Annotated in this window: 51 protein-coding genes and 1 tRNA gene; 18 read left to right on the top strand and 34 right to left on the bottom strand. The window is 62.6% G+C overall.

The features are described 5' to 3' along the window. Positions 1 to 161 precede the first annotated feature (161 nt). From V2I08_RS14230 to V2I08_RS14210, 5 genes are all read right to left on the bottom strand, one after another. Positions 162 to 1,211 (bottom strand): hypothetical protein, encoded by a 1,050-nt coding sequence (locus V2I08_RS14230; RefSeq protein WP_349635710.1) that lies wholly within the window; start codon positions 1,209 to 1,211, stop codon positions 162 to 164. Between the two features lie 123 nt (positions 1,212 to 1,334). Next, positions 1,335 to 1,538, bottom strand: coding sequence for a hypothetical protein (locus V2I08_RS14225; RefSeq protein WP_349635709.1), 204 nt, complete (start codon positions 1,536 to 1,538; stop codon positions 1,335 to 1,337). A 630-nt stretch (positions 1,539 to 2,168) separates the two neighbouring features. Further along, positions 2,169 to 2,936, bottom strand: a complete 768-nt coding sequence (locus V2I08_RS14220; RefSeq protein WP_349635708.1) for a hypothetical protein — start codon at positions 2,934 to 2,936, stop codon at positions 2,169 to 2,171. A gap of 346 nt (positions 2,937 to 3,282) precedes the next feature. After that, positions 3,283 to 3,367: transfer RNA gene (locus V2I08_RS14215), tRNA-Leu, on the bottom strand. 77 nt (positions 3,368 to 3,444) lie between these two features. Next, positions 3,445 to 4,719 carry a site-specific integrase gene (locus tag V2I08_RS14210; protein WP_349635707.1) on the bottom strand — a complete coding sequence of 425 codons (1,275 nt, stop codon included), beginning with the start codon at positions 4,717 to 4,719 and terminating at the stop codon, positions 3,445 to 3,447. A gap of 359 nt (positions 4,720 to 5,078) precedes the next feature. Between V2I08_RS14210 and zwf the strand changes: the two genes are divergently transcribed. The 5 genes from zwf (at position 5,079) to V2I08_RS14185 (ending at position 10,640) form a co-directional block, all read left to right on the top strand. Next, positions 5,079 to 6,542: a glucose-6-phosphate dehydrogenase gene (gene zwf / locus V2I08_RS14205; RefSeq protein WP_349635706.1), complete on the top strand. Its 1,464-nt coding sequence runs from the start codon at positions 5,079 to 5,081 to the stop codon at positions 6,540 to 6,542. Beyond that, complete coding sequence (gene edd / locus V2I08_RS14200) at positions 6,535 to 8,361, top strand: phosphogluconate dehydratase (protein WP_349635705.1); 1,827 nt, start codon at positions 6,535 to 6,537, stop codon at positions 8,359 to 8,361. The genes zwf and edd overlap by 8 nt, the downstream gene beginning before the upstream one ends. A 128-nt stretch (positions 8,362 to 8,489) precedes the next feature. Next, positions 8,490 to 9,470: a glucokinase gene (gene glk, locus V2I08_RS14195; RefSeq protein ID WP_349635704.1), complete on the top strand. Its 981-nt coding sequence runs from the start codon at positions 8,490 to 8,492 to the stop codon at positions 9,468 to 9,470. Beyond that, positions 9,467 to 10,087, top strand: coding sequence for a bifunctional 4-hydroxy-2-oxoglutarate aldolase/2-dehydro-3-deoxy-phosphogluconate aldolase (eda, locus tag V2I08_RS14190; RefSeq protein ID WP_349635703.1), 621 nt, complete (start codon positions 9,467 to 9,469; stop codon positions 10,085 to 10,087). The genes glk and eda overlap by 4 nt, the downstream gene beginning before the upstream one ends. Positions 10,088 to 10,127: 40 nt before the next feature. After that, positions 10,128 to 10,640, top strand: coding sequence for a hypothetical protein (locus tag V2I08_RS14185; protein ID WP_349635702.1), 513 nt, complete (start codon positions 10,128 to 10,130; stop codon positions 10,638 to 10,640). A gap of 7 nt (positions 10,641 to 10,647) precedes the next feature. On the opposite strand, the gene V2I08_RS14180 is transcribed toward V2I08_RS14185, so the two are convergent. Genes V2I08_RS14180 through V2I08_RS14170 form a run of 3 tightly spaced genes read right to left on the bottom strand, consistent with a single transcriptional unit; the run spans position 10,648 to position 13,074 of the window. Then, positions 10,648 to 11,223, bottom strand: coding sequence for a gamma carbonic anhydrase family protein (locus tag V2I08_RS14180; RefSeq protein WP_349635701.1), 576 nt, complete (start codon positions 11,221 to 11,223; stop codon positions 10,648 to 10,650). 1 nt (position 11,224) lies between these two features. Then, positions 11,225 to 12,220, bottom strand: a complete 996-nt coding sequence (gene hemB / locus V2I08_RS14175) for a porphobilinogen synthase (RefSeq protein WP_349635700.1) — start codon at positions 12,218 to 12,220, stop codon at positions 11,225 to 11,227. A 47-nt stretch (positions 12,221 to 12,267) separates the two neighbouring features. Further along, the gene (locus tag V2I08_RS14170; RefSeq protein WP_349635699.1) at positions 12,268 to 13,074 is read right to left on the bottom strand and encodes a methyltransferase domain-containing protein; all 807 of its coding nucleotides are present in this window, start codon (positions 13,072 to 13,074) and stop codon (positions 12,268 to 12,270) included. Positions 13,075 to 13,136: 62 nt separating this feature from the next. Here V2I08_RS14170 and V2I08_RS14165 point away from each other — a divergent pair, with 62 nt between their 5' ends. The 3 genes from V2I08_RS14165 (at position 13,137) to bfr (ending at position 15,258) form a co-directional block, all read left to right on the top strand. Further along, complete coding sequence (locus tag V2I08_RS14165) at positions 13,137 to 14,360, top strand: DUF418 domain-containing protein (RefSeq protein WP_349635698.1); 1,224 nt, start codon at positions 13,137 to 13,139, stop codon at positions 14,358 to 14,360. Between the two features lie 100 nt (positions 14,361 to 14,460). Beyond that, positions 14,461 to 14,631, top strand: a complete 171-nt coding sequence (locus tag V2I08_RS14160; protein WP_310221528.1) for a (2Fe-2S)-binding protein — start codon at positions 14,461 to 14,463, stop codon at positions 14,629 to 14,631. 147 nt (positions 14,632 to 14,778) lie between these two features. After that, positions 14,779 to 15,258, top strand: coding sequence for a bacterioferritin (gene bfr / locus V2I08_RS14155; RefSeq protein WP_349635697.1), 480 nt, complete (start codon positions 14,779 to 14,781; stop codon positions 15,256 to 15,258). A gap of 35 nt (positions 15,259 to 15,293) precedes the next feature. On the opposite strand, the gene V2I08_RS14150 is transcribed toward bfr, so the two are convergent. Then, entirely contained in the window at positions 15,294 to 15,695 is a 402-nt protein-coding gene (locus tag V2I08_RS14150; protein WP_349635696.1) for a (deoxy)nucleoside triphosphate pyrophosphohydrolase, read from the bottom strand. An 87-nt stretch (positions 15,696 to 15,782) separates the two neighbouring features. Between V2I08_RS14150 and V2I08_RS14145 the strand changes: the two genes are divergently transcribed. Beyond that, positions 15,783 to 15,968, top strand: a complete 186-nt coding sequence (locus V2I08_RS14145; RefSeq protein WP_349635695.1) for a Flp family type IVb pilin — start codon at positions 15,783 to 15,785, stop codon at positions 15,966 to 15,968. Positions 15,969 to 16,104: 136 nt separating this feature from the next. Continuing rightward, complete coding sequence (locus tag V2I08_RS14140) at positions 16,105 to 16,263, top strand: Flp family type IVb pilin (RefSeq protein ID WP_349635694.1); 159 nt, start codon at positions 16,105 to 16,107, stop codon at positions 16,261 to 16,263. Between the two features lie 70 nt (positions 16,264 to 16,333). Here V2I08_RS14140 and V2I08_RS14135 read toward each other — a convergent pair whose 3' ends face one another. From V2I08_RS14135 to V2I08_RS14115, 5 genes are all read right to left on the bottom strand, one after another. Then, complete coding sequence (locus V2I08_RS14135; protein WP_310221538.1) at positions 16,334 to 17,809, bottom strand: M48 family metalloprotease; 1,476 nt, start codon at positions 17,807 to 17,809, stop codon at positions 16,334 to 16,336. Positions 17,810 to 17,885: 76 nt separating this feature from the next. Beyond that, positions 17,886 to 18,830 (bottom strand): acetyl-CoA carboxylase carboxyltransferase subunit alpha, encoded by a 945-nt coding sequence (locus V2I08_RS14130; protein WP_349635693.1) that lies wholly within the window; start codon positions 18,828 to 18,830, stop codon positions 17,886 to 17,888. A gap of 10 nt (positions 18,831 to 18,840) precedes the next feature. Then, the gene (locus V2I08_RS14125; RefSeq protein ID WP_349635692.1) at positions 18,841 to 19,758 is read right to left on the bottom strand and encodes a tyrosine-type recombinase/integrase; all 918 of its coding nucleotides are present in this window, start codon (positions 19,756 to 19,758) and stop codon (positions 18,841 to 18,843) included. A 2-nt stretch (positions 19,759 to 19,760) separates the two neighbouring features. Continuing rightward, positions 19,761 to 21,590, bottom strand: coding sequence for a hypothetical protein (locus V2I08_RS14120; RefSeq protein WP_349635691.1), 1,830 nt, complete (start codon positions 21,588 to 21,590; stop codon positions 19,761 to 19,763). A 5-nt stretch (positions 21,591 to 21,595) separates the two neighbouring features. Next, positions 21,596 to 21,784: a hypothetical protein gene (locus tag V2I08_RS14115; RefSeq protein WP_349635690.1), complete on the bottom strand. Its 189-nt coding sequence runs from the start codon at positions 21,782 to 21,784 to the stop codon at positions 21,596 to 21,598. A gap of 82 nt (positions 21,785 to 21,866) precedes the next feature. On the opposite strand from V2I08_RS14115, the gene V2I08_RS14110 reads away from it, so the two are divergent. Next, positions 21,867 to 22,415, top strand: a complete 549-nt coding sequence (locus V2I08_RS14110) for a shikimate kinase (RefSeq protein WP_069066298.1) — start codon at positions 21,867 to 21,869, stop codon at positions 22,413 to 22,415. Continuing rightward, the gene (gene aroB / locus V2I08_RS14105) at positions 22,406 to 23,512 is read left to right on the top strand and encodes a 3-dehydroquinate synthase (RefSeq protein WP_349635689.1); all 1,107 of its coding nucleotides are present in this window, start codon (positions 22,406 to 22,408) and stop codon (positions 23,510 to 23,512) included. Before V2I08_RS14110 ends, aroB begins: the two co-directional genes overlap by 10 nt. A 169-nt stretch (positions 23,513 to 23,681) precedes the next feature. Here the strand turns inward: aroB and rpmE are convergent, their stop codons facing one another. The 13 genes from rpmE to rpsB form a co-directional block, all read right to left on the bottom strand. Continuing rightward, complete coding sequence (gene rpmE, locus V2I08_RS14100; RefSeq protein WP_037476683.1) at positions 23,682 to 23,906, bottom strand: 50S ribosomal protein L31; 225 nt, start codon at positions 23,904 to 23,906, stop codon at positions 23,682 to 23,684. A 136-nt stretch (positions 23,907 to 24,042) separates the two neighbouring features. Then, a complete protein-coding gene (gene fabZ / locus V2I08_RS14095; RefSeq protein WP_037476682.1) occupies positions 24,043 to 24,519 on the bottom strand; it encodes a 3-hydroxyacyl-ACP dehydratase FabZ in 477 nt (158 codons plus the stop codon). Between the two features lie 5 nt (positions 24,520 to 24,524). Next, entirely contained in the window at positions 24,525 to 25,166 is a 642-nt protein-coding gene (locus tag V2I08_RS14090) for an OmpH family outer membrane protein (RefSeq protein WP_349635688.1), read from the bottom strand. Beyond that, the gene (gene bamA, locus V2I08_RS14085; protein ID WP_349635687.1) at positions 25,166 to 27,829 is read right to left on the bottom strand and encodes an outer membrane protein assembly factor BamA; all 2,664 of its coding nucleotides are present in this window, start codon (positions 27,827 to 27,829) and stop codon (positions 25,166 to 25,168) included. Before bamA ends, V2I08_RS14090 begins: the two co-directional genes overlap by 1 nt. 90 nt (positions 27,830 to 27,919) lie before the next feature. Next, entirely contained in the window at positions 27,920 to 29,053 is a 1,134-nt protein-coding gene (gene rseP, locus V2I08_RS14080) for an RIP metalloprotease RseP (RefSeq protein ID WP_349635686.1), read from the bottom strand. Then, on the bottom strand, positions 29,047 to 30,207 hold the full coding sequence (locus V2I08_RS14075; protein WP_349635685.1) for a 1-deoxy-D-xylulose-5-phosphate reductoisomerase: 1,161 nt from the start codon (positions 30,205 to 30,207) through the stop codon (positions 29,047 to 29,049). Before V2I08_RS14075 ends, rseP begins: the two co-directional genes overlap by 7 nt. After that, positions 30,207 to 30,983 (bottom strand): phosphatidate cytidylyltransferase, encoded by a 777-nt coding sequence (locus tag V2I08_RS14070; RefSeq protein ID WP_349635684.1) that lies wholly within the window; start codon positions 30,981 to 30,983, stop codon positions 30,207 to 30,209. The genes V2I08_RS14075 and V2I08_RS14070 overlap by 1 nt, the downstream gene beginning before the upstream one ends. Positions 30,984 to 30,985: 2 nt before the next feature. Continuing rightward, positions 30,986 to 31,726: an isoprenyl transferase gene (locus V2I08_RS14065; protein ID WP_349635683.1), complete on the bottom strand. Its 741-nt coding sequence runs from the start codon at positions 31,724 to 31,726 to the stop codon at positions 30,986 to 30,988. A 43-nt stretch (positions 31,727 to 31,769) separates the two neighbouring features. Continuing rightward, positions 31,770 to 32,327: a ribosome recycling factor gene (frr, locus tag V2I08_RS14060; RefSeq protein ID WP_349635682.1), complete on the bottom strand. Its 558-nt coding sequence runs from the start codon at positions 32,325 to 32,327 to the stop codon at positions 31,770 to 31,772. A gap of 4 nt (positions 32,328 to 32,331) precedes the next feature. Beyond that, positions 32,332 to 33,057, bottom strand: a complete 726-nt coding sequence (gene pyrH, locus V2I08_RS14055; RefSeq protein ID WP_037472051.1) for a UMP kinase — start codon at positions 33,055 to 33,057, stop codon at positions 32,332 to 32,334. 184 nt (positions 33,058 to 33,241) lie between these two features. Then, complete coding sequence (locus tag V2I08_RS14050) at positions 33,242 to 33,946, bottom strand: EF-hand domain-containing protein (protein ID WP_349635712.1); 705 nt, start codon at positions 33,944 to 33,946, stop codon at positions 33,242 to 33,244. 220 nt (positions 33,947 to 34,166) lie between these two features. Further along, positions 34,167 to 35,093, bottom strand: coding sequence for a translation elongation factor Ts (tsf, locus tag V2I08_RS14045; protein WP_349635681.1), 927 nt, complete (start codon positions 35,091 to 35,093; stop codon positions 34,167 to 34,169). A gap of 97 nt (positions 35,094 to 35,190) precedes the next feature. After that, a complete protein-coding gene (rpsB, locus tag V2I08_RS14040) occupies positions 35,191 to 35,949 on the bottom strand; it encodes a 30S ribosomal protein S2 (protein ID WP_043152929.1) in 759 nt (252 codons plus the stop codon). Positions 35,950 to 36,206: 257 nt separating this feature from the next. Between rpsB and V2I08_RS14035 the strand changes: the two genes are divergently transcribed. Then, positions 36,207 to 36,431, top strand: a complete 225-nt coding sequence (locus V2I08_RS14035) for a hypothetical protein (protein WP_349635711.1) — start codon at positions 36,207 to 36,209, stop codon at positions 36,429 to 36,431. A gap of 8 nt (positions 36,432 to 36,439) precedes the next feature. Here the strand turns inward: V2I08_RS14035 and V2I08_RS14030 are convergent, their stop codons facing one another. Together V2I08_RS14030 and V2I08_RS14025 are read right to left on the bottom strand one after the other, a co-directional pair. Then, positions 36,440 to 37,225 carry a phosphatidylcholine/phosphatidylserine synthase gene (locus V2I08_RS14030; protein WP_349635680.1) on the bottom strand — a complete coding sequence of 262 codons (786 nt, stop codon included), beginning with the start codon at positions 37,223 to 37,225 and terminating at the stop codon, positions 36,440 to 36,442. Then, positions 37,222 to 37,956: a phosphatidylserine decarboxylase gene (locus V2I08_RS14025; protein WP_349635679.1), complete on the bottom strand. Its 735-nt coding sequence runs from the start codon at positions 37,954 to 37,956 to the stop codon at positions 37,222 to 37,224. Before V2I08_RS14025 ends, V2I08_RS14030 begins: the two co-directional genes overlap by 4 nt. A gap of 159 nt (positions 37,957 to 38,115) precedes the next feature. Between V2I08_RS14025 and V2I08_RS14020 the strand changes: the two genes are divergently transcribed. Beyond that, entirely contained in the window at positions 38,116 to 39,336 is a 1,221-nt protein-coding gene (locus V2I08_RS14020) for an NADP-dependent isocitrate dehydrogenase (protein ID WP_349635678.1), read from the top strand. A gap of 95 nt (positions 39,337 to 39,431) precedes the next feature. Continuing rightward, positions 39,432 to 41,045, top strand: a complete 1,614-nt coding sequence (locus V2I08_RS14015; protein ID WP_349635677.1) for a carbon-nitrogen hydrolase family protein — start codon at positions 39,432 to 39,434, stop codon at positions 41,043 to 41,045. Positions 41,046 to 41,050: 5 nt separating this feature from the next. On the opposite strand, the gene nagZ is transcribed toward V2I08_RS14015, so the two are convergent. From nagZ to V2I08_RS13995, 4 genes are all read right to left on the bottom strand, one after another. Beyond that, a complete protein-coding gene (gene nagZ / locus V2I08_RS14010) occupies positions 41,051 to 42,064 on the bottom strand; it encodes a beta-N-acetylhexosaminidase (RefSeq protein ID WP_349635676.1) in 1,014 nt (337 codons plus the stop codon). Positions 42,065 to 42,116: 52 nt separating this feature from the next. Next, the gene (locus V2I08_RS14005) at positions 42,117 to 42,839 is read right to left on the bottom strand and encodes an SPOR domain-containing protein (protein WP_349635675.1); all 723 of its coding nucleotides are present in this window, start codon (positions 42,837 to 42,839) and stop codon (positions 42,117 to 42,119) included. Between the two features lie 22 nt (positions 42,840 to 42,861). Then, positions 42,862 to 44,586 carry an arginine--tRNA ligase gene (argS, locus tag V2I08_RS14000; protein ID WP_349635674.1) on the bottom strand — a complete coding sequence of 575 codons (1,725 nt, stop codon included), beginning with the start codon at positions 44,584 to 44,586 and terminating at the stop codon, positions 42,862 to 42,864. 117 nt (positions 44,587 to 44,703) lie between these two features. Continuing rightward, positions 44,704 to 45,411 carry a hypothetical protein gene (locus V2I08_RS13995; RefSeq protein WP_349635673.1) on the bottom strand — a complete coding sequence of 236 codons (708 nt, stop codon included), beginning with the start codon at positions 45,409 to 45,411 and terminating at the stop codon, positions 44,704 to 44,706. A 69-nt stretch (positions 45,412 to 45,480) separates the two neighbouring features. On the opposite strand from V2I08_RS13995, the gene ispH reads away from it, so the two are divergent. From ispH to rnhA, 3 genes are read left to right on the top strand one after another with little or no spacing between them, the layout of a single operon-like run. Then, a complete protein-coding gene (ispH, locus tag V2I08_RS13990; RefSeq protein WP_349635672.1) occupies positions 45,481 to 46,440 on the top strand; it encodes a 4-hydroxy-3-methylbut-2-enyl diphosphate reductase in 960 nt (319 codons plus the stop codon). A gap of 3 nt (positions 46,441 to 46,443) precedes the next feature. After that, the gene (gene thrB / locus V2I08_RS13985; RefSeq protein ID WP_349635671.1) at positions 46,444 to 47,421 is read left to right on the top strand and encodes a homoserine kinase; all 978 of its coding nucleotides are present in this window, start codon (positions 46,444 to 46,446) and stop codon (positions 47,419 to 47,421) included. Between the two features lie 44 nt (positions 47,422 to 47,465). Continuing rightward, positions 47,466 to 47,912 (top strand): ribonuclease HI, encoded by a 447-nt coding sequence (gene rnhA / locus V2I08_RS13980; RefSeq protein ID WP_349635670.1) that lies wholly within the window; start codon positions 47,466 to 47,468, stop codon positions 47,910 to 47,912. 13 nt (positions 47,913 to 47,925) lie between these two features. Here the strand turns inward: rnhA and aguB are convergent, their stop codons facing one another. Continuing rightward, positions 47,926 to 48,774 (bottom strand): N-carbamoylputrescine amidase, encoded by an 849-nt coding sequence (gene aguB, locus V2I08_RS13975; protein ID WP_349635669.1) that lies wholly within the window; start codon positions 48,772 to 48,774, stop codon positions 47,926 to 47,928. Positions 48,775 to 48,882 lie beyond the last annotated feature (108 nt).

Raw genomic sequence — 48,882 nt, 5'->3', positions numbered from 1 at the left:
ATAAAGCGCGAGGCGTTGCCAGCCGATGCGCCTGCCATGATGACATTGCTGCCGATCGCCGACCGGTGCCTGGATCAAAAAGAAGCCGACAAGGATTTATGCGGGGCGGTTGGGCATATGTTAGGTGCCCGTGCGGCTAGCGGAGAACTGATCCCCATAGGTTAGTGGTGCGCTACTCCAGGGACAGGGGCAGATGCGTTTTGCAATGTCACCCCATGGGCGGGAGCGGCGTCGGCGACCTTGGCCGCATCCGTGACGCCAGAAGCGCGTAGTTTCGCGACCACATCGGCGATAGCATTCGATGTTGCAGGCGATGCTAACCGGCTCTCGACAACATGCTCCGTAGATGCCGTTGCGGTATCAACGCCTCGTTCCACCTTCGCCTTTATGGAATCCAATTCCCTGTCAGTGAAGGATGCACGATCCTGCTGCACAAACGCCTTCATGGCATCCATCGGGTTATCGGGATGCGCGGCCAGCAGGGCGTCGATTTCGGCGTCTGATTTGCCCTTGGAGCGCATGATGGCGCGAAGGTCGTCGCGCATATTCTCATCGAACTTCGACACGTCCTTGCCGTCGCGGATCATCCCGGCGCGCAGGGCGGCGGTGCTGGCGGCGAGTTCGTCCACGCGGCGCATCAATGCGGGATCGCCGCTGCCGCCATGGACGGCCAGGTCCACGGCCTGCCCATAAGCCGCGCCGCTGGCTTTGAGCGCGCCTTCCGGCCCGCCCTCGGCGATTCCGGCGTCATGCTGCCTGCGCCGTTCTTCCGCGCGCTGGCGGTAGGCGTCGCGCTCGGCGTCGTTCTCGAATTGCAGCAGGCCATCATACTGGTGCAGGTCGCGCATGAAAGCGGTCGCCTGCGATTGCGCCCGGCTGGCGAGGCTGGCCAGTGCCGCGCCTTCGCCGTCCGTGCCGTGGGCGGCGGTGCGGGCTTCCTGCACGGCACTATGGCTTTGCGCGACAGCGGCGACAATCTCGCTGCGAAGGGTGGCAAGCGCGGTCGGGCTGGCGGTGCCGATCTGCTGGCGCAGTTGGGTAATGTTTTGGAGCTGGGTCTGCGCGGTGACGGCATCGCCGCCGCTGCGCGTCAACGCGGCAATGGCCGTTTCCAGATCGAATTGCGCGACCACCAACTGCCCGACCATGGCAAGGCGCTCGCTAGCGAGCGGGTCATCCGAAGCCGGATGCCCCGGCCCTGAAACTGTCATATCGCCGTCTATAGTTCGCCTCTGCGCGTGCGTGAAACTCCCCCATCATACCCCGCAAACCGCTAAAAATTGGTTAATATATCCCTAACGGCCCAAGGCGAATGCCCTGGGCCGCTATCGCCGCTATTCGGCGCTGGCGCGCTCGGTGATCGCGCGCATGATGATGCGGCCCGTGAGCGGCAGCGCGTCGTACTGGAGCGAAAAGCCCTCGCCGTCGCGGTTGGGCCATGCGGCCCCGATGGGCGTCCAATTGGCGGTCTTGCCTTTGCCGGTGACGAGGAAAAGGCGGTGGGTCGGTTTGGCTGGGGTGGTGGATTGGTTGGTCATGGCTGGCTCCTTGGTTGTGCCCCCGGCCTATCCGGTGGCTTCGTAGGAGTCGTTCGCGGCAGGCCATCGAGCCGTCCGGTCAAGGTCGCGCCAGCGCCCGACAGGGGCGAACCTGCACAAGCGCAGCGCGGAAGGGAGCGCCTTGACCGGCGGCGGGACTGCCGCATCGCTCCTCCACAAGAAGCCCTCCGATAGGTTGGTGGCGCGGCCATGGCGCATGTGGCCAGAAAAGCCGTCACCTTCGCCAATCCGCATGGCGTGCCGTGGTTCAGTAAAGGCGGGGTAGGATCGTCATGGTGGCCTCCGGCCATACCCCTTCGGGAAAGGCGTGGGATGCGGGCGGTATCGCCGACCGCGCACCCCGGAAAAGGCTCCTCGATTCCTTCGTGAAGCTGCGGCCCGCTGGCGCGGCTGGCAGCCTGTGTCCGTGGCGCTGGCCCGGTCGGCGGTTCGGCCCCCGTCCACGCGCAATCCCGCGCAGGGCGCAACCGGGGAGGAACCCATGACTACCACGATCATCCTGCTTACCATCAACAGCATCGCCCAACTGATAGCGGCATTGGCGCAATTGGTGACGGCGCTACGCCAGAGGCGGTGAGGCCCCGGCGTAGCTATAGCAGGATTGCTTCGTCAGGAATCCGCGTAGGCAAGCGGTGATGCGGCCAGCTCTGCCGCCATCTGAAGCATATTGACCGACGATCCGGCTTTGCAGGTCAGATAGAGTTCTGTCCCGTGGCCGTACATGCTGGGACTGTCGATCTGCACATATTCAAACTCATGCTTGGCGCACCATTCCGCCATCTCGCTTTTCCGGCGATCTGCACGTCCCGGATATGGCTCCGTGGAAAGCACAAATTGCTTGGTGGCAGGGTGATACCAGCGTTGATCGTGATCGGCGACGGGTGGCCTGTTGTCATAATCGCTTCGCGGATAGCACCGATTCGAGCGTGACGGGCGTAGTCCGGTGATTTCCATAAATTGCAGGGCGCGTGCCGCTTTACGCAGGCGGCGCTGGGCATATTCCAAATTATCTTCCAGATAGCCGCCAATATGAAGATTGATCGTTCCTTCGTCGGCTACGTGGCAGCCGCCGAAATAGCCACGCAGGTAATGCGGCTTGAGCAACTGCGTTGCTGGCTGAGCAAGTGAAACGACCAGCACCTCCGTGCCGCATTCGCGTGTTTTAGAGTTCCGCCACCATTGTCGCAACAGAACGGAACATGAAGGGGCGACGGGGTCGGACTGATTTGCAGCCTTGTGGACTGCGTCCTTGAAGTTGGCGAAGCCTCTTTTGGCGGCGACTAGGTCAAGAGCGATGTGCAACTTGCACCCTTGCTCACGGGCGACCTGTTTTGCCCGACGCTTCATATTGTCGAATGAAAGGTTCTGCGATGCCATTTCCGTGCTCCTACGGCATCGGGATAACGTCGCCTGCTACCGTTGGCCCATGCCGTCAAAGTACGGGATGGTCGATCAACATAACGGTGTCGGTGACGACTTTGCTACAGCAGGCGGAAGGCCACCGTCTTTGGCCTTCGACGTATATGCCATGATCTGAATCTATCGGCAAGAGAGTGAACGTTATCTGGCGATGGCCGCGTCCCGTTCGGGTCGCTTATGGCCACCATGCCTGCGGTATCTTCGGCATTTCGCGCAGCGGAAAGGCAAGCCGTATGGTTGCCAATTTTCCGCCTGATGCACGACCTCGCCCCTGTGCAGGTATGACGATCATGCAAGAATTGGATGGTGCGGGCGGTCGGAATCGAACCGACACTCCTTGCGGAACTGGATTTTGAATCCAGCGCGTCTACCAGTTTCACCACGCCCGCGACGGAGGAAGCCTATAGCGGTTGCTTCGCAAGGTGCAACAAGAATGACACCGAAAATCCATGAAAATGGGGAGCAATCACTTCGCTTTACGACGCCCGGTTTGCTTGGGCTTTGGTCGCCGGACGTTGATGGCTGCGGCGTCGATGTTGTTTTTCAGGTGCCGTCCGTAGAACTTTTCGATCATCTCAACGCTGGTGCGGCAGTTTTTTGCGACCTGATAAATGTCGGCGTTTTCCAATAGGCGAAGGCAGATATAGGTGTGGCGCAGGCTGTAGCAGGTGCGGATATGGCCATCCCGGTCGAACTTGAGGTTCAACTCGTCCAGTACCGTGTTCATCAATTCGCGGGGAGTCTTCCCGAAAATCCGTTCGGTCGGCTTCAACTGCTTGCGCTTGCGTACCCGCTCGAACGGCAAAACGGCACCCGGCATGGATTTGCAATAGCCCACCCCGCGTTTGCCGCGCACCTCTATCTCAAGAATGCGCTCACCGGTGGATTCGTCTTTCACAACTGTCACGTCCCGCAGTTCCAGCCGGGCAGACTCATCGGGACGGAGGCCGGTATTGCCCATAAAAAGCACGTAGTCGTGGAATGTCTCGCAGACTTCGCGCCAACGCTCCTTGGGCGGATTCTTCGCCCGCTCCCGCGTTGCCTCATAAAGCATCTTATACTCGTCCGGCGAAAACCACGCGCGATGCTCGACCTTACCCGAACTTTTATAGGGGGCAGACATATCCGGCAACGCGGTGATCCATCCCTTGCGATTCGCCGTCTTTAGCACCTGCCGCAGCGTGACGATCTCGCCATGAAGCGTGGCGCGCGCGGGCCGCTTGGGCTTCCCTGTTTTTGGATCAAGGCGAGAGGTCTGCCGATGGACCCGGTATTCCTGCACCAGCCCCGCCGTGATTTCGGATACCGGACGGTCGGCAAAGAATGGCAGAAGATGTACCCGGATATGATCCGACTTCTGCGCGACGTAATCGACGTTGCGTTCACCCTGCGTGATGATTTCATATTCAGCAAGGAACGCCTCGGTCGCCTGACGGAATGTCGGCGTAGATGGCGTTCGCGTTCGCCGCCTTACAGGCGGCGCGTCGGTGCCGACGACAGGTTGCTGGACAGGCCTGTCCAGCAATAGCGATTCTCCGCCGCGCCTGCGGCGTCGTTCTTCGACATAGCGTTCCAGATACCAGTCATGGGCAAACTGCTTGGCCAGTACCAAGCTTTCTTCCTTGGTCGTCTGTCGATGATTGCGGCTGCCCATATAGGTGGAGCATTGCCAAAAGCGGCTGCCTTCACGTCGATAAACGTGAAGCTTGCCATCCATCAAACTGTGCGTTTCCACGGGCATGTCCCACCTCCGAAGTGTGTAAGACATGTGTAAGGATAACTGGCGCGGCTGACTTTGTCAAAGTCATTGAATTAATTGCTATTTTTGCTTTGTTTTTCAGCACTAACCCGATTTTGAGTCCGGCGCGTCTACCAGTTTCACCACGCCCGCACGGCTGGGAGAGGCCAAATGGCAAAATCCGACGCGGGCGTCCAGCCGAAAATGGCTTTATCCATCGCCAACATCAATTGGCGACGGTTTTCGGCATCTGTTGCGATGCGGGCAAAGGGGCGATAGCCTGACTTGCGCTATGATCCGCCCGCGTTATAAGACCAGCTTCGTGCAGACATAGATAATTTCAACGGAGAAGGGACCATCCTTTGACCGAATCGTCTGCCACGTTCCTGTTATTTGGCGCCACCGGCGATCTGGCGCGCCGCATGATCTTCCCCTCGCTTTACAATCTGTTGGCGGATGGCCTGCTGCCCGACGATTTTCTGATCGTCGCGTCGGCACGCTCACCGATAAGCGACGAGGATTTTCGGGGCGATGTCGATGCCGCATTGCGCCAGTTCCTGGCGGCTGATCGCTATGACGCCGATACCGCGGCGACATTCGGCCGGATGATCGTCTATCAGCCTGTCGAGGCCGGAAAGGCGGAACAGTTCACCGCGCTGGCCGAGCGGATCGACGGGCGGTTGGAGCGCGGCCTGTCGGTCTATCTTTCCACCCCCCCGTCCCTGTTCGCGCCCACCGCGCAAGGGCTGGCCGAAGCGGGCCTCATCACGCCGCTGACGCGGATCGCGATGGAAAAGCCGATCGGCAAGGATCTGGCCTCCTCCAAAGAGGTCAATGACGGCATCGGCGCGATGTTCGCGGAAGAGCAGATTTTCCGCGTCGACCATTATCTGGGCAAGGAAACGGTGCAGAATTTACTGGCGCTGCGTTTCGGCAATGTCATGTTCGAGCCGCTGTGGAACGCCACCGCGATCGACCATGTCCAGATCACCGTGGGCGAAACCGTGGGGCTGGAAGGCCGCGTATCCTATTATGACGGGGTCGGCGCGCTGCGCGACATGGTGCAGAATCACATGCTGCAAATCCTGTCTATCATCGCGATGGAGCCGCCCGCCCGCATGGACCCGACTGCCGTGCGCGACGAGAAGGTGAAGGCGCTGCGGTCGTTGCGGCCGATGACGGCGGAGACGGTCAAGACGCACAGCGTGCGCGGTCAATATACGCCGGGCGCAGTCGGCGGCCAGATCGTGACCGGCTATGCCGACGAACTGGGAAAGCCTTCGGATACCGAAACTTTCGTGGCATTGAAGGCGCATATCGACAATTGGCGCTGGCAGGGCGTGCCCTTCTACCTGCGCACGGGCAAGCGAATGCCAGCGCGCCAGTCGGAGATCATGATCCAGTTCAAGCCGGTGCGCCATTCCATCTTCGGGCGGGATGGCCATGGTTCCGGGCTGGAGCCCAATACGTTGGTCATCCGTTTGCAGCCGGAGGAATATATCCGCCTGCTCATCATGTCGAAACGGCCGGGGCTGGAGCGGCAGGTGTTGCTGGACGAAGTGACGCTGGATGTATCGCTGACCGCCGCCTTTGCCGGGCAACGTCGCCGGATCGCCTATGAACGGCTGATCCTGGACCTGCTGGCGGGGGACCAGACGCTGTTCGTGCGCCGCGACGAGGTGGAAGCGCAATGGACCTGGATCGATTCGATCATCGACGGGTGGAAGGACGCCAATATGAAGCCCGCCGCCTATTCATCGGGGAACTGGGGGCCGTCATCGGCCATTGCCCTTATCGAACGTGACGGAGCAAGCTGGCATGAGTGAACTGCACCCCGTAATCGCCAAGGTGACCGATCGTATCGTCGCGCGCAGTGCCAAGCGTCGCCGCGCCTATCTCGACCTGATCGAGCGCGGCCGCGAAGCGGGCACCAATCGCGATCAACTGTCCTGCGGCAATCTGGCGCATGGCTTTGCCGCCAGCGGTGAGGACAAGCCGGCGATCCGCACCGGCCAGGCGATGAATATCGGCATCGTCACTGCCTATAACGACATGCTGTCGGCGCATCAGCCCTATGGCCGCTACCCCGAACAGATCAAGATCGCCGCGCGCGAAGTGGGCGCCACGGCGCAGGTCGCAGGCGGCGTGCCCGCCATGTGCGACGGCGTGACGCAGGGCCAGTCGGGCATGGAATTGTCGCTGTTCAGCCGCGACACCATCGCGCTATCGACTGCCGTAGCGCTTAGCCATGCGATGTTCGAGGGCGTCGCGCTGCTCGGCATTTGCGACAAGATCGTGCCGGGCCTGTTGATGGGCGCGCTGCGCTTTGGCCATCTGCCGACCATCCTCATCCCGGCCGGGCCGATGCCGTCTGGCCTCGCCAACAAGGAAAAGGTCCGCATCCGGCAGTTGTATGCCGAAGGGAAAGTCGGCCGCGACGAATTACTGGAATCGGAAAGTGCCAGCTATCATGGCGCGGGCACCTGCACTTTCTACGGCACGGCCAATAGCAACCAGATGATGATGGAAGTGATGGGCCTGCACATGCCCTGCGCCTCCTTCGTCAATCCAGGCACCAAGCTGCGGAGCGAACTGACCCGCGCGGCGACGCATCGGCTGACGTCGATTGGCTGGGACGGCGACGATTATCGCCCGCTCGGCCATTGCGTCGATGAAAAGGCGATCGTCAATGCCATCATCGGACTGATGGCGACGGGTGGCTCGACCAATCATGCGATCCATTTGCCCGCGATCGCGCGGGCCGCGGGCATCAGTATCGACTGGACCGATTTTGCGGAAATATCCGACGTCGTGCCGCTGCTGGCGCGGGTTTATCCCAATGGATCGGGCGATGTGAACCATTTTCATGCGGCAGGCGGCATGAGCTTCATCATCCGCGAACTGCTCGACAATGGGCTGCTCCACCGCGATATCCTGACGGTCGCGCGTGGCGACCTGACCGATTATGGCAAGGAGCCTGTGCTGGAAGACGAAGCGCTGCAATGGCGCGACGTGCCCGTATCGCGCGACGAGAATATGCTGCGGCCCGTGTCCAATCCGTTCAGCGCGGATGGCGGCATGCGCCTGCTGGCGGGCAATCTTGGCCGCTGCATCATGAAGGTCAGCGCGGTCGATCCGGTGCTATGGACGATCGAGGCCCCGGCCGCCGTTTTCCATACACAGGATGACGTGCTGCGCGCGTTCAAGGCGGGCGAGCTGGAGCGGGATGTCGTCGTCGTCGTCCGCTTCCAGGGGCCAAAGGCGAACGGCATGCCTGAGTTGCACAAACTGACTCCGGCGCTGGGCGTTTTGCAGGATCGCGGGTTCAAGGTTGCGCTGGTGACCGATGGGCGCATGTCCGGCGCGTCCGGCAAGGTGCCCGCTGCCATCCATCTGTCGCCCGAAGCCCTGGGCGGCGGTGCCATCGCCAAGCTGCGCGATGGCGACTTGGTGCGGGTCTGTGCCGCCCGCGGCCTGATCGAGGCGCTGGTCGATCCGGCGGAATGGGAGGCGCGGGACACCCCGCCTGCCCCGCCTGCCCCCTATGATACGGGCCGGGAGCTGTTCGCCCTGTTCCGTCATCATAGCGATCTGGCCGAAGCGGGCGCTTCGCCGCTGCTGGCAGCGATGGAAGCCGAGCTTTGACCCACTAACCGCCGTCATTCCCGCGACGGCGGGAACCCATCTCCCAGCGTTGCCGCCAAGGCCATAGCCGGAGATGGAACCCCGCCGTCGCGGGAATGACGGCCAAAATATGTTTGAGGGGCCTGACCATGACCGACATCATCGCCGCCGACATTGGCGGCACCAATGCGCGCTTTGCCCGCGCATCGCTGGACGAGCGCGGCGTGCCGACGCTGGGCACCGTGCGCAAATATAAGGTGGCCGACTATCCCAGCCTGCAATCCTGCTGGCAGGCTTTTGTCGATGACGAGACGGCGGCCGACCCCACGCCGCTGCCCGATGCCGCCGCCATCGCCTTTGCCACCGCGATCGGGCGTGATGTGATCAAACTCACCAACAGCAATTGGGTGATCCGCGCCGACACGCTGGCCGAAGATCTGGGCGTAAGCCATGTGCGGCTGGTCAATGATTTCGAGGCGGTGGCCCATGCCGTGTCCCGTCTGCCCGACGAAAATCTGCCGCTGCTGTTCGGCGAGGACCGGCCCTTTCCGCGCGATGGCGGGGTGACGATCCTTGGCCCCGGCACGGGCCTTGGCGTCGCGATGATCGCCTATGATGAGGGGCATCCCCATGTCATCGCGACTGAAGGCGGGCATCTCGACTTCGCGCCGCTCGATCATATGGAGGAGAAAATCCTCTCCTATCTGCGCGACAAATTCCTGCGCGTCTCGACCGAACGGATCGTGTCGGGGCCGGGCCTCAATTATATCTACAAGGCGATGGCGACGATCGGCCATGATCGCGTCATGCTGATGGAAGACCCCGAATTGTGGCAGAGTGCGCTCGATGGAACCGACCCTTTCGCCCGCGCCGCGCTTGAACGCTTTTGCCTCTGCTATGGGTCGGTCGCCGGCGATCTGGCGCTGGCGCACGGACCCCATGCCGTCGTGCTGGCGGGCGGGCTGACGCAGCGGATGCGCGACTTCCTGCCGCACAGTGGTTTCCATACCCGTTTCAAGGCCAAGGGCCGGTTCGAAAGCCTGATGGCGAGCGTGCCGATCCGCCTGGCCGTCCATGATGAAATCGGCCTGTTCGGGGCCGCCGCCGCCTTTAGGGAGATGAAGAAATGAGCAAGCTGACCGTCGAACAGGTGATGGAACTCGCCCCGGTCATTCCGGTGCTGGTGGTCGATCGGGTGGAAGATGCGCTCACGATTGCGCGTGCGCTGGTCGCGGGCGGTCTGCCCGCGCTGGAAGTGACGCTGCGCACCCCCGCCGCGCTGGATGTCATTCGGGAAATGAGCAAGGTCGAGGGTGCGATCGTCGGCGCTGGTACGGTGCTGAACCCCGCCGATCTCGATGCCGCGATGGAAGCGGGCGCGCGCTTCATCGTCAGCCCCGGCCTCACCAAGCCCTTGGGCAAGGCAGCGATCGCGGCGAAGATTCCCTTCCTGCCCGGCACGGCAACGGCGGGCGACATCATGCGGGGGCTGGACATGGGGCTGACCCATTTCAAATTCTTCCCCGCCGAAACCTCCGGTGGCCTGCCCGCGCTCAAGGCCTTGGCCGCGCCGTTGCACATGGCGCGTTTCTGCCCGACCGGCGGCATCACCGCCAAATCCGCGCCCGAATGGCTCGCCCAACCCTTCGTCAAATGCGTCGGCGGGAGCTGGGTCGTGCCGAAGGGGCCGGTCGATGGCGCGAAGATCGAAGCCTTGGCGCAGGAAGCCGCTGCGCTTCCCCGCTGACGCCATTGCGCCTGCCCGCCCGCCTGCCTAGATGGATGCCATGAACCCGCGCCGCCTTCTTGCCACGCTTGCCCTGTTGCTGTCCGGCTGTGCCGGATCGCAGCAGACCTATCCCTCGCTTGCCAAACGGGCGGTGGAGGGCGCGCCGATGGCGGAGATCGCGCCGTCCCCTGCCCCGATCGCGGCCGATGCACCGCTGACGGCGGAAATCGCCCGCTATGTGGCGCAGGCGGACAAGGGACGCAGCGCATTTAACGACGCCTTTGTCCGGGCCGATCGGGCGGCAAAAACGGCATCGGGTGCGGCCGTATCGAGCGACGCATGGGTCGCAGCGCAAGTCGCGATCAGCGCGCTTGAAGCGGCGCGGAATGACAGCGTGTCAGCGCTCGCAAGCCTCGACACCCTCTACGTCCAGCGCAGCAACGCTATTGCCGATGGCCGGGAACGGGGTGGCCTGGCGGAAATCGACACCGCCCGCGCCGCGACGCTGGCGATGGTCGACAGCCAGAATGATCGGATCGACGCGATGAAGGGTCGCCTCGCGCAACCATAAGCGGCGTTCAGCTTAGCGCGTCCTTCACCGCGCCCTTATGCGCCTTGGCATAATGAACATAGCGGTCCGCCCCGCTGCGTAACTGGACCAGCGCATCGTCCGACAGGTCGCGCATATATTTGGCCGGACGCCCGGCCCATAGCTGGCGATGGGGCAGCGTCTTACCCGGCGACAGCAACGCACCCGCCGCCAGCATCCCGTCGCTTTCGACCACACAACCATCCATGACGATCGCGCCCAGCCCGACGAAGGAGCGATCCTGCAAGGTGCAGCCGTGCACCATCGCCATATGGCCGATCAGCACGTCTTGGCCGATGATCGTCGGCCAGCCTTCGGTCGGGCGGCTGATGCCGTCGCCGGGGCTGTCGCAATGGATCACCGTGCCGTCCTGCACATTGCTGCGCGCGCCGATGCGTATCCGGTTCACGTCGGCGCGGACGACGCAATTATACCAGATGCTGGCGTCCTCGCCGATCTCGACATCGCCGATGATGCGGCATCCCGGCGCGATGAAGGCGCTGGGGTGGATCAGCGGTGCCTTACCGTTGAACGGAATGATCGTGACATCGGGATAGTGGCTCATCTTATGCTCCCAGCAGCCGCGCGGCGTGCAGCGCATGATAGGTCAGCACGCCCGAACAGCCTGCTCGCTTGAACGCCAGCAACGTTTCGAGGATCAGTGCGTCGCGGTCTCCCGCGCCCGCAGCCGCGGCATGTTCGATCATCGCATATTCGCCCGACACCTGATAGGCGAACACTGGCACTTCGAAGCGCTCTTTGACCCGCCGAACGATATCGAGATAGGGTAGGCCGGGCTTGACCATCACACTGTCCGCGCCTTCGGCGAGGTCGAGCGCGACTTCGCGCAAGGCTTCCTCGCTGTTGGCCGGGTCCATCTGGTAATTTTTCTTGTCGCCCTTGAGCAGCCCCCGCGACCCCACCGCGTCGCGGAAAGGGCCATAAAAAGCGCTCGCATATTTGGCGGCATAGGCCATGATCTGGACATTGGCGTGGCCGCTTTCTTCCAGCGCCGCGCGGATCGCGCCGACCCGGCCGTCCATCATGTCGCTCGGCGCGATGATGTCCGCGCCCGCCGCCGCCTGGTTGAGCGACTGGCCGATCAGCACATCGACAGTGGCGTCGTTGACGACATAGCCGGTGCCGTCGAGCAGCCCGTCCTGGCCATGGGCGGTATAGGGATCGAGCGCCACGTCGGTCAGGATGCCGATGTCGGGCACCGCATCCTTGATCGCACGGATGGCGCGACACATCAGATTGTCGGGATTGAGCGCTTCGGCCCCGTCATCGCTGCGCCGGTCGGGCTGGGTGTTGGGGAACAGCGCAAGGCAGGGAATGCCCGCGTCGCGCGCGTTGCGGGCGCGATCGACGATGCCGTCCACTGACCAGCGCGACACGCCGGGCAGTGCGGCGATCGGTTCTTCGACCTGCTGCCCCTCCGTCACGAACAGCGGCCAGATGAAATCGCTGGGCGACAGGCGGTTTTCGGCGAACATCGCCCGGCTCCAGGCCGAAGCACGGGTGCGGCGCAGGCGCAGCGCCGGATAAGGGGCATGGGTCATAAGCCGGGTCTAGGCGCGCGGCGACAGCGGATCAAGGGATGCAAACTTCAACCGAGTGATAGGTAAAATCCGTCGGTCCGCGGTCCGACTCTGGAGCGCGTCACCCGGCCTAGCAATAATTCATAGCTGTCGCGCCCTCCGCGTGCATCATAGGCGGACATCACGCGCCGCAACATACCTGCATCCAACGGTGTTCGATTCTCGGCAGGTACGACAGCGCCAATGCCCCTGAGATGCGCCAGCAAAGCCCTTGCCCCGACACCGTCGAGTTCCACCATTTCATCAAAAGCGAAGGCATCGTCAAACCCGGCCAGCATGGCCCGCAGGTCCGCCAAGGAGGGATAATGCGGCACACCGCTCTCCACCGCGCAATGGGCATGCGCTGCCCGCCACTGGGCAAAACTGCCTCGCCCCATGGTCGAGAAGATCAGGCTACCCCCTGGCCGAAGTATGTCCACCAGACGTGCGATGGCGCGTGGCAGATCGTCGAACCATTGGAAGGCCAGGCTGGACAGGATAAGGTCGAACCATGGCCCGTCGAAGATCGGCGCTTCGCCGTCCATCGTCAGGAACCGGCCCGCCACCAGTCCGCCCGACGCCGCCTTGGCCAGCATGGCGGGCGATAGGTCGGTGACCACCATTTCCGCACCCGGCCAGCGCGCCTGCACGTCGCGGGTCAGCAGGCCCGTGCCACAGCCAATCTCCAAAATGCGCTCCACGCCATGCGGTGCTTGCCGCTGCGCCAGGTCAGCGACCAGCCTGGCCGCCAACCGTTGCGGTCCGGCATGATCCTCATAACAGGCCGCGGCTGCGCCGAATGCGTCGCTTATCCGTTGCTTGCGGGCATCAATCATGGCTAGGCGAATGGCAGAGCCTGCCCCGCTTGACCAGTCACCCCAAGAGGAAATCGCCGCCCATGACCGCCGCTCCCCGCATCCCTGCCCTGGACGTGCTGCGCGGTTGCGCGGTGATGGGCATTTTGTGGATGAACATCACGGCCTTCGCCCTCCCCCAGACCGCCTATTTCAATCCGGCGGCAGCCGGCCCGCTCTCCGCAGGCGATATCGGCTTTTGGGCCGTCAGCCTGATCCTGGTCGACGGCAAAATGCGCGGCCTTTTTGCCCTGCTGTTCGGCGCGTCCATGCTCCTGCTGATCGAGCGCGAGGAGATGGCAGGACGCGACGGCAAGCGGGCGCAGATGCGGCGGGCCGGCTGGCTGTTCATCATCGGAACCGCGCATTTCCTGCTGCTGTGGTGGGGCGATATCCTGCGTGTCTATGCACTCGTCAGCCTCTTCGCGCTGTTGTTCGTCCGGCTCGACCCGCCCAGCCTCGTCAAGCGCGCCTTCCTGTGCTTCCTGCTTCAATTTCTGTTGGTAGGCGCCTTCATCGCGGCGCTTTATTTCTGGGGCCATGCTGCTGCCTCGCCCGATGCCAGCGTCGCTACCCGCACCGATTATGCCCGTTTCATAGCCGCCCTGTCAGACCCGGCCAGTCCAGCCATCCAGAATGAAATCGCTACCTATCGCAGCAGCTATGGTGCCATCTTCCACCATAAAATTGCCGCCATCCCCGTTGACTGGCTCTGGGGCTTCCTGTTCACAGGCTTTGAGACGCTGGGCTTCATGCTGCTGGGCATGGCGATGCTCAAGGGCGGTTTCCTCACAGGACAGTGGGACATGGCGCAATATCGCAGCACCGCACGCCATTGTTTCTTGATCGGATTGCCCCCCATGGCTGGTCTGGCATTCTGGGTCTGGTGGAGTGGGTTTGCGGCTCTTCCCACCTATGGCACCGCGCTGGCCTGGTCCCTGCCTTTCCGCATTCCGTTGACGGTCGGTTGGGCTGCGCTGATTTTATGGCTGCTTGCCCGCCATCGCAATAATCGCCTCATTACCCGAATCGCCGCCGTCGGCCGCCTGACACTCAGCAATTATCTCGCCACCAGCGTGATAATGACCGCCATTTTCTACGGCTGGGGCCTGGGCCTGTTTGCGCATATGGCGCCGCTGATGCTGCTGCCCTTTGTGCTGGCGGGTTGGTTTGTCATGCTTGTGTGGTCGCCCTGGTGGGCGGCGCATTTTGGCCAAGGACCGCTCGAACGGCTTTGGCGCACCCTGGCACGGATCGGTCAAACCTAGCGATATCGCCAGATATGCGATCGCGTCGCAAAAGCTGCCGCTTTACTATTGCGACCTATTATCATCTACGCTATCATCGGGGCATCAGGAGAGTGCTTCGATGGTCGTCTGCATTTGTAATGCCATTCGTGAGAAAGATTTGAAGGAAGCCGTGCGGGAAGGCGCGGATACGCCGTGCAGTGCCTATGCGCGCTTTGGCCGTCGGCCCAAATGCGGTCAGTGCGTCCCATTCGCCCGTACCATCATTGCGGCAGAGCGGGCTTCGGCCTGATAGCATTGCAAATCATCCGCACGAAACAATCGCGACCTTGACGCAATAGCGTCCCAAAAAACCTTGATTTTATTGGGTTTTAAGGCTTAACAGCGGCCTGCTCAAAGCCTATAGCTCTGGCATTCCCCAACAGCCGGAGTAAACGCCATGAAAGGCGACCCGAAAGTCATTGATTATCTGAACGAGGTGCTCAAGAACGAGCTGACCGCGATCAACCAATATTTCCTCCATTATCGGATGCTCAACCATTGGGGCATCGATAAGCTCGCCAAATTCGAATATGCCGAATCGATCGACGAGATGAAGCATGCCGACAAGGTGGCAGAGCGCATCCTCTTCCTTGATGGCTTACCCAATTTCCAATTGCTGGGCCGCCTGAAGATCGGCGAAACGGTCGAAGAGATACTCAAGTCGGATCTTGAGCTGGAATATGAAGCATTGCCGGTTCTGCGCGATGCCATTGCCTATTGCGAGACGATTCGTGACTATGTCAGCCGCGACCTGTTCCAATATATCCTCGAAAGCGAGGAAGAGCATGTCGATACGCTGGAAACCCAGTTCGAAATGATCGAACGCATGGGCATCCAGAATTACATCCAGCTTCAGAGCAAAGCCAAGGAAGACTGATCGTGGCGGGCATCGAATAATCGGTGCCCATCGCTTTACAGCAAGGCTTCCAATATTCCGATGAGTGGCAGGTCCGCTGGCGGCATGGGAAGCGCATACATTTGCGCAGGCCGCACCCATTTGAGCGCCGTGGCGTGGTTGGGGTGCGGCACCCCCTCCCATTTACGACAGACATAGAGCAGCAGCAGCAAATGCCGGTCGCCCAGCGGTTCGCTGGCGAATGTCGCAGGCGCCAGGCAACTGGCATGGGTGTGGATACCCAGTTCCTCTTCCAATTCGCGGACTAATGCGGCTTCAGGCGTTTCGCCCGCCTCGACCTTCCCGCCCGGAAATTCCCACAGATCCGCCATCGCCTTCCCCGGCGGCCGTTGTTGCAGCAACACGCGGCCGTCTGCGTCGATCAGGGCAACCGCGACAACGAACAGAGGGGAAATCATAGTCAGATCGGTCCAGCAAAAGGGCTTTGTTAACTACGCATGCTTTACATGGCTGTACCGGACTGTCTGTAGCGAAGTGGGGGCCATATGCGCGGGCTGAGTAAAATGATCAAACGCCTGAGCGTGCTGCACTGCGAGCGCGGGGCCACGGCAGTCGAATATGGGCTCATTATTGCGCTCATCGTTCTTGCCATGATTACGGCTCTTACCAATGTTGCCAACAAGACGACCAATATGTGGAACAATGTATCCACTGAAGTAACGTCGATTTAACCATCTCCCTTTGACAGTTTTTTGCCGCATTAAACATTCATCAACCCATCTTCTCTAGAGAAAATCTTGCTGACCACGAACTTCCAAGGCGGGGCGGCCGGGTAGTTAGAGATAGTTTCAAACCAGGAGACCTAAAATGCAGTTCATCCGTAAGATGTTGAAGAACGAAAAGGGTGCCACCGCGATCGAGTATGGCCTGATCGCCGCTCTCATCGCCGTCGCTGCGATCACTGCCATGACCACGCTTGGCAGCAATCTGACCAACACCTTCAACAACGTTTCCAACAAGCTCTAATAGCTTGAAACGTTGAAAAATGGGGCGGCGGGCGAAAGTCCGCCGCCCCATTTCTTTGCCTTGCCCGCGATCAAATTACGATCTTTACCTTCTGCCCGGCGCGCAACGAAGCATTTGCCGTCAGCGCATTGATCGTCAGAAACCGTTCCAGCTTATAGTCGGGATAGGCCATCCGCTGGCTCAGCGACTGGACGGTGTCGCCCGATTTTACAGTCACGATATCGACCCGACGCGGCTTGATTGCGGCCGATTCCTGCGCGGACAGCCGTTGCATGGACTGGACCATCGCATTGAACGGCCCCACCCCTTGGCCGGCAGGCGTCAGCAACAGGAAATGATAGGCTTTGCCGTCCCCAAAATCATAGGCAAAGACGGTGGCATCTACCTGTGTCGACTGGCTGGTGGCCCGCACGGTGCGCCATGCGGCGGGAAGGCCATTGACGGTCGTGCGGCTGACGGTTCCTGCCGGGACGCCACCCTGCCCACCGCCCAACTGCGCAAAAACGCTGTCAACATAGCGTGCCAGATCGCCGGAATAGGGCGCAGCACCAAATTGGGCCTGTCCACCCGACCCCGTGATCGACACCGCATCCGTGCCATTCTCCATCCCGAATCCATTGGGTGCGGTGAAACTCAAGCGCAGATCGGGATGGCGGAAGCGGGCACCTTCGATCACGCCTTGCTTGGGATCATCCCCGTACAGAACACCGTCAAGCGCACTGAGAAAGGCATCGCGGTTGCGCACGGTAGCGGATGATCCGCTTCCTGCTGCCCCACGTGCCGCGCGATTGACGCGCGAGGCGGGATCGGGATGGGTGCTGGCCCATTCGGGCATTGACCGGGCGCTGCCTGCCAGCCGTGCGTCGAGACTGCTCTGTGCAGCAAGGGAGGCCAGCATATCGGACAGGGCGCGGGGATCATAGCCGCCCGATGCAAGATAGCGGATGCCCAGATCATCCGCCTCATATTCCTGGCTGCGCGAGAATTTGAGCGTCAGCAACTGACTGCCGGTGCCGATGCCCTTCTGGATCAGACTGCCGACACCCGAATCACCCAGAAATGCGCCCGCCAAGGCCCCCAACAGGGCACCGCCGATTGCATTGCGCTGCGCCGTCTTCTGCCGCCGCTGGCCATGCTGGGCGGCGACATGGCCGACTTCATGTCCCAGCACACCCGCCAGTTCCGCCTCGTCATTCATCAGCGCCATCAACTGGCGGGTCACGTAGACATAGCCCCCCGGAATCGCGAAGGCATTATTGACCGGCGAATTCAACAAGGTGACGGTGAAATCGCTCTGCGCATTGGACAGCCCAGATTGCACCGCGATCCGCCGTCCGACACTCTCCACATATTTGGCCTGCGGGCCGCTATAAGTGCCGCCAAATTCCTTGAGCAGTTCCGGATGCTGCTTCGCGCCGGTTGCCTTATCCTGCGCACTGATCGAGCTGACAGTGCGGATCGCCCGCTGCTGTCCGATCACGGCAGGGGCACTTGCGGCCACGACCAAGGCCGTTGCCGAGCAGGCCAACATCATCTTCCGGTTCATCACTTTATCCCATCCCATTCCCATTACTGACACGTAACGAGAAAGAGGGGTGCGCTGTTCCAAAAAAGACGTGGGTTCAAGCGCCTATAGCAAGAAATTTATCAGCCCGGTCGGTGCGCAGCGCGTCGGCATCCATGGTCGATAACGAATCCAGTTCCGCCTCGATCGCCGTTCCCAGATTGGCGATGGCCTGCACCGGGTCGCGATGCGCGCCGCCCATCGGTTCCGGCACGATCCGGTCAATAACGCCCAGCGCCTTGAGATGCTGGGCCGTGACCTGCATCGCCGTCGCCGCTTCGCTGGCCTTGGCCGCCGTGCGCCACAGGATCGAGGCGCAGCCTTCGGGCGAAATCACCGAATAGACCGCATGTTCGAACATCAGCACCCGATTCGCGGCTGCCAGCGCGATCGCGCCACCCGATCCGCCTTCACCGACCACGGCCGCGACCATCGGCACGCCCAATTTGAGGCAGGCTTCGGTCGAGCGTGCGATCGCCTCGGCCTGACCACGCTCTTCAGCCTGCACGCCCGGAAAGGCACCCGACGTATCGACCAGCGTGACGACGGGCAGGCCAAAGCGATCGGCCAGTTCCATCAGGCGGATCGCCTTGCGATAGCCTTCGGGCTTGGCCATGCCGAAATTATGCCGCACGCGGCTGGCGGTATCATCGCCCTTTTCATGGCCGATGACCATCAGTCGCCGATCGCCCAATGTAGCGAACCCGCCGACGATCGCCTGATCGTCAGAGAAGGCGCGGTCGCCCGCCAGCGGCATGAAATTGTCGAACAGCCCGGCGACATAATCCTTGAAATGCGGCCGTTCGGCATGGCGCGCGACCTGCGTCTTCTGCCATGGCGTCAGCCGGGCGTAGGTATCGCCCAGCATCCTCGCCGCGCGCTGCTCCAGCGTCGCGATTTCGCCGCCAATGTCGATGTCGCCCGCGCTCGCCGTGGCGCGCAATTCGACAATGCGCGCCTCCAGCTCGGCGATCGGCTTTTCAAATTCCAGAAAGCTAACCATGGCGCAGGCGTTAGGGCGGCGGCGCGTCCTCGTCAACGCAGCGTTGCGCCATCGTCGCCAGCGGATGGCGGCTGTTGACCAATTCGATCAGGCGACGGCTGTCGACATGGGTGTAGATTTGCGTGGTGCCGATGTCGGCATGGCCCAGCATCGATTGCAATGCGCGCAGATCCGCCCCGCCCTCCAGCAAATGGGTGGCGAAGGCATGGCGCAGCACATGGGGGCTGACCCGTTCGGGCGCGATGCCCGCAGCGGCGGCCAACGCCTTGACCAGTTGATAGAGGCGGATTCGGCTGAGATAGGATTTGCCGGAGGGAAAGAGCCAGGGACTGTCGAGCGGTACATGGGTCAGCCAAGTCGCAACGGCAGCACGGGCGCGATCGGAAATGGGCACCAGCCGCTCCCGCCCGCCCTTGCCCTTGAGGATCAGGAAGGGCCGATCTGACGCCAGCGCGCGGCGCGGCAGCGACACCAGTTCGGTCGCGCGGAGGCCCGACCCATAGAGCAGTTCGATCAGCGCGGACAACCGCCGATCGTGCGGCGCAGGATGAGGGACCGCTAACCGCTCGTCGATCAGCGCGAAAAGCGAATCGACCTCGGCGGTCGACAATATCTTGGGCAGGGATCGGCGTGTCACCGGACGGGGAAGCGCTGAGGCGGGGTTATCGAAGCGCAGCCCTTCCTCTTCGAGAAAGGCGTAGAAGGCGCGCAGGGCCGAGGATTTGCGCGCAACCGACGAGGCGGCGAGTGCTGCCCACGCCCCGGCGAGGTCGCCCAGTCGCTCCTTGCTCGCCGCCACCAGACCGCCGACGATGGCAGCCGCACCGTTCAGGTCGGCGCGATAGGCCAGCAGCGTGTTGCGCGACGCACCACGTTCCGCCGCCATCATTTCCAGAAAGCGGTCGATCAGGGCGTCATCCTCCGCCATCGTCAGGTCCGGCTGATCGCCTCCGCCGCGATCATCCGCGCTTCGGGGTCCAGCCCGACACGATGAAGCGCGGCGACGACATGATAGAGATGGGCCGGTGGCAGGCGGCGCCAGTCGCGCCCCTGCATACCGACAGCCGCGAGCAAGGCGACGGTCGCCTTCTCGCCACGCTGCGCCGCTGCGCCGATCGCGCGCGCCCAGCGGCTGTTGGCGGCGAGCGTCACCCCATTATCCTGCGCCAACGATGCGGCATCGTCGGCCGATAGTCGCGCAAGGCCTGCCAGCGCCGCGATCAGCATCCGGCCTTTTTCTTGTCCCGCCTCGCCAATATAGGTCGATATGCGGCCGTTGTTTATATCCACCACGGGGCTAGGCGCACCAACTGCGAGCAGTCCCCAGAATTGGGCCGCACCGTCGCCGTTCATTTGGCCCAGCGCCCGCGCCCATCGCGCGGCATTACGATCATAGCCTGCCGTCAGCATCGACGCGACCAGATTGGCGGCATCGCGCGCATCGGCCTGTGCGACCGGCAGCGCGGCGGCCGCCCGTGCTGTCGTGATCAGGCCGACATAGTCGGGCGCATCATTGTCACGCCACAGCCGCTGCATGGCACCAATGCGATTGCCCACAGTCGCGCCGGCATGAGCGGACCGTAATGCTTCAATCCGATCAGCCATATCGGCAGGCACGTCACCATCGGTCGCCATCTGGCCATAAAAGCCGACGAGTGCTTCGCTGGACAATACGCCGAGGCGTGACGCGATTTCGACGCCGGGTCGCCGCCGCACCGCGCTCAGGGCTGGCGCGCGCGCTTCCCAGGCGCGGACGTGCGGCCCGACGGTGCCATAAAGCGCATCGGGGATTTCGACGTTGAGCGCCGTTGCCAGGCCAAAGCGCCAGGCGGTCAATTGACTGACCGTGTCCCATTCGATCTTCACCGACCGGCGCGCATTAAAGCCCGTTCCGACAACTTTTTCCGCCAGTCGGTAATCAATCCCCCGCACCGTGCCGCGGCGCTGCGCCTGATTGAGCGCGCCACTTGCCGTTCCCTGGTCCCCGGACAGGGCAGCACATATGGCTCGCGTCATGTCCCAACCGGGTTCCTTGCTGACCCGCAGCGCGCCTTCCGACAAAGGGCAAAGCCCGGCCGGATCGGCGCTGCCAAGATAGGCCTGCATGGCAACGGCGTAGAGGCGCGGGGTGTAGCGATCGGGATCGACGCTTTGCACCATGGTCCGGGCGCTGTCCGCCTCCCCCATGCGCAACAGCAGCCAGGCACGCTCGGCCACCCAGTCGGCTCCGTCGATATCGCCTGGCGTATCCGTCGCCGACAACAGCGTTCGCCGCAGCAGGATCGACGCCCAGCGCGATATGATCGGCGCGTGCGTCTCTTTCATCAGTGCAGTGAGGAATTTGCCCGATTGATTGCCGAACGCATCCGGCTCCAGCCCGCGCGTCTGCGGCGTCAACGGGCCGATACGGGCAAGAGAGCGGCGAGCGGTGTCGGGCAGGTCATATTTGGCCTTCTCCGCCGCCAGTTCTTCGGGCGTCATCTCTTCTTCGGCCGCGACGTTGGCCGCTTCGGGCAGTAGCGACGGGTCCGGGGGTATGACCGGGATAAAGCTTGGCAGCGATGGTGCGGCGGGCGTTCCAGGTGCGGGGCGCACCGGGGGCGGCGCAGGCGGGGGCGCTTCAGGCGCGTCGCCAAAGCCTGGCGGCAAAAGCGATTCGGGTGCCTGTTGCGCCACCACCGGCAAAGCCAGCGCCAGAGCGAAACTGCCCAGCGCCCATTTCGCTCTGCTCCTTTTAGACGTGCCCCCCTTGACCGGCATATGCCTTACTGGCCCAGCTTCTCGGCGGGGATGGCCTTTTCAACCTGCGCCTGCGGCTGTTCGCCCCCGCGCGACCAGAAGAAGGCGAGCAGAAGGACCAAGAGCAGGACGATGGCGATGGGCAGGATTGGCAAGTTGGTGCCACGGCGGCGGCTGCTGCCTTCAAAACTGCTGAAATTGCGATTTTTCTTCATGTGTCCTTCTGCGGCTGAGCCGGGCGACGAGCAAAAGATGCGATTTGCCTCTGTGACGGGGGGCTGTATAGCCCCGCTCGGCATGCAGCGAAACAGCAAATTCCCCCCATCCGTCGACCGGCGCGGTCCCATCGTCCTGGTGGGGATGATGGGCGTGGGCAAATCGACGGTCGGGCGGCGGCTCGCGGCGCGGCTGGGGCTGGCGTTCGTCGATGCCGACGAGGAAATCGAAAAGGCGGCGGGCATGAGCGTGAGCGAGATATTCGCCCGCTATGACGAAGCCTATTTTCGCGATGGCGAGCGGCGGGTGATCGCAAGGCTGATGGATGGCGCGCCCAAGGTGATCGCGACCGGCGGGGGTGCTTTCATGCAGGAGGACACCCGCGCATTGATCCTGGAACAGGCGACCGCAATCTGGCTGGATGCCGACATCGACGTGCTGGTGGACCGGGTTTCGCGGCGTGAAGGGCGGCCGCTGCTCAAGGATCGCGATCCGCGCACGGTGCTGACCGAACTGACGGCGGTGCGCAATCCCATCTATGCGCTCGCCCCCATCCACGTCAAAAGCGTCGCCGCGCCGCATGAAGTGACGGTCGAACGCATCATGGAGCAATTGACGGCATGGCAATAGTGCAGGTCGCGCTGGGCGCGCGCAGTTACGACATCCCGATTGAACAGGGCGCGCTTGATCGCGCGGGCGCGATCCTTAGCCCTTATGCCCGCAAGGGGCGGCTGGTGGTCGTCACCGATGCGCATGTCGCGGCGGCGCAACTGCCACGGCTGGACGCCAGCCTGCGGGCGGCGGGCATCATGGCCGAACCGATCATCCTGCCGCCGGGCGAACAGACCAAGAGCTGGCGGCATCTGGAGCAATTGCTCGACGCGCTGCTGGCGCTGGAGATCGAGCGCGGCGACCATGTCGTGGCGCTGGGCGGCGGCGTGATCGGCGATCTGGTCGGCTTTGCCGCCTCGATTCTCAAGCGCGGCTGCCACTTCATCCAGGTGCCGACCACCTTGCTAGCGCAGGTGGATTCATCGGTCGGCGGCAAGACCGCGATCAATACGCGGGCGGGCAAGAATCTGGTCGGCAGCTTCTATCAGCCCGCTTTGGTGCTGATCGATCCTTCGACGCTCGATAGCCTGCCGCCGCGCGAGACCCGTGCGGGCTATGCCGAAGTCGTCAAATATGGCCTGATCGACGACCCCGCCTTCTTCGCCTGGTGCGAGGCGCATGCCGGTGACCTGCTGGCGGGCGATCCCACCGCGCGGACCTATGCGATCGAACGGAGCGTCCGCGCCAAGGCGGCGATCGTCGCCGATGACGAGCGCGAGACATCGGGTCGCCGCGCGCTGCTCAACCTTGGCCACACATTCGGCCATGCGCTGGAGGCGGATACCGGCTTTTCCGACACGCTGCTGCATGGCGAAGGTGTCGCGGCGGGCATGGCGCTGGCCTTCCGCTATTCGGCACGGCTTGGCCTGTGCCCACAGGCGGATGCCGACCGGGTGACCGCGCATCTGCGGTCGGTGGGTTTGCCCCACGACCTCACGACCGCACATGTCACCGCCGATGGCGCAGCATTGGTGGGCCATATGCTGCACGACAAGAAGATGGCGGCGGGCACCCTGCCCTTCCTGCTGGCGCGCGGCATCGGCCAGACATTTCTATCTAAGGATGTCGTGCTGGACGATGTGGCCGCGTTTCTCGATGCGGATCGGGCGGGGTAACGCCCCGCGCCTGCCCCTCTGTTATCCCCGTTCGTTTCGAGCGTAGTCGAGAAACGCCCGCACCGCGCTTGCCGCTTCTCGACTTCGCTCGAAGCGAACGGAACCTCTCTTCCCAAACCAAAAAGGGCACCCCGCAGGGTGCCCTTTTCGTTCAACCATCGAAGGCCGATTACTTCTTCAGCGTCAGACCACCGAAACGCTTGTTGAAGCGTGCCACCTGGCCACCAGTGTCCATCTGACGGTTGCCACCGGTCCAGGCCGGGTGCGACTTGGGGTCGATGTCGAGCGCCAACGTGTCGCCTTCCTTGCCCCAGGTCGAGCGGGTCTGGAAGGTCGTGCCGTCGGTCATCTGCACGGTGATCATGTGGTAGTCGGGGTGGGTATTGGCCTTCATGGCGTAACGCTCCGTATGTGCCGGTTCCGACCGGCTGTGGATGCTGCAAATAGCGAAGGCGCGCCGTTAGCGGGTTCGGCGCGCCTTGGCAAGGGTAACCTTACCCTCCCCTTGCAGGGGAGGATTGAAGACAGTGTCAATCCTTTGGCGGATCGGCGATCATCGCGACGAACTGCGCTTCTGCCGCCAGCTTGTCACCGATCATCGCCTTGCCGCTGAACTTGCAGATCGCGCCGCGATTCTGCGTCACTTCGACATGCAGGTCGAGCAGGCAGCCCGGCTCCACCGGCGAACGGAACTTCGCACCGTCAATGCTCATGAAATAGACGAGCTTGCCGGTATCGGCGAGTTGCATCGATTCCACGGCAAGCACCCCTGCCGCCTGCGCCATCGCTTCAACGATCAGCACGCCCGGCATGATCGGCCGGGTCGGGAAATGCCCTTGGAAAAAGGGTTCGTTCACCGATACCGCCTTGATAGCGTGGATCGACTGGTTGGGCACCAGCGATACCACGCGATCAATCAGCAACATCGGATAGCGATGCGGCAGCGCAGCCATGACCCGACGGACATCCATCGGGCCAAGCGCGGTCGTTTCAACCTCTCCCGTCATTCTTATCAGCGCGACTTGGGAGCCTGCGCCGGGGCAGCGGCGGGCGCTGCCTGGCGACCACCGGGCTGCCAACCGGCGGGCGGGGTGATCGACACGCTGGGGACCAGCGCATTAAGTTCGGTGGTCACTGCAGCCGTGATGTCGGCACCCGCGCCGAAACTCTCGGTCGCGGCCTTCTTGAACACGATTTCCGACTTGGTCTTGGCCGTTGCCGCCTTCAGCGCATCGTCAAGCTTGGCAACAAGCTGTTCCTCGACATAGGCGCGCGCGATGGCGATCGGCTGCCCCATGCGTTGCAGTTCGGCCTGCGCGGTCTGCTGTGTCTGCTGATATTGCTGATACTGGGTTTCAATCGCCGGGGTCGGCTTGTTGCCCGCCGCCGTCAATGCGGCCTGGAGCGCGTCGCCCTTGGTCTTGAGATCCGCCTCGATGGCGGTGCGGCGCGTGTTGAGCGCGTCGATCTGCGGCTTGTAGGTCGTCTGCATCTGGCTGATCGCGGTGGTGTAGGCCGTGCTCTTGGCAACGGCTTCTTCCAGATCAACGACGGCAATGCCCGACTTGGTCTGGGCAACGGCCGGCATGGCGGTCAGCGCAATCGCAGTCATGGGCGCAAGAGCAAGCGCGGCGGCCTTGAAAATGGTCTTCATCAGAATTGAGTCCCTACGTTGAAGGTAATGAGTTTGTCGTCGTCCCCTGGTTCCTTGAGCAACGCCCTGGCGATATCGATACGGAACGGGCCGAAGGGCGAGTTCCAGTTCACACCGAAGCCCACCGACAGACGGGGTTTGAGCGTGTCGCCGAGGAACTGTTCCACAAATCCCCCGGATACCTGGAAGCCGTCCGCCCCGACATAGTTGGCGGGACAGACCGGCGCAGCAGCCGTGCCCGTGGCACGAACCGTTGGCAGATTGGTGGCGAAGCAATTGCCTGCAAACTGGCCGTTTCCGTTGATCAGGCCTGGAGACTTGAGGCCCGCCACCGCGCCAGCATCCATGAAGATCGACGGACGCAGTCCCATTTCACGCGCACCGGAGCCCAGCGGAATCTCGATTTCAGCACGGGTCAGATAATAGATCTTGCCGCCGAGCGCGTCATCCGTGCGATTGTTGCGGCCCGTGGTTTCCACCCCGGTCACCGTGCCATCGGTCACCGTCGCATTATAGAAGCGACGGATGACGCGCGGACCAACGCCGCGAATGTCGAAACCGCGGAACTGCGGTTCGCCCAGGAAGAAGCGATCGACCAGCCGGACCTTTTCGACCAGATTGCCGGTCGCATCGCGTCGTTCGCCTTCCAGGCTGTGGATATAGCCGCCTTCACCCGAAACCGAGAAGATGAAGCCGCCACCCAGCGGGAAGAATTTGGAGCCGTTGATGCGCGTCTTGATATATTTGACGTTGCCGCCCAGTCCCGCAAAGTCCTGGCTCAGCACGACATTGTGGCCGCGCGTCGGGCGGATACGGTTGTCGCGCGTGTCATAGATCAAAGAATAGCCAAGCGACGATGTCGTCCGCTTGCCGATGGCATCGCAAAGATAGCGTCCCGCGAGCAAGGGATCGCACTCGATCGTGCCATCGCCATTGGTGTCCGAATAATAGGTGCCTTCATCCAGCGTCGTATCATCGAAATTCAACTGATAGCGCAGGGCCAGCGACATATATTCCGTGATCGGCACACCGGCCCGGAGCTGGAAACCCGTCGACGTATTCTGATAGGTGGTGTCGCGCGTCTGATTGGTCAGATAGCGGAAGCTGTTAAGGTCGCGCCGGTAGATGTCGCCGCCCAGCGCGATATTCTTGTCCATGAAATAGGGTTCAGTGAAACCCAGTTCGATCGACTTGGAATAGGCCGAATAGTTGACCGAGGTGCGCAGTTCCTGGCCCTTGCCACGGAAGTTGCGCTGCGTGATCGACGCCGACACGATGAAGCGTTCCAGCGACGAGAAACCGGCCGACAGCGACAATTCGCCGGTCGATTTTTCCTGCACGTTGGTTTCGAGGACGATGCGGTCGGGCGCGGAACCCGGCTTCTGCTCGACGTCCAGCTTCTCCTGGAAATAGCCCAGGGAATTGATGCGGTCCTTTGAGCGCTTGACCAGGAAGCTGTTGAACGCATCGCCTTCGGCCAGACGAAATTCGCGGCGCACGACCTTATCCTGCGTCAGCGTATTGCCGTTGATGTCGACGCGCTCGACATAGACGCGCGGCGCGTTGGCGATGCGGAAGTCGATCCCCATCGTCAGCGTGTCCTTGTCGCGATTGAAGTCGGGCGACACATCGGCAAAAGCATAGCCGAACAGGCCGGCCGTCTCGCTCAGCGTATCGACCGTATCTTCGACCTGCTTGGCGTTATACCAATCGCCCTTCTTCATCGGCAGCCGCTTGGTCAGGCCATCACCCGACAGGTCGCGAATATCGGATTCGACCTTCACATCGCCAAATTTGTAGCGATCCCCTTCTTCCACCACATAGGTGATGATGAAGTCCTGCTTGTCGGGCGTCAGCTCCGCGACGGCCGAAATCACGCGAAAATCCGCATAGCCTTCGGTCAGATAATATTGGCGCAGTTTCTGCTGGTCATAGGCCAGACGATCGGGATCATAGCTGGTGCCCGACGAAAAGAGGCGGAACCAGCGCGACTGCTTGGTCACCATCTGGCTGCGCAGCGCGCCGTCCTTGAACTTTTCGTTGCCGATGATGTTGATCTGGCGGACCTTGGACTTTGGCCCTTCACTGATCTCATAGACGATATCGACACGATTCTGGTCAAGCTGCACCAGCTTGGGTTCGATCGTGGCGGCAAAACGCCCCTGGCGGCGATAGAGTTCGACGATCCGGGCGACGTCGGCGCGGACCTTGGAGCGGGTATAAATCTGGCGCGGGGCGAGCTTGATTTCCGGCCGGATCTTGTCGTCCTTCAACCGCTTATTGCCTTCCAGCACGATGCGGTTGATGACCGGATTTTCTTTCACCTCGACGGTCAAGGCACCATTGTCGTTACGAATCTGGACGTCAGCAAACAGTTCGGTTTCGTACAGGTCGCGCAAGCCCTGATCCAGGCTTTCCTGACTGTAGGGCTGGCCTACGCGCAGCTTGGTGTAGGAGAGGACGGTGCCGGATTCGAGCCGCTGCGTGCCCGTGACGGTGATGCTGCTGATCGTGCCCTGCGCTGCGGGCAGCGACGCGGGCGCAACCACGGGCACGGGTGCCGCGGCATCCTGCGCCATGGCTGGCATCGCTGAAAGACCAGCGATCATCGTCGTTGCCAACAGGGCGACCACGGCCGGGCGCTGCCTCTTGCTGCTGTTCATCGCTGTCACCCGCATCACCTCAAAAACTCGAAAAATATTGTTTCCGCCGCAACAGACGTCGCCAAACCGGGCTTCCCTGCCCGATGCGCGTCAACCGATCAAGCCGGACAGGCTTTTCCAAAGCCCGAAAGACGACAAATCGTTGAAAGTCACCAGCACCATCACCATCATCAGCAGCGCCAGACCCGATCGATAGGCCCATTCCTGCACCTGCGGACTGACCGGCCGCCGCTGCACCGCCTCTATGCCGTAAAAAAGCAGATGCCCGCCGTCCAGCATCGGGATTGGCAACAAGTTGATGAACCCCAAGTTAATCGAGATAAGCGCCATGAAGGTCAGAAATCCCACAAGGCCCATCATCGCGGCCTGACCGGATACGTCCGCGATCTTGAGCGGCCCGCCCAGTTCCTTGACGGACCGGCGACCCGTGATGATCTGGCCAAGACCGTCCATGGCGGACACGAATATCTGGCCCGTACGCACCGTGCCGATTACCGGGATTTCCCACAGGGCAATCTGGCGAAATTCGACCTTGTCGGACATCACGCCCAACTGGCCGAGGCGGAAGATATTGCCGAACCGATCCTTTTCGATCCGCTCGTCCGCAGCGATCGTCATGGCGGTGCGCTGACCATCCCGTTCGATGACATAAGGCAGGACTTCACCCGGACGCAGCCGCACGATCGGCGCGATGTCGGTAAAGCTGTCAATCTGACGCCCCATGATCGACACGATGCGGTCGCCGGGGCGCAAGCCTGCTTTTTCCGCGGCCGACGCGGGCGCGATCTGCTGCACCACGGGCGGGCTGACCGGATCGCCCTTCCAATAGGCAAGGCCGCCGAGCAGCAAGATGGCGAACAGGAAATTGACCGCAGGCCCCGCCGCGACAATGGCCGCGCGCTGCCATACAGGCTTGGCAGGAAAGCTTTCCGCGCGATCCTGCGCGGACATTTCGAGCCAGGCCGGATCGGTTTGGCTCGCCGCGTTCATGTCGCCCTTGAAACGGACATAGCCGCCCAGCGGCAGCGCTGCGAGCCGCCAGCGCGTGCCGCGCTTGTCCACCCAGGCCAATAGTTCGGGGCCAAAGCCGATGGAAAAAGCCTCCGCCTTCACCCCGCACCAGCGTCCGACGATATAATGGCCGAACTCATGCACGAAGACGAGCGGCCCTATGACCGCGACGAAAGCGAGAACGGTCAGCAGGAAACCGGGATTTTCTAACAAGCCGTCAATCTTTCCATCACTTGGCCCGCCATGACGCGCGCACCTGCATCCGCCGCCAGCACATCCGCGATAGCATGAGGCGCAGGCGCGCTATAGCGGGTCAACACTTCCTCCACAATCATGGCGATATCAAGGAAACGGACGCCCCCGGAAAGAAAAGCGGCCACCGCGACTTCGTTGGCGGCGTTCAGGATGGCCGGAACGGCCCCGCCCGCCTCGGCCGCCTGCCGCGCGAGGCGCAGCGCGGGGAAGCGTTCCGGGTCGGGCGCTTCGAAATCGAGCCGACCGATCCGCGCCAGATCGAGTGGTTGGCAGGGTGTGGCGATCCGTCGGGGCCAGGCCAAGGCGTGGGCGATCGGAATCCGCATGTCGGGCGAACCCAATTGCGCCAAGGTCGATCGGTCGCGATATTCGACCATCGAATGGATGACCGATTGGGGATGGACCAATATCTCGATCCGATCGAGCCCGACCGGGAAGAGATAGGCCGCCTCGATAAATTCCAGCCCCTTGTTCATCATCGTCGCACTATCGACGCTGATCTTTGCGCCCATCGACCAGTTGGGATGCGCGACGGCCTGCTGAGGCGTGATGTCCGCCATCTCGGCGCGGCTGCGGGTGCGGAATGGGCCGCCGCTTGCGGTCAGGATGATCCTTGCGACATCGTCCAGACTACCGCCTGCAAGGCATTGGAATATCGCATTATGCTCGCTGTCCACCGGCAGCAATGTGGCGCCGGACGCGCGCGCCGCCTCCATCATCAGCCCGCCCGCCGATACCAGCGACTCCTTGTTGGCCAGCGCCACGGTGCCGCCCGCCTTGAGCGCGGCCATGGTGGGGCGCAGCCCGGCGCAGCCCACGATCGACGCCATCGTCCAGTCGGCCCCGGACCCGGCGACATCAACGAGCGCTTCTTCGCCCGCCGCAGCCTCCACTCCTGACCCGGCCAGCGCGAACTTGAGCGCATCATAGCACGCCACATCGCCGATCACGGCGATCTGCGCGCCGGTGGCCTTCGCGGCTTCGGCCAGCCCCGTCACGTCGCTGTTCGCGGTCAGCGCGACGACCTGATAGGCATCCGGCTCGCGCTGGATGAGGTCCAGCGTGGACATGCCCACCGACCCGGTCGCGCCAAAGATCGAAACCGTCCGCATTACGCCTGTCCCACCATCAGATACAGCAGCGCGGCGAGCGGCGCCGCGGCCACCACGCCGTCCAGCCGGTCCATCACCCCGCCATGGCCGGGCAGCAGCATGCCGCTATCCTTGACCCCTGCGCGCCGCTTCATCGCGCTTTCGAACAGATCGCCCAATTGCGCCGCCACCGCCAGCAAGCCGCTCGCCGCCGCCAACTGGATCGGCAGGCCAGCAAAATGATGCAGCAGGAAGCCCGTAATCAACGCGGCAAGGACGCCCCCGGCCAACCCCGCCCAGGTTTTAGACGGGCTGATGCGCGGCGCAAGTTTGGGACCGCCGATCGAGCGGCCCGCAAAATAAGCGCCGATGTCGGTCGCCCAGACGAGCGCCAACGCCCAGAAGGCAAGCAGCAGGCCGTAAAGATTAGGCGCCTGCCCACGCAAAAACAGCAGGGCCATCACCGGCACACAGACATAGAAAATGCCAAAGGCAATCTTGTATCCGCGCGTCGCGGCCATCACGAAGAGGAACGCGGCAATCATCAGGCCGATGGCAAACCCATCAACGCCCGCCGCCAGCGGACAGAATATCGCCAGGGGAACCGACACGGCGAACATCGACAATTTGCGATGCTCGGCGCTCGCGCCGTTCAGCTCCGCCCATTCGCCCTGCATCAGCACGCCAGCGACGGCCAACAGCATCCAGAAGAGGAAACCACCCGAAAGCAAAGCGCCAACCGCCAGTGCAATCAAAGCGACGCCGACAACGGTGCGGGTCCGTAATTCGCTGGCCATGCTTACAACCCGCCGAAGCGGCGGTCCCTCATACGAAAAGCGTCGAGTGCACGTCCCAATTCGGCGGCATCGAAGTCGGGCCAGAGCATGTCGGTAAAATAGAGTTCGGCATAGGCCGCCTGCCACAGCATGAAGTTGCTGAGCCGTTGTTCGCCCGACGTGCGGATCAGCAGGTCGAGCGGCGGTAGATCGGCGGTATCAAGCGCCGCGCCGATCGTCTCCACGCCGATCTCCTCCGCGCATATCTCGCCAAGCGCGACGCGCCGGGCGAGGTGCTGGGCCGCGCGGACCATCTCATCCTGCGCGCCATAGTTGAGCGCGATGGCGATGACCGGGCCGCTATTGGCGGCAGTACGGGTCACGGCGGCCTCGATCAGATCGACCAGCGACGGGTCGAGCACGCGATAATTGCCGATCACCCGCAGCCGGACGCCATTGGCGTGAAATTCGTCCAGATCCGCCTGGATGAAGTGGCGCAGCAGGCCCATCAGGTCGGCCACTTCGCTGGGTGGACGCTTCCAGTTCTCGGACGAGAAAGCGTAGAGCGTCAGGCATTCCAGCCCCATGTCGCGGGCCGCGCGCGCGACCCGGCGCACCGCTTCCACCCCGGCGCGATGGCCGGCGATGCGCGGAAGAAGGCGCTTCTTGGCCCAGCGTCCATTGCCATCCATGATGATGGCGACATGGCGTGCGCCATGCGCAGGCGCGGTGCTGGTCAGGTCGGGCTTGGCTTGCGTGGCCATCAGGTCAGGATGCGGGCAATGGCCACAAAAGGAAAGCCCCGGCTTACTGGCCGAGGATTTCCTTTTCCTTCGATGCCGATGCCGCGTCGATATCGGCAATGATGCTGTCGGTCAGCTTCTGGACTTCGGTTTCCAGGCGCTTGCGCTCGTCCTCGCTGATTTCGCCCTTCTTTTCATCGGCTTTCAGGCTGTCCATGCCATCGCGACGCACATTGCGTACAGCGATGCGTGCACCCTCGGCATATTTGCTGGCGAGCTTGGCCAGTTCCTTGCGCCGGTCTTCGGTCAGGTCGGGGATCGGCAGGCGCAATGTCTGACCATCGGTGATGGGATTGAGGCCAAGGCCTGCCGAACGGATCGCCTTGTCGACTGGGCCGACATTGGTCTTGTCCCACACCTGGACCGACAGCATGCGCGGTTCGGGGGCGGATACGGTGGCCACCTGATTGAGCGGCATGGATGCGCCATAAACGGTGACCATGACCGGATCGAGCAGCATCACATTGGCACGTCCGGTACGCAGGCCGGACAAATCGCCACGCAGCGATTCGACGGCACCCGCCATGCGGCGTTCCAGATCGGATTTGTCATATTGGGCCATGATGTCAGCGCTCCTGATTATGCACGATCGTCGCCACGCCCTGCCCCGCCAACACTGTCGCCAGGTTGCCGGTTTCGCGGATGTTGAACACGACGATGGGAATATTGTTTTCGCGGCAAAGGGCAATGGCGCTTGCGTCCATAACCTTTAGGTTATCGGTCAGCACCTGGTCGAAGCTGATCTCGTCATAGCGGGTCGCGTCGGCCACCTTCTTGGGGTCGGCATTATAGACGCCATCGACACTGGTGCCCTTGAAGATCGCGTCGCAATTCATTTCGGCGGCCCGCAGGGCGGCGGTCGTGTCGGTCGTGAAGAAGGGGTTGCCGGTGCCCGCCGCGAAGATGACGATCCGGCCCTTTTCCATATGCCGCACCGCCTTGCGCCGGATATAGGGTTCGCACACCGACGCCATCGGGATCGCCGACTGGACGCGGGTATCATAGCCGAGCTTTTCCAGCGCATTCTGCACCGCCAGCGCGTTCATGACCGTGGCCAGCATGCCCATATAATCGGCACTGGTCCGGTCGAACCCCTTGGCCGCGCCCGCAAGGCCGCGGAAGATGTTGCCGCCGCCCACGACGACGCACAGCTCGAATCCCGCATCACGCGCCGCCGCAATCTCGCCTGCGACACGATTGACGGTTTCCGGTTCGATGCCGAACTGCCCCTGCCCCATCAGGACTTCACCGGACAATTTCAACAGGATGCGCTTGTAGGCAGGCCGGGTCATAGGCGGTGGGGAGTCCATGTTGCTAGCGGAAAGGCCAGCGATCATTAGTCAGCCCAGCGCCCAATGCCAAGGGGCGTTTGTCGTCAAATATCGCGCCGCGCCGCGGGATGACCTTCGCCGTCCCGTGGCTGCCATCATCCCGATACGCGATAGTTGGTTCGCCCTTCCCCCTAAAGCGACGCCATCAACAAGGATGATCGGGCAGACAGGGTGGTGCGCTACCGCCCGGTGGCCGTTTGCCTCCCCGCGACGGAGGCCGCAATTCGCCCATGGTCAGCCAGCCATCATGATTGGCATCGGCCGCATCGAACCGTTTGCCCTGATAAGCGAGCAATTCTTCGAGCGAGAGCCCGGCGTCATAATTGCTGTTGGCGTTGGTAATCAGGCCGACGCTGAGCGGTTCGATGAGCGCGGCGAGCCCCATGCTGCCAGGGTCATCGCCGACATCGGGCAAAAGGACTTCGGCGATCGGGCCGCCCCGGTCCCCGGTCCCGGCCACTTCCGACGAGGCCGCCGAACCCATTTGCCGCTGCCAGGCGACGAATTCCTCATAGCTCAGCGCGCCATTATGATTGCTGTCGATCTTGGTGAAGCGCGCACGAATGAGGGTCTCGCGCCGGGCATCGAACAGACTACGCAATTCGTCGATCGTGATCATGCCATCGCGGTTGACGTCGCCCTCCCGGAACATCGCCGTCACGACCTTGTCGAATTGCGCGCGCTTGATCGGCTTGGGCGGCGTAGGTCGGCGCGGACCGCCCATATTGCCGGGCGGTCCGCCACCGCCAGCGCCGCCGCCCTGCATATCGCCACCCATCCCGCCCTGCGCCAGCACGGGGGCGGTCCATAATAGCAGCGACGCTAGCGCGCCGGACAATATTTTGCGCATCGACAATGCAAACTCCGCCAAAGTCGGAAACAGGCGAGTGGATAGCCATCCGACCGCGCACGCCCCCGAAGCCACGTCTGGGGCAAAGACGGCACGGTGATGCCAATTCCGTAGGCGGGAATACTGTTCAACGGTGCCTATCGCCCGATGCGACGCTCGCCAAAAAAAAGAGCGCCCAGTAGGGCGCTCTTTTCATTGCCTCAAGCTGTACGCCCGTATGTCAGACGCCAGCGGCAGCCGCGACTTCCGCCGCGAAGTCGCTGACTTCCTTTTCGATGCCTTCGCCAAGCTGGAAGCGGACATAGCCCTTGAGGCTGATCGACGCGCCGGCTTCCTTGGCAGCCTTGGCAACGACGTCGGCGACCGGGGTCTTGTTGTCCATCACGAACAACTGCGAGAGCAGGGCATTTTCCTTGGCGAACTTGGCCACCGCGCCGTCGACCATCTTGGCGACGATCTCGGCGGGCTTGCCCGATTCGGCGGCCTTTTCCGCAGCGATCGCGCGCTCTCGCTCCAGCAGCGACGGATCAATGTCCGACGCGGCCAGCGCCAGCGGGAAGGCAGCGGCGATGTGCATCGCGATCTGCTTGCCCAAAGGCTCCATTACGTCAGCCGAAGCATCGCCTTCCAGCGCGACCAGCACGCCGATCTTGCCCAGGCCCGGTGCCGCAGCATTGTGGACGTAGGGCACGACGACGCCCTGGCTCACTTCGACATGGCCGACGCGGCGAACGGTCTGGTTCTCGCCGATGGTGGCGATGTTGGCGACCAGCTTTTCAGCGACGGTGCCGCCCGATGGATAGGCAGCGGCCGACAGCGCTTCGGCGTCGGCAGCGCCGGTTTCGAGCGCGATCGTCGAAACGGTGCGGACGAAATCCTGGAACTGTTCGTTCTTGGCGACGAAGTCGGTTTCGCTGTTCACTTCGACAGCAACGCCCTTGGTCCCGGCGACAGCAACGCCGACCAGACCTTCGGCCGCGGTGCGGCTCGACTTCTTCTGCGCTGCGGCCAGGCCCTTGGCGCGCAGCCAATCGGTTGCCGCTTCGATGTCGCCATTGGCTTCGGTGAGCGCCTTCTTGCAATCCATCATGCCCGCGCCCGAACGGTCGCGAAGTTCCTTGACGGAAGCGGCGGTAATATCGGCCATGTTTCGGCTCCTAAATCAGTGTGGTTCAAATATGCGGCAGGGCGCGTCTCTGAAAGAGCGCGCCCTAGCCTGTCATTCTTTCAGTTGCGCGACGCTCTTAGGCTTCGGCGACAACCTCTTCCGCCATCGGCTCGTCCATCGCGCCGAGGTCGACGCCCGAAGCCTGCTGCGCACCACGGTTGCCCTTGGTCGCGGCGGCCGCAATGGCGTCGCAATAGAGGCGGATCGCGCGGCTGGCGTCGTCGTTCGCGGGAACCGGGAAAGCGATGCCGTCGGGCGAGACGTTCGAATCGAGGATCGCGACGACCGGGATACCCAGCGTGTTGGCTTCCTTGATCGCCAGTTCTTCCTTGTTCGCGTCGATCACGAACATGACATCGGGAATGCCGCCCATGTCGCGAATGCCGCCAAGCGACATTTCGAGCTTCTCATGCTCGCGCGTCATCTGAAGCACTTCCTTCTTGGTCAGGCCGTGGGTGTCACCCTGCAGCTTTTCCTCAAGGGTCTTCAAACGCTTTATCGAACCGGAGATCGTCTTCCAGTTGGTGAGCATGCCGCCCAGCCAGCGATGGTTGACGAAATGCTGGCCGGACTTGCGGGCAGCTTCAGCGATCGGGTCCTGCGCCTGGCGCTTGGTGCCGACGAACAGCACCTTGCCACCGGCGGCAACCGTACCCGACACGAAATCGAGCGCGCGGCCGAACAGGGGCACGGTCTGCGACAGGTCAAGAATGTGGATGCCGTTGCGCTCGCCGAAGATATACGGCTTCATGCGCGGATTCCAGCGATGGGTCTGGTGGCCGAAATGCGCGCCAGCGTCGATCAATTGGTGCATGGTGACAACAGGAGCCGCCATAAGATAATCTCCTTCCGGTTAATGCCTCTGGGAATCGGGAACCGCAGAGAGCCTGAAAGGCCGCTGCCAGCACCGGATATGATGATTCCCATGTGGAATGAGGCGCGCCTTTAACGCCGCAGAAAATAATGTGCAAGGCTTGACTTGCGCCGCAAACCGGAACATAAAGTGAACAAACGGAACAAAGGCGGTTCGCTGCCGTTGAAACCGTCATAGTGAGGCCAGCCGTGCAAATGGCAAGATGGAAAGTGACGTTGATGTTCACATTCGTTGCAGCGACCCTGTTTCTTGGCGCATTCCTGATGGCCGTGGGAACCATCGCATGGATGTTCCTACTCTATCATGACAAGATGATCGCCGCGCTCCAGTTCGAGCCGATCCCCCACACGCCTGTTTACCATGTGCGTATCCGTCGCCCCCGCGCCGCCGATGCAGGTCGCGTTGCAGCCGTCCGAGTACCGAACGGCGTTTTCGCCGCCTGATCGTTTTTTCAGGCAGTCGTTGGCGGTTTCGCCTCGCGAGTCCGCACGACCTTGGCATAGGAGATGATGCCGATCGGGATCAGGGCCACATAGACGGCGCAGAGCAACAGCAGCGTCAGCCAGGGATCGGTGACCAGCAACGCCGCCAGCAGCCCGGCAAAGGCAATGACTTCCAATCGGATGCGCTTGCGCAACCGCAGCGCCGACCAGCTATAGGTCGCAATGTTGGAGATCATCAGGAAAGCAACGAACGCTGTCCAGGGTGCCACGACATACCAGGCGCGGAACAGATCCTCGCCCGTCACGAGCCACAGATAGAGCGGCACGAAGGATAGCCCTGCCCCGGCCGGTGCGGGAACGCCGGTCATGAAGCCTGCGGATTTATGCGGCTGTTGCTCCGCGTCGATGTTGGCATTGAACCGCGCCAGGCGCAGCGCGCAGGACAAGGCGTGGGCCAGCGCGAAGATCCAGCCAAATTTCGGCATGGCATGCAGCGACCAGAGATAGAGGATCAAGGCCGGCGCGACGCCGAATGCGATCGAATCGGACAGCGAATCCAGTTCCGCGCCGAATCGGCTTTCGCCGCGCAGCATCCGGGCGATCCGGCCATCCAGTCCGTCCAGCACCCCTGCAAAGATGATTGACAGGACCGCCCGCTCCCAATCGCCCGATATGCCATAGCGCACGCCGGTCAGGCCGAAGCACAAGGCCATCGCCGTCACGGCATTGGGGGCGAGCATACGCAACGTAATGCCTCGCCGCATGCCCTGCGGCACGGCGCGCCGCCGCCTCATTGCTGAATACCGGCGACGACCCGGCGATCACCCATTTGCCCAAGGATGGTTTCCCCGGCGATGGTGCGTTGGCCCAGGATCACGCGCGGCGCGGTTCCGGCGGGCAGGTAGACATCGACCCGGCTGCCAAAGCGGATGAGGCCGATGCGCTGCCCCGCCGCGACCATGTCGCCGGGCTTGACGAACGGCACGATCCGGCGCGCCACCAGGCCCGCAATCTGGGTAAAGCCGATGCGCACGCCGTCATGGCGTTCGACCAATATATGCTGACGCTCATTATCCTCGCTCGCCTTGTCGAGATCGGCATTGAGGAACTTGCCCGAAATATAGACGACCGACTTGATCGTGCCGCCAATTGGCGTGCGATTGATGTGGACGTCGAACACGCTCATGAAAATCGACACGCGGATCATCGGTTGGTCACCAAGGCCATCGACGCCCGCCATTTCGCGCGGCGGCGGCACCCGCTGGATCAACGTCACCAATCCATCGGCGGGCGCAATGATCGCGCCCTCATCCTGTGGCACGGCGCGCACCGGATCGCGGAAGAAGGCGAAGACCCAGATCGTCACCATCAGCATCAGCCATCCCAGCACCTCCCATCCCAGCAGGAACAGAATGGCGGTGATCGCAACCGCGATCAGGCCGAATTTCATCCCCTCCGGGTGGACCGAAGGAAAGCGCCATTTGACATTGCCGCCAGCGGCGATCGTGATTTCGTTATTGTCCATGGCCACCATCTTTAGGGAGAGAGCTTCTTCCTGACAACGGCCGATCCCGGCGAAGGCTCCGGGCTGTCACATAACTTAAGCCTGCGCAGTTGAACATTCCGCCCGCTTTGCCTAGGGCGATTGCCAAATCCACCCACGATGAAGAAGGCGAACAGGCGCATGGCGAAGATCAAGGTGAAGAACCCGGTCGTAGAGATTGACGGCGATGAAATGACCCGGATCATCTGGGAATGGATCCGCGAGCGGCTGATCCTTCCTTATCTCGACATCGACCTCAAATATTATGACCTGTCCGTTCAGAAGCGCGATGAGACGAACGACCAGATTACGGTCGATTGCGCCAATGCGATCAAGCAATATGGCGTTGGCGTGAAGTGCGCCACCATCACCCCTGACGAACAGCGCGTCGAGGAATTCAACCTCAAGTCGATGTGGAAGTCGCCCAACGGCACGATCCGCAACATCCTGGGCGGCGTCGTGTTCCGCGAGCCCATCGTCATCAAGAACGTGCCCCGTCTGGTCCCCGGCTGGACCGACCCGATCGTCATCGGCCGCCATGCCTTTGGCGACCAGTATAAGGCGACCGACTTCCTGGTCCCCGGCCCCGGCAAGCTGCGTCTGATCTGGGACGGCGAAAATGGCGAGAAGATCGAAAAGGAAGTGTTCGACTTCCCCAGCCCCGGCGTCGCCATGGGCATGTATAACCTCGACGATTCGATCCGCGATTTCGCCAAGGCGAGCATGAACTATGCGCTCGATCGCGGATGGCCGCTGTACCTTTCGACCAAGAACACCATCCTCAAGGCCTATGACGGCCGCTTCAAGGATCTGTTCCAGGAAGTGTTTGACGCCGAATTCGCCGACAAGTTCAAGGCGGCGGGCATTGTCTATGAGCATCGCCTGATCGACGACATGGTCGCGTCCGCGCTCAAGTGGAGCGGCAAGTTCGTCTGGGCTTGCAAAAATTACGACGGCGACGTCCAGTCGGACACCGTCGCGCAGGGCTTCGGTTCGCTCGGCCTCATGACCTCGGTCCTGCTCTCGCCCGATGGCAAGACGGTGGAAGCCGAAGCGGCGCATGGCACCGTGACCCGCCACTATCGCCAGCATCAGCAGGGCAAGGCGACCTCGACCAACCCGATCGCGTCGATCTTCGCCTGGACGCAGGGCCTGTCCTTCCGCGGCAAGTTCGACGGTACGCCCGAAGTCACCAAATTCGCCGAAACGCTGGAGCGCGTCTGCATCAAGACCGTCGAAGACGGCGCGATGACCAAGGATCTGGCGCTGCTGATCGGTCCGGAACAGGCGTGGATGACGACGGAACAGTTCTTCGAACAGATCCGCGTCAATCTGGAAGCCGAAATGGGTAAGTGGAACTGATAGGCGTCTGACGCTTTCAGTACGGAAACGGAGTAAGGCGGTGCCGATTATCGGTGCCGCCTTTTCCATAGCCATCGCGCCGAGGGAAGAAAGCCATGACGACAGCCACTCAGAAACGCCTTGAGGTACGCCCGGCGGTGCCGACCGACGTGCGCGCGATCCTGCGGCTCATCGCCCGCGTCTATCCGGGCCTGCCCAACTATTCCCCCGCCACCGTGCGCGGCCAGATCAACAATTTCCCCGATGGCTGTTTCGTCGCGCTCTATGACAATAAGGTCGTGGGCTATTGCGCGACCATGCGGGTCAGCAAGGGCATGGCCTTTTCTTGGCATGACTGGGAAGAGATCACCGCCAACGGCTTTGGTACGCGCCACAGCGCGGCGGGCGAATGGCTCTATGGCTATGAGATGGCGGTGGACCCGAAGCTACGCGGGTTGCGGATCGGCCAGCGCCTCTATGACGAGCGCAAGGAACTGGCCGAGCAGCTTGACCTGCATGGCATCGTCATTGCCGGCCGGATGCCGGGCTATCTGCGCGCAAAGCGCAAGGTGGAGAGTCCAAAGGATTATCTGGACAAGGTCGTCCAGGGCAAGATCCGCGATCAGGTCGTCAGCTTCCAGCTCAAAAACCAGTTCGAGCCGCTGGGCGTGCTGGAAAATTATCTGCCCGAAGACAAGCAGTCCGACGGCCACGCCGCACATCTGGTCTGGCGCAACCCCTATGTCGATCCCGACGAAGCGCCCGAAATGCGGGTGCCGCGCGGCGTCGAGAGCGTTCGTCTGGCCACCTGCCAGTTGCAGGCGCGCGCGGTCGAGGATTTCGAGGGCTTTGTCCGTAACATCGAATATTTTGTCGATGTCGCAGCGGATTATCGCTCCGACTTCATCGTCTTCCCTGAGCTTTTCACCCTGCCCCTGCTGTCGTTCGAGACCAAGAAGCTCAATCCGATGGAGGCGATCGACAAGCTCACCAGCTATACCCCGCGCCTGACCAAGGAACTGACGCGGATGGCGTTGCAATATAATATCAATATCATCGGCGGCTCCCACCCGACCCGTGCAGACGATGGCGATATCCAGAATATCGCCTATGTCGCGCTGCGCGATGGGTCCGTCCACACGCAGGAGAAGATCCACCCCACCCCCAATGAATCCTTCTGGTGGAACATCAAGGGTGGCGATTCGCTCGACGTGATCCAGACCGACTGCGGGCCGATCGGCGTGCTGATCTGCTATGATAGCGAGTTTCCCGAACTCGCCCGCCGCCTGGTCGATCAGGGCGCGCGGATCATCTTCGTGCCCTTCTGTACCGATTCGCGGCTTGGCTATATGCGGGTGCGTTATTGCGCGCAGGCCCGCGCGATCGAAAATCAATGCTATGTCGTGATGTCGGGCAATGTCGGCAATCTGCCCAATGTCGACAATATGGACATTCAATATGCCCAGAGCGCGATCCTGACGCCGTGCGACCTGCCCTTCGCGCGAGACGGCATTGCGGCGGAATCGACCGAGAATGTCGAAACACTGACGATGGCGGATGTGAACCTGGCGGATTTGAGCTGGGCGCGGGCGGAAGGGACGGTCCGCAATCTGCGCGACCGGCGCTTCGATCTTTATCATATCGAATGGGACAGTCATCCCGACCATGGCCATGCGCCGAGCGGCGGCCCCGTTCCTGCTGGCGGCCATAATTCGCCGGGCGGCGGCTGACGCGGTCAGGCGGCGACCGGCTCCAGCAGCCGGTCGCGCGTTGCCAGCAGTTCTTCCAGCGGCGGCTGATCCGCGCCGCGCGGGGCGCTGGCCATCGCGCGATCGAGCCGTTCACGCGACTCTATCTGCATGTCCGGCAGCGCCCCGGCAATGGCGACCATGTCGTCCATCCGCCCCCAGCAGTTGAGCGCGAGGTCGCACCCGGCCGCCACGACGCCAGCCGCCAGTTCCGCGATGCTGCCATCCAGCGCCTTCATGTCGAGATCATCGGACATCAGCAGCCCGTCAAAGCCGATCGAATCTCGGATGATCTCGCCGATTACTTTGGACGAGAGGCTGGCAGGCTGTTCGGCATCCCAGGCAGTGTAGACGACATGCGCGGTCATCCCCATCGGTGCCCAGTTGAGCGTGCGGAACGGGCCAAGGTCGGTTTCCAGCGCATTGAGGTCGGCCTTCACCACCGGCAGTTCCAGATGGCTGTCGACCAAGGCGCGACCATGCCCCGGCATATGTTTGACGATGCCGACCACGCCGCCCTGCGCCAGCCCCTCCAGCGTCGCGCGGCCCAGCGCCGCCACCCGCATCGGTTCGGCCCCCAGCGTCCGATCGCCCATGATGTCGCTCGCGCCATCCTGCCGCACGTCGAGCAACGGCAGCGCATCGACGGTAATGCCGACTTCGGCGAGCGTCAGAGCAATAGCATGAGCATTGGCCCGCGCCGCCGCAATCGCGCTCGACGGCGCGACGTCATAGAGGCGATCGAACACGGCGCCGGGTGGAAAGGCTGGCCAGACCGGCGGGGCCATCCGCGCCACGCGACCGCCTTCCTGATCGATCATGATCAGCAGATCGTCGCGCCCATGCAAGGCGCGCAGATCGTCGGTCAGCGCGCGCAACTGCGCCCGATCGGCGATGTTGCGCTTGAACAATATATAGCCTGCGGGCTGCGCCTCGGCAAAGAAGGCGCGCTCGTCAGGAGTCAGGTTTGGCCCGGACAGGCCGAAAATAACAGGCTTCATGGCATCGACGGTAACGATGTGCGGCCCTTCTGTCGAAGGGCTTTATCCGATCCTAATTCACCATCAGGCAGCTTTCGCCCGCCACCTTGAGCTTGCCGCAAATGACGCTCGCCTGCCCGCCCGCGCTGACGCGCAGGCGATAGACGGTGCCGCCGCCGACCTGGGCCGGTTCGACGGTCATGGCAAGCGGCGCGAGATAGGCGAAGCGCTTGGACAAGCGGCTCCAGGCATCCTTGGCGCCCGCCGCGCTGCCATAGGCGCCCAGCTGAATCATCGCCCCGCCGCTAGCCGCTTTGGTGGCGGCAACGGGCGTGTCGCTAGTACCGTCTGTCACGGGCGCGGAAACGCTTTGCGCAGGCTTGACCGGCACGACCGGCTTGGTGCCCGTAGGCGCGGGCGTGCCTTTGGCCATGGGCGTTTCGGGCACGCGGCTGGGGTCGATTCGCCCGTCGCGTGCGACGCCCTCGCTCGCAGCGAAGCTGGCATCGCCCTCGCCATCGAACTTGCGCGCGTCGGCTTCGTTGGCGGCGATCTTATAACCCTGCGACGGTGCGGCGATCAGTTGCCCTTCGCCAGCCGGATCACCAGCGCCGCGATTTTGCACCCACCAAACACCGGCCACGACCGCACCGACCAGCATGAGGCCAAGCAGGATCAGACCGAGCAGGCGAAGCGGCGAGAGATTTTCCGGTTCCGTATCGTCGATAGCAGGCTCCAGCCAGGGCAGCCGGTCCTCATCGTCGAAATCGAGTCGACCGCGCCCATAGTCGCTCATCGTCACTTCACTCCGCTTTCATTCACTGCATTTCGGTCAGTGCGACCACACCCATCAGGGCCAGGCCGTTGCGGATAATCTGCCCTATTCCCTGCGCGAGGGAAAGCCGTGCCGCCGTCATCGCCGGATCGTCGGCCAGGATCACCCGCGCGCGCGGATCATCATTGCCCATATTCCACCAACCATGGAAGGCGGAGGCCAAGTCATTGAGATAAAAGGCAATACGGTGCGGTTCGCGCATCTGCGCCGCCCCTTCGACAACGCGCGGGAATTGCGCGGCGAGCTTTACCAGCCCCAATTCGGCCGTCCCAAGAAGGGACAGGTCGGCTGCAGGCAGCGCAATCCCCGCCTCCTGCGTCCGCCGTCCGAGCGAGGAAATGCGCGCATGGGCATATTGGACATAGAAAACCGGATTGTCCTTCGACGCTTCGACCACCTTGGCGAAGTCGAAATCCATCTGCGCGTCAGCCTTGCGCGTCAGCATGGTGAAGCGGACGACATCCTTGCCGACTTCACCCACGACATCGGCGAGCGTCACGAAATTGCCCGCGCGCTTGGACATCTTCACCGGCTCGCCATCGCGCAGCAGGCGGACCATCTGGATGAGCTTGACGTCGAAGCGCGCCTTGCCCTCCGTCAGCGCTGCGACGGCCGCCTGGATGCGCTTGACGGTGCCAGCATGATCCGCGCCCCAAATGTCGATCAACTGGTCGGCAGACTGCGCCTTCTGATAATGATAGGCCATGTCGGCGCCGAAATAGGTCCATGACCCATTCGACTTCTTGATCGGCCGATCCTGATCGTCGCCGAATTTCGTCGAGCGGAACAGCGGCAGTTCGACCGGCTCCCAATCGTCGGGCAGTTCGCCCTTGGGCGCTTCCAGCACGCCGTCATAGACCAGATCCTGCGCGCGCAGCCACGCTTCGGCTTGTTCGGGCTTGCCCGCCGCCTGCAATTCCGCTTCGGACGAGAAGATGTCGTGATGGATGCCGAGCAGCGCCAAGTCGGCGCGGATCATATCCATCATCTTGGCCACGGCGAAGGTGCGGAAGGTCACCAGCCAGTCACCTTCCGGCGCGTCCACGAACCGATCGCCATATTCCGCGGCCAATGCCTGTCCCACCGGCACGAGATAATCGCCGGGATACAGGCCTTCGGGAATGGCGATCGTTTCGCCCAGCGCCTCGCGATAGCGCAGGTGCGCCGAGCGGGCGAGGACATCGACCTGCCCGCCTGCATCGTTGATATAATATTCGCGGATCACCTTATGTCCGGCATATTCCAGCAGCGTGGCGAGCGCATCGCCCACCACCGCGCCGCGGCAATGGCCCATATGCATTGGCCCAGTCGGGTTGGCGGAGACATATTCGATATTGACTGTGATGCCCTGCCCAACAACGGACCGGCCATAATCGTCACTTTCGGTCTGGATCGCCGCCAGTTCCGCGCGCCATGTCGCATCGGTCAGCGTCAGGTTGATGAAGCCCGGCCCGGCGATCGAGGCGCTTTCCACCTCTTCGAGCGCTTGCAGCTTCGCAACAATCGCTTCGGCCAGCGCGCGCGGATTGGTGCCCGCAGGCTTGGCCAGCACCATCGCCGCATTGGTCGCCATGTCGCCATGGCTGGGGTCGCGCGGCGGCTCGACCGTTACCGGCTTGCGGTTGAGGCCAGCGGGCAAAACGCCGTCCGCCTCCAGCGCGTCCAGCACGGCGTCGAGATGAGCGGTAAAACGGGTGTAAAGGGACACGGGACGAAACTTTCCTACAAGTTCCGTTCGCCCTGAGCCTGTCGAAGGGCTGCTCTTGTCTTCAAGACGCGCAGGGCTTCGACTTGTCTCAGCCCGAACGGATGAATGGGCCGACTCTTAACGGGTCGCGTTATATCGCAGTTGGTCCTGGGTCAGGTTGAACCCGACCAGCAGTTCGAAGCTGGTTCGCAGCAGCGCCGCCTTGACGTCGGGCTGGGCGAAAGGATCGATCGCGGCGTCGGCGTCGCCCGCCTTGCGCTTCTGGACAATCTTCGCCTGGATGTCCGCCGGCAGCGTGGCCGAGGACTTTTCGACATAGGATGCGGCCTTCGCCTGCGCGCTGGCGCGATAGTCGCCGGGCGCGAAATTGAGCGTAACCTGGCCCACTCGCTTGGCGACCACGGCATTGCCGCCGCGCACCACGGCGGAATAATAAGGCAGCGTCACCTGCCGCGCCGCGCTGGCGTCGCTCCGCCGGGCGTTCACGGTGAAGGTCGCTTCGGTATAGAATTGCGCGCCGTCCGCGCAAGTCGATCGCAGGTCCGTGATGTTCGCCACCACGTCGATGGCCGAGGCATCGGTGCTGTTGGCCGGGTTGAACAGCGTGATGTCACCCGTATAGGCGGGCACCGCCGCCACCGGGCAGGCAGAGCGCACCGCGACGATACCGCCCGTCGCGTCGATTTCCCCCCGGCGCGAACATCCCGCCAGCGCCAAAGCCAGCACGGCGGTCAAGGCGATACGAGACAGACAAACGTTCCTTGGCACAGGCAGATAATCCTTGGCATGGCCCATCGGCCGAAAGCATCGCGCTTCCTTATCCATCCGCCGCCGCCCGCGCAACCGGAAGGAAGCGGCTTTCCTCGTGGCCTACATTCGCCTAAGCGCGAAGACATGACCGAGCCCACCGCCGCCCGCCCGCCAATGACCCTCCTGATCGCCGCTCCGCGCGGCTTTTGCGCCGGGGTCGACCGCGCCATCATCATCGTGGAAAAGGCGATCGAAGCCTATGGCGCGCCGGTCTATGTCCGCCATGAAATCGTCCATAACAAATATGTGGTCGACAGCCTGAAGGCGAAGGGCGCGATCTTCGTCGAGGAACTGGACCAGGTGCCCGATGGTGTGCCGGTGGTCTTTTCCGCCCATGGCGTGCCCAAGGCGGTCCCGGCCAAGGCAGAGGAACGCGGCCTGTCCTATCTCGACGCCACCTGCCCCCTGGTCAGCAAGGTGCATCGTCAGGCCGAACGGCAGGTGGAGCTTGGCCGCCATATCCTGTTCATCGGCCATAAGGGCCATCCTGAAGTCATCGGCACCTTTGGCCAGGTGCCTGACGGCTATATGACGCTCATCGAAACGGTCGAGGCCGCCGAAGCCTTTGCGCCGACCGATCCCAACAATTTGGCGTTCCTGACGCAAACCACCCTGTCGGTGGACGATACCGCCGCGATCGTCGCCGTGCTGCAACGGCGCTTTCCCGATATCGCCGCGCCCAAGGGCGAGGATATCTGCTACGCTACCTCCAACCGCCAAACATCGGTCAAGGCGATCGCGCCTCGCTGCGACGCGCTTTATGTCATCGGCGCGCCCAACAGCTCCAACTCGCTGCGACTGGTCGAGGTCGCCGAGCGCGAAGGCACCCGCGCCCGGCTGATCCAGCGCGCTGATGAAATCGACTTCGACTGGCTCGACGGCGTGACGACATTAGGCCTGACCGCAGGGGCGTCCGCACCCGAAATATTGGTGCGCGAAGTCGTGAATGGCCTCGCGGCGCGCTATGACGTGACCGAGGAGATCGTCGAAACCGCGCGCGAAAGCATCGCCTTCAAGCTGCCGCGCGGACTGGAGGCCGTCTGATCCATGGCCGTCTATACCCAGGTTCCGGCCGAAGAGATTGACGCCTTCCTCACCCGCTATGACGCAGGCCGTCTCGTTTCCGCCAAGGGGATCGCCGAAGGAGTCGAAAACAGCAATTATCTGCTCGAAACCACGGGCGTGGATGGTTCAGGGCATCGCTACATCCTGACCCTCTATGAAAAACGGGTGGATGAGGCCGACCTGCCCTTCTTCATGGACCTGCTCGATCATCTGGGCGCACGCGGCTGCCTAGTCCCCCGCTTCATCGCCGATCGAAACGGCCAGCGGTTGCAGCAACTCGCCGGACGCCCCGCCTGTCTGATCGAGTTCCTGACAGGCATATCGGTGACCGAGCCAACCCCGGCGCAAGCGCGCGCGGCGGGCCAAGCGCTCGGCGAACTGCATCGCGCGGCCGACGGCTTTGCGAGCGAGCGGCCTAACGCGCTCGACAAGGCGGGCTGGCATGACTTGGCACGCAAATGCGGCGCGGATTTCGACCAGATCGCTCCCGGCCTTGCCGCGCGGGTGGCCGATGAACTGGCCTTTCTCGACGCGCATTGGCCCGCCGATCTGCCGCGCAGCGTCATCCATGCCGACCTGTTCCCCGACAATGTGCTGATGCTGGGCGACCGGGTCACGGGCCTTATCGACTTCTACTTCAGTTGCACCGACATCCGCGCCTATGACCTGGCCATCACCCACAGCGCCTGGACGTTCAGCCATGACGGCGCGACCTTCTTTGGCGATCGGGCCGCAGCGCTGGGTGCGGGCTATGCCCAAGCGCACGGGCTGACCGATGCGGAACGCGCCGCCTTCCCGGTCCTGTGCCGGGGCGCGGCGCTGCGTTTCCTGCTGACCCGTGCCTATGACTGGATCAACACGCCGTCCGACGCGCTGGTGACGCGCAAAGACCCGCTCGCCTATCTGCGCAGGCTCGAATTCTATGCCAGCGCCGATGCAGCCGTCCTGCTCGGCGCATAACCCATGATCCGGTCGCCTCTTTCGACGCGATCGGAGGAGACAGCATGACCGACCTGCCCACCGTAGAGATTTTCACCGATGGCGCGTGCAAGGGCAATCCCGGCCCCGGCGGCTGGGGCGCGGTGCTGCGCTTTGGCGACAAGGAAAAGGAAATATCCGGTGGCGAGGCGCAGACCACCAACAACCGGATGGAGATGATGGCGGCGGTCGAGGCGCTCAATGCGCTAACCAAGCCCTGTCGCGTGACCCTCTACACCGACAGCAAATATGTGATGGACGGCATCACCAAATGGATTTTCGGCTGGCAGAAAAATGGCTGGAAAACCGCTGACCGCAAGCCAGTGAAAAATGCCGAAGTCTGGCAGCTATTGGTGCAGGCCGCCGCCCGGCATCAAGTGACCTGGCAATGGGTCAAGGGCCATGCCGGTCACCCGGAAAATGAGCGCGCCGATCAGCTCGCCTGCGCCGCGGCGGAGAGCTTCCGCCGCTGACGCCTGCCTCGCGTCAGATATCCTGCGCGATCCGCCCATATAGGTCGGGCCGCCGATCGCGGAAGAAGCCCATCCCTGCGCGATGGGTGCGCGCCTGCGCCAGGTCCAGCGTCGCCACCAACGCGCCGAAATCCTTGGCATCGCCATCGGCGATCAGGTCGCCCCATTCATCGCTGATGAAACTGTGGCCGTAGAAACGCTGGCCATCTTCCTCGCCGATGCGGTTGGCGGCGATCACCGGCATGCAATTGCTGACCGCATGGCCGATCATCGCCCGCCGCCACATACGGCTGGTGTCGAGGTCCGCATCATAAGGCTCCGATCCGATGGCGGTCGGATAAAACAGCATCTCCGCCCCCATCAGCGCCATCACCCGCGCACATTCGGGATACCATTGGTCCCAGCAAATGCCGACGCCGATGGTGCCATATCTGGTCGGCCACACTTTGAAGCCGGTATTGCCGGGGCGGAAATAATATTTCTCCTCATAGCCCGGCCCGTCGGGAATATGGCTCTTGCGATAGACGCCCATAATCTCGCCCTGATCGTCGATCATCGCGAGCGAATTATAATGATGCTGCCCGTCACGCTCGAAATAGCTGGTCGGGATATAGACGCCCAGATCCTTGGCCAGCTTGCGCATCTCCTGCACGGCCGGATGGGTATCGGTCGGCTGCGCCAGCGCGAACAGCGCTTCGTCCTCCACGCGGCAGAAATACGGCCCTTCGAACAATTCGGGCGGCAATATGATCTTCGCCCCGCGCGCGGCGGCCTTGGTCACATGCTCGGCCACCTTGGCGATATTCTCGCCCATATCGTCCGAAAAGCTGAGCTGGAGCGCGGCAACGGTTACTTTGGTCATATCGTCTGTTTCTCCGTTCGCCCTGAGCCTGTCGAAAGGCTCCACCGAGCGATAGCGAGGTGGGGTTTCAAGGACATTAATGATACGCATGGACATGAGGCAGTCCCC

The organism is Sphingobium sp. MK2 (assembly GCF_040170545.1).
Classification (GTDB): domain Bacteria; phylum Pseudomonadota; class Alphaproteobacteria; order Sphingomonadales; family Sphingomonadaceae; genus Sphingobium.
This window is presented reverse-complemented; position numbering and strand designations above follow the sequence as displayed.

Coding starts and splice junctions, on each gene's coding strand:
- rpsB (WP_043152929.1), bottom strand. CDS start 35,949: ATGGCGGCTCCTGTTGTCACCATGCACCAATTGATCGACGCTGGCGCG.
- V2I08_RS14210 (WP_349635707.1), bottom strand. CDS start 4,719: ATGCCCGTGGAAACGCACAGTTTGATGGATGGCAAGCTTCACGTTTAT.
- nagZ (WP_349635676.1), bottom strand. CDS start 42,064: ATGAAGCCTGTTATTTTCGGCCTGTCCGGGCCAAACCTGACTCCTGAC.
- V2I08_RS14065 (WP_349635683.1), bottom strand. CDS start 31,726: ATGGCCACGCAAGCCAAGCCCGACCTGACCAGCACCGCGCCTGCGCAT.
- V2I08_RS14020 (WP_349635678.1), top strand. CDS start 38,116: ATGGCGAAGATCAAGGTGAAGAACCCGGTCGTAGAGATTGACGGCGAT.
- V2I08_RS14075 (WP_349635685.1), bottom strand. CDS start 30,207: ATGCGGACGGTTTCGATCTTTGGCGCGACCGGGTCGGTGGGCATGTCC.
- V2I08_RS14120 (WP_349635691.1), bottom strand. CDS start 21,590: ATGCCGGTCAAGGGGGGCACGTCTAAAAGGAGCAGAGCGAAATGGGCG.
- ispH (WP_349635672.1), top strand. CDS start 45,481: ATGACCGAGCCCACCGCCGCCCGCCCGCCAATGACCCTCCTGATCGCC.
- V2I08_RS14140 (WP_349635694.1), top strand. CDS start 16,105: ATGCAGTTCATCCGTAAGATGTTGAAGAACGAAAAGGGTGCCACCGCG.
- eda (WP_349635703.1), top strand. CDS start 9,467: ATGAGCAAGCTGACCGTCGAACAGGTGATGGAACTCGCCCCGGTCATT.
- V2I08_RS14005 (WP_349635675.1), bottom strand. CDS start 42,839: ATGAGCGACTATGGGCGCGGTCGACTCGATTTCGACGATGAGGACCGG.
- V2I08_RS14115 (WP_349635690.1), bottom strand. CDS start 21,784: ATGAAGAAAAATCGCAATTTCAGCAGTTTTGAAGGCAGCAGCCGCCGC.
- frr (WP_349635682.1), bottom strand. CDS start 32,327: ATGGCCCAATATGACAAATCCGATCTGGAACGCCGCATGGCGGGTGCC.
- glk (WP_349635704.1), top strand. CDS start 8,490: ATGACCGACATCATCGCCGCCGACATTGGCGGCACCAATGCGCGCTTT.
- edd (WP_349635705.1), top strand. CDS start 6,535: ATGAGTGAACTGCACCCCGTAATCGCCAAGGTGACCGATCGTATCGTC.
- V2I08_RS14035 (WP_349635711.1), top strand. CDS start 36,207: ATGTTCACATTCGTTGCAGCGACCCTGTTTCTTGGCGCATTCCTGATG.
- aguB (WP_349635669.1), bottom strand. CDS start 48,774: ATGACCAAAGTAACCGTTGCCGCGCTCCAGCTCAGCTTTTCGGACGAT.
- V2I08_RS14225 (WP_349635709.1), bottom strand. CDS start 1,538: ATGACCAACCAATCCACCACCCCAGCCAAACCGACCCACCGCCTTTTC.
- V2I08_RS14125 (WP_349635692.1), bottom strand. CDS start 19,758: ATGGCGGAGGATGACGCCCTGATCGACCGCTTTCTGGAAATGATGGCG.
- V2I08_RS14110 (WP_069066298.1), top strand. CDS start 21,867: ATGCAGCGAAACAGCAAATTCCCCCCATCCGTCGACCGGCGCGGTCCC.
- bamA (WP_349635687.1), bottom strand. CDS start 27,829: ATGAACAGCAGCAAGAGGCAGCGCCCGGCCGTGGTCGCCCTGTTGGCA.
- fabZ (WP_037476682.1), bottom strand. CDS start 24,519: ATGACGGGAGAGGTTGAAACGACCGCGCTTGGCCCGATGGATGTCCGT.
- V2I08_RS14015 (WP_349635677.1), top strand. CDS start 39,432: ATGACGACAGCCACTCAGAAACGCCTTGAGGTACGCCCGGCGGTGCCG.
- V2I08_RS14165 (WP_349635698.1), top strand. CDS start 13,137: ATGACCGCCGCTCCCCGCATCCCTGCCCTGGACGTGCTGCGCGGTTGC.
- V2I08_RS14090 (WP_349635688.1), bottom strand. CDS start 25,166: ATGAAGACCATTTTCAAGGCCGCCGCGCTTGCTCTTGCGCCCATGACT.
- hemB (WP_349635700.1), bottom strand. CDS start 12,220: ATGACCCATGCCCCTTATCCGGCGCTGCGCCTGCGCCGCACCCGTGCT.
- V2I08_RS14170 (WP_349635699.1), bottom strand. CDS start 13,074: ATGATTGATGCCCGCAAGCAACGGATAAGCGACGCATTCGGCGCAGCC.
- V2I08_RS14130 (WP_349635693.1), bottom strand. CDS start 18,830: ATGGTTAGCTTTCTGGAATTTGAAAAGCCGATCGCCGAGCTGGAGGCG.
- V2I08_RS14030 (WP_349635680.1), bottom strand. CDS start 37,225: ATGAGGCGGCGGCGCGCCGTGCCGCAGGGCATGCGGCGAGGCATTACG.
- V2I08_RS14150 (WP_349635696.1), bottom strand. CDS start 15,695: ATGATTTCCCCTCTGTTCGTTGTCGCGGTTGCCCTGATCGACGCAGAC.
- tsf (WP_349635681.1), bottom strand. CDS start 35,093: ATGGCCGATATTACCGCCGCTTCCGTCAAGGAACTTCGCGACCGTTCG.
- pyrH (WP_037472051.1), bottom strand. CDS start 33,057: ATGACCCGGCCTGCCTACAAGCGCATCCTGTTGAAATTGTCCGGTGAA.
- bfr (WP_349635697.1), top strand. CDS start 14,779: ATGAAAGGCGACCCGAAAGTCATTGATTATCTGAACGAGGTGCTCAAG.
- V2I08_RS14180 (WP_349635701.1), bottom strand. CDS start 11,223: ATGAGCCACTATCCCGATGTCACGATCATTCCGTTCAACGGTAAGGCA.
- rpmE (WP_037476683.1), bottom strand. CDS start 23,906: ATGAAGGCCAATACCCACCCCGACTACCACATGATCACCGTGCAGATG.
- rnhA (WP_349635670.1), top strand. CDS start 47,466: ATGACCGACCTGCCCACCGTAGAGATTTTCACCGATGGCGCGTGCAAG.
- V2I08_RS14070 (WP_349635684.1), bottom strand. CDS start 30,983: ATGGCCAGCGAATTACGGACCCGCACCGTTGTCGGCGTCGCTTTGATT.
- V2I08_RS14025 (WP_349635679.1), bottom strand. CDS start 37,956: ATGGACAATAACGAAATCACGATCGCCGCTGGCGGCAATGTCAAATGG.
- V2I08_RS14135 (WP_310221538.1), bottom strand. CDS start 17,809: ATGAACCGGAAGATGATGTTGGCCTGCTCGGCAACGGCCTTGGTCGTG.
- V2I08_RS14160 (WP_310221528.1), top strand. CDS start 14,461: ATGGTCGTCTGCATTTGTAATGCCATTCGTGAGAAAGATTTGAAGGAA.
- V2I08_RS14220 (WP_349635708.1), bottom strand. CDS start 2,936: ATGGCATCGCAGAACCTTTCATTCGACAATATGAAGCGTCGGGCAAAA.
- V2I08_RS14050 (WP_349635712.1), bottom strand. CDS start 33,946: ATGCGCAAAATATTGTCCGGCGCGCTAGCGTCGCTGCTATTATGGACC.
- aroB (WP_349635689.1), top strand. CDS start 22,406: ATGGCAATAGTGCAGGTCGCGCTGGGCGCGCGCAGTTACGACATCCCG.
- V2I08_RS14145 (WP_349635695.1), top strand. CDS start 15,783: ATGCGCGGGCTGAGTAAAATGATCAAACGCCTGAGCGTGCTGCACTGC.
- V2I08_RS14230 (WP_349635710.1), bottom strand. CDS start 1,211: ATGACAGTTTCAGGGCCGGGGCATCCGGCTTCGGATGACCCGCTCGCT.
- V2I08_RS13995 (WP_349635673.1), bottom strand. CDS start 45,411: ATGGATAAGGAAGCGCGATGCTTTCGGCCGATGGGCCATGCCAAGGAT.
- thrB (WP_349635671.1), top strand. CDS start 46,444: ATGGCCGTCTATACCCAGGTTCCGGCCGAAGAGATTGACGCCTTCCTC.
- V2I08_RS14185 (WP_349635702.1), top strand. CDS start 10,128: ATGAACCCGCGCCGCCTTCTTGCCACGCTTGCCCTGTTGCTGTCCGGC.